Source organism: Streptomyces sp. JH34 (assembly GCF_029428875.1).
Lineage (GTDB): Bacteria > Actinomycetota > Actinomycetes > Streptomycetales > Streptomycetaceae > Streptomyces.
Genome location: NZ_JAJSOO010000001.1, coordinates 4,272,563 through 4,329,417, shown reverse-complemented (window position 1 = coordinate 4,329,417; position 56,855 = coordinate 4,272,563). Strand labels below are relative to the sequence as shown.

Sequence of the window (56,855 nt, the reverse complement as noted above, 5' to 3'; positions counted from 1 at the left end):
GTGCGCGCACCCTGGGCCCTGCTCAAGCACCGCAGGCGCCGGCGTCTGCCGGCTCACACGGAGCCGGTGCCGCACGAGGACACGGACGCGGAAGGCGGGAAGGACGCGGGCGGCGGGCCGGCATCCTGGCTCGGGCCGGGGGCGGCCTGGCGGTGGGTGGATCGCGGACACCTCCATCGAGGGAACAACACGGGCGACTGAGCGGTTGCTTAGAAAAGAGGTCCGCATCACATCGTCTGTTTGGTGACCTCAGCCATACGTCCGGGTAACTTCCAAGGCAGCCCAGCCTTCCTGCCTTCCAGCCCTCATGGAGCCGCGTGATGCCCGAAGCTGTGATCGTCTCTGCTGCCCGTTCGCCCATCGGCCGGGCCTTCAAGGGGTCCCTCAAGGATGTGCGTGCGGACGACCTGACCGCGACCATCATCCAGACCGCACTGGCCAAGGTCCCCGAGCTGGACCCGAGGGACATCGACGATCTGATGCTCGGCTGCGGCCTTCCCGGCGGCGAGCAGGGCAACAACCTGGGCCGCGTCATCGCCGTGCAGATGGGGATGGACCACCTCCCCGGCTGCACGGTCACCCGCTACTGTTCGTCCTCGCTCCAGACCAGCCGCATGGCGCTGCACGCCATCAAGGCCGGCGAGGGCGACGTCTTCATCTCCGCCGGCGTCGAGATGGTGTCCCGCTTCGCGAAGGGGAACTCCGACAGCCTGCCGGACACGCACAACCCGCTCTTCGCCGAGGCCGAGGCCCGCACCGCGGCCCGCGCCGAGCAGGAGGGCACGAGCTGGACCGACCCGCGCGAGGAGGGTCTCGTCCCGGACGCCTACATCGCCATGGGGCAGACCGCCGAGAACCTGGCCCGGATCAAGGGCGTCACCCGCCAGGACATGGACGAGTTCGGCGTGCGGTCGCAGAACCTCGCCGAGGAAGCCATCAAGAACGGTTTCTGGGAGCGCGAGATCACCGCGGTCACCACGCCGGACGGCACGGTCGTCTCGAAGGACGACGGCCCCCGCGCGGGCGTCACCCTGGAGGGCGTGCAGGGCCTGAAGCCGGTGTTCCGCCCCGACGGCCTCGTCACCGCGGCCAACTGCTGCCCGCTCAACGACGGTGCCGCCGCGCTCGTCATCATGTCGGACACCAAGGCGCGCGAGCTGGGCCTGACCCCGCTGGCCCGCATCGTCTCGACCGGCGTCTCCGGCCTCTCGCCCGAGATCATGGGCTACGGACCGGTCGAGGCCAGCAAGCAGGCACTCAAGCGCGCGGGGCTCACCGTCGACGACATCGACCTGGCCGAGATCAACGAGGCGTTCGCCGCCCAGGTCATCCCGTCCTACCGTGACCTGGGCCTGCCGCTGGACAAGGTCAACGTCAACGGTGGCGCGATCGCCGTCGGCCACCCCTTCGGCATGACCGGTGCCCGCATCACCGGCACGCTGATCAACAGCCTGCAGTTCCACGACAAGCAGTTCGGCCTGGAGACGATGTGCGTGGGCGGCGGCCAGGGCATGGCCATGGTCATCGAGCGGCTGAGCTGAGCCGTAGCGGAGGGTCGGGGTCGCCCGAGGAACGAGGGCGGCACCTGCCCGCAGCGGAGGCGAAGCTCAGCGCGACCACGGACACGGAGCGGCTGAGCTGAGCCGTAGCGGAGGGTCGGGGTCGCCCGAGGAACGAGGGCGGCACCTGCCCGCAGCGGAGGCGAAGCTCAGCGCGACCACCGACACGGAGCGGCTGAGCTGAAGTGAGACGGTCCGGCGGGCCCTCGCGTCCCGCGCGGGGGCCCTCTTGAATCCTCCGAGCTCCGATCGTGACCGAATCTCCCCCAGGATGTGATCTGCGTCCCGGGGGAGAGTCGTTTCTGCAGGTCACACCAGCCACAGCACTAAACACCGGGCCCAAAGTCCTGTCCAATTCGTGACGTAATGCACTGACAGCAGGTGCCGGTACAAGACAAGCTGATGTAGGAAGTCGGGGGTGTCGATTGAAACCGGGAGTATGTCAGTGAGCGCCATGCCGTTTGCCCTGATGCTGACCACCGCCGCTGCCACGGCTGTCGGCGCCGCTGCTCTGCACGCTGCTCACGGGCTGCGCAAGCAGGTCACGGCCCTGCGCACGGAGCTGGCGGAAGGCCGGAGCCTTCACGCGTCGGTCCCCGAGCAGCAGAACCGGAGCACCGCCACATCCGCCGAGGAGATACGCGCGGCGGTCGCCGAAGCACTCGCCGAGGAGCGGGAGCGGGAGCTGGCCGAAGCCCGCGCCTTCTGGGCGGCCCAGGAGGCGCGTGATGCCGCCGACGCACCGTCCCTGCTGGGCGGCCTCGGCGACGACGTCCCGTTCTTCATGCCCCGGCAGACCGACTTCACGGGCCTGGAGGCGATGGGCCTCGACGCCGATGAGGCCCTGGACGAGCTGACGGAGCTGGCGGAGCTCACCGACCTGCCCGAGATCGCGGAGTACGCGGAGTTCGCCGAGGACTCACCCGAGCTGGCCGCGGCCCGCCGCCGCCACCCCTCGCACCCGGACTTCGTCCCCGTGCAGACACCGGTCGTGACCGACCACGAGCGCACCGTGAACCGCCTCGAGCAGCTCGCCGACACCGGTACGGAGCTGACCGACGTGCGTCCCGGCCCCCTGGGAACGCTCGATGTGTACGTCTTCGCCGACGGCACCACGCTCTGCATGACGCCGGGCCACCGGGAGACCGCCGAGCGGCTCGCCGACTCGCTGCGCTCCGGTGAACAGCCGGTGCTGCTGGGCGGTTCCGGGGTCTCCGGCGCCTACGCGCTGACGTTCTCCTGCGGCAAGGAGAACGTCTACATCCTCGCCGACCGCGTGATCGCCTCCTTCTAGCGCGCCCCGGGTGCGAACGCCCGCGCAGCCGCCTCCTCGACACACCGCACGGCCTCGTCCAGCTCCTGGGACGAGGCCGTTTCCAGTGCCACGGCCAGATCCCTGCCGGCGACCGCGAGCTGATCACCGACCGCGAATATCCCGGCGTCCGGCATGATCCTCGGCTCGCGGTCCGGCGCTTCGGCACGCTGGGCGCGGGCGGACAGCTCCCTGGCCGTCACCAGCCCTTCGGCGGCCACACCCTGTTGCAGCCGGCTCTGCGGAGCACTCCGCAGGCGGTCGGCGAATCGGTCCACGGCGTTGATCAGTGGGGTCGTATCGAGCACGCCGCGACCCTACGCGCCCCCACCGGATGGTTGCCAACGCGCCGACGCTCGGGCACGGTGTCGGGAAGGTTCAGCAACGCGTACTGCGTCGGAGGCGCCGATGTCTCAAGTCTTCTCCGAAGAAACCCATCGCAACCTGCTCTCCCGGATCCCCCGTTGCACCGGCCGCGACATCGCGGACTGGCTCCGCACCGTCGACGAGGGGCCCTCCCTCTTCCGGTTCGAGGAGAAGGTCAGCTGGCTGCGGAGCGAGCACGACCTCACCTACGGCCACGCCAAAGCGATCATCCACGAGTACGACCTGAGAAGGGCCGCACGAAAGCTCCTCTGAGGCACCCGCACCTCCCCGCGAAAGACGGAACGGCCCGCAGGCGGTGCCTGCGGGCCGTTCCGTCGTCGTCGCGCCTACGGGGTCAGTCGTCCCCGTTGAGGATGGAGAGCAGACGCAGCATCTCCAGGTAGATCCACACCAGGGTCATGGTGAGGCCGAAGGCCGCCAGCCAGGACTCCTCGCGCGGTGCGCCGAAGTTGACGCCGTCCTCGACCTGCTTGAAGTCCAGCGCCAGGAAGCACGCACCGAGGATGATGCCGATGACTCCGAAGAGGATGCCGAGGCCGCCGCTGCGGAAGCCCAGGCCGTCACCGCCGCCGAACACGGAGAACAGCAGGTTGACCATCATCAGGAGCACGAAGCCCATGGCAGCGGCCATCACGAAGCCGTAGAAACGGCGCGTGACGCGGATCCAGCGCATCTTGTACGCGATGAGGACGCCGGCGAAGACACACATGGTGCCCATCACCGCCTGCATCACCGTGCCGGGGCCGATGTAGGTGCTGACCGCGCTGGAGATCACTCCGAGGAAGACACCCTCGAAGGCCGCGTACGCGAGGATGATCGCCGGCGACGCCTTGCGCTTGAACGACTGGATCATCGCGAAGACGAAGGCCACCAGGGCCGCGCCGATGGCGATGCCGTAGGACTTGCCGAGGTTGGCCTCGTCGACCGGCAGCAGGGCCCAGGAGAGCGCGGCGGTGAGCACCACGGTGCCCAGCGTCATGGCCGTACGCGTGACGACGTCGTCGATCGTCATCGCGCCGGAGCGCGCGGGCGCCTGCGGGGCGCCGTACTGGGTGTCCTGCTGGGCGTAGGGGTTCGTGGCGTACGGGTTGGCGGTGCCCTGCGCGTACGGGTTGGCACCCGCTGCGGCGGCCCCGGCCTGCGGCGCCGCGTTGAAGCCCGCGTAGCCGTTGTCGCGGCTGAACCCCCGTCGCGAGAAGACCGGGTTGCTGCTCCTCATCTCACTCCTCCATGGCCACCGTGCGTGGCCTTCCCACAAGAGTAATGGGTAGGCAAAACAATGGCGCTAGTGCCAGAGGAGGATCTTTGAGAGAAGATCCATCCCCTGCGGGCCCGGATTTCCCCCGGATCCAGGCATGACCCGCCCGGATCCGGGAAGCGCGGTCAGACCGCGCGGACCAGCCGCCTTGTACGCACAGTGACAGCGCGACCGCGCGGCCGCTCCGCCGCAGGGGGCGGTCGCAGGCAGGTGACGCTCGCATCGGGACCGCGGAGCATTCGAGGTGACGGGAGGCCGGGCCGGCTCAGCCGACGGCGCGGGTGGTGCCCGGAGCCGGACTCGAACCGGCACGCCCCCGAGGAGGCAGCGAGGTTTAAGCTCGCCGTGTCTGCGTTCCACCACCCGGGCATGGGCGCGCGACTCCGCGTTTGGCACATGACCCTATCCGGGGGCATCCCTCGAACAGCGGAACACCCACTCGATGTTGTCTTATTTTATTGATCGTGTGAGGGTCCGTCAGATGCCGCCCACCCCGTCAGCACACGCCCCGCCCGGTGGAGCGGGACGAACCCCGGCAAACGGGAATGACGGAAACTCGCCGCACTCCTGCGGCTCATCCGCCACGGGGCGCGCCACCGTCCGCCGGAGGCCCGCCGCCTCACCCGTCGACGAGGTCGTTGACGCACCGGAGGACGGGCCGGGATCCCGGTGCTTCCGGGTCCTTCAGCACCGCCCCCGTCACGTGGAAGACGGCGCTCTCACCGGGCAGCAGGGTGACCAGCATGTCGTCCACCTCGGCCCCCCGGATCCAGCCGGTCGGGGAAGAGTGCGAGGTCGCGCAGCAGTGTCAGCGCCGTCACCGTGGCCCGGTACCCGACACCTTTTTCGTCACCCTGTGTGAGGGTGACGTCGTGCCGTGCCGGTGGCACTCCCGCGTCGTACGGTCCCCCGCTGACCGCGCTGAGCAGGGACATCCCCGCCTACGGCACCCATGCGGCCCGCACTCTGCTGACGACGGTCGCCGACGGCTCGGCCCCGGGCTTCGAGGACGCGGCGGCCCGCCTGGTCCCCCGCTGATCAACCGCCCCTCCCCGCTGGGGCCCGGGCGGACTCGGGGTCGGCCTCCTACCTCAGGACTACGCGACCGGTCGGCGGGTGCGACTCAAGAGGGCCCCGGGAACGGGCACGAGGACTGACGACCCGGCACGGCGCGGCGGCGAGGATGGAGGGGTCCCCGCGAACCTCTCGTCCGAACCTGGAGTACCCCTGTGACCACCACCACCGTTCACCGCACCACCGCGGTCGCCGCCCGCGCCACGGAGCTGTCGAAGGTCTACGGCCAGGGTGAGACCCAGGTCGTCGCCCTCGACCGGGTGACCGTGGACTTCCCGCAGGGCGAATTCACCGCGATCATGGGCCCGTCGGGCTCCGGCAAGTCCACGCTGATGCACTGCGTGGCCGGTCTCGACAGCTTCAGCAGCGGCTCCGTGCGCATCGGCGAGACCGAGCTGGGGACACTGAAGGACAAGCAGCTCACCCAGCTGCGCCGGGACAAGATCGGCTTCATCTTCCAGGCCTTCAACCTGCTCCCCACGCTGACCGCGCTGGAGAACATCACCCTGCCGATGGACATCGCGGGCCGTAAGCCGGACGCCGCCTGGCTGCAGAAGGTCATCGACATGGTGGGCCTCTCGGAGCGGCTGAAGCACCGTCCCACGGAGCTCTCCGGCGGCCAGCAGCAGCGCGTGGCGGTGGCACGCGCCCTGGCCTCGCAGCCGGAGATCATCTTCGGTGACGAGCCGACCGGCAACCTCGACTCCCGCTCCGGCGCCGAGGTCCTCGGTTTCCTGCGCAACTCGGTGCGCGAGCTCGGCCAGACCGTGGTGATGGTGACCCACGACCCGGTGGCCGCCTCCTACGCGGACCGCGTGGTCTTCCTCGCGGACGGCGCGGTCGTCGACCAGATGATGAACCCCACCGCCGACGGGGTCCTCGACCGGATGAAGGCGTTCGACGCGAAGGGCCGCACCAGCTGACGCGGCCCGCCGCCGCTCCCCTCCCCCCTTCCGGAACCCATCCCAGGACACACAGACATGTTCCGTACCGCCCTGCGCAATGTGCTCGCGCACAAGGCCAGGCTGCTGATGACCGTGCTCGCCGTCATGCTCGGCGTAGCGTTCGTCTCCGGCACCCTCGTCTTCACCGACACCCTCGGCAACGCCTTCCGCAACCAGTCCGCCAAGAGCTACGACGACGTCGCCGTCGCCGTCAAGACCTGGGCCCAGCGCGGCGACGACCAGGCCGACGGCATCGACGAGGCCACCCTCGAGAAGATCAAGGGCCTCGACGGGGTGGCCGGGGCCACCGGACGCGTCAACGGGTTCGCCGGCGTAGCCGACACCGGCGGCAAGCTCATCGGCGACGGCTGGTCCAACACCGGATCCAACTTCTCCCCCGGGGCCGGCGGCAAGGACCCCCAGTACGCGTTCACCGACGGCACGGGACCGGTGAAGGCCGGCCAGGTCGCCCTCGACAAGGAGACCGCCGCCAAGGGCGAGTACCGCGTGGGCGAGCCGGTGCGGGTCGCGACGAACGGACCGGTGAAGGAGTACTCCCTCTCCGGGATCTTCACCACCGAGGACGGCGCGGTCAACGCGGGCGGCAGCCTGGTCCTCTTCGACACCGAGGTCGCCCAGCGGCTGTACCTGCGGCCCGGCGAGTTCAGCGACGTCACCGTGTCGGCCGCGGCGGGTACGTCCGACCAGAAGCTCCTCGACGCCGTGAAGCCCCTCATCCCCAAGACCGCCGAGGCCAAGACGGGCGCGGACCTCGCGGACGAGGAGGCGAAGATGACCGAGTCCGGTCTCAAGAGCCTCAACGCGATGCTGCTCGCCTTCGCGGCCATCGCGCTCTTCGTCGGCGTGTTCCTGATCGCCAACACCTTCACCATGCTGATCGCCCAGCGCACCAAGGAACTCGCCCTGATGCGCGCCGTCGGCGCCTCCCGCAGGCAGGTCAAGCGGGCCATCCTGCTCGAAGCCGGTGTGGTCGGCCTGGTCGCCTCGGTGATCGGCTTCGTCCTCGGCGTGGGCCTCGCGGTGGGACTGCGCTCCGCGATGGGCATGTTCGGCGGGAAGATCCCGGCCGGCCCGCTGGTCGTGTCCCCCACCGCGGTCCTCTCCGCGTTCGCCGTCGGCGTGCTGATCACCGTGTTCGCCGCCTGGCTGCCCGCCCGCAGGGCCGCCAAGATCCCGCCGGTGGCGGCGATGAGCAGCGTGCACGCGGTGGCCACCACCAAGTCGCTGGTCGTACGCAACTCCTTCGGCGCCGTGCTCACCCTCCTCGGTTCCGCCCTGATCGTGGCCGGTGCCGCCCAGGGCGACGAGAACGGCCGGTGGCTCCTCGGCGGCGGCGCCTTCCTCACCCTCATCGGTGTCATCGTCCTCATCCCGCTGCTCTCCCGTCCGGTGATCGCCCTGGCGCGTCCGCTGCTGCGGAAGCTCTTCGGGGTATCCGGCAAGCTGGCGGCGCAGAACGCGGTCCGCAATCCGCGGCGTACCGGAGCCACCGCCTCCGCCCTGGCGATCGGGCTCACCCTGGTCACCGGTATCTCCGTGCTCGGTGTCACGCTCGGCCAGGCCATCGACAAGATGACCACGGACAACATCCGGGCCGACTACATGGTCTCGATGGCCAGCGGGGACTCGCTCGACGAGACGGCTCTCACCGCCCTGCGCAAGGCCGACGGCGTCGCGGCGGCCTCTCCCCAGCGGTCCGTCTGGCTCACCGTCGGCGGTAAGGGCGAGGAGGGCGTCTCGGCCTCCGGCGTCACCCCGGGCGACGTCGAGAAGGTCTTCGACCTGAAGACGGTCTCCGGGTCGCTGTCCTCGCTGAAGGACGGCGAGATCGCCGTCGACCGCAAGACCGCGAAGTCCCACGGCTGGAAGACCGGCGACAGCGTCCCCGTGACGTTCCAGGACGAGAAGAAGGAGACCCTGAAGGTCGGGGCGCTCTACGAGGGCAACGAGTTCCTCTCCCCGGTCCTGATCTCCGAGACCGTCGCCACCCCGCACGAGAGCGCCGCCGACATCCGCGAGGTGTGGCTGACCATGGAGGGCGGCCAGAGCGACGCCAACGAGGCAGCCGTGGTCAAGGCGCTCGGCGACAACCCCGCGATGAGCGTCATGGACCGCCAGGGCATCCGGGACATGTTCGGCGGGTTCATCAACACCGCGCTGAACATCATGTACGGCCTGCTGGCGATGGCCCTGGTGATCGCCGTCCTCGGTGTGGTCAACACGCTGGCCATGTCGGTCTTCGAACGCCAGCAGGAGATCGGCATGCTGCGGGCGATCGGCCTGGACCGGCGCAGGGTCAAGCGCATGATCCGCCTGGAGGCCGTCGTCATCTCGCTCTTCGGAGCGGTGGTCGGAGTCGCCCTCGGTACGTTCATCGGCTGGGCGATCGGCAAGAGCCTGTCCGCCTCCATCCCCGGCTACGCCCTGGTCATCCCCTGGGACCGGCTCGCGCTCTTCCTGGTGCTGGCAGGACTCGTGGGTGTGCTGGCCTCGCTGTGGCCGGCCCGTTCCGGCGCGAAGCTGAACATGCTGACCGCGATCAAGACGGAGTAGTCGCACAGGGGGCAGGGCCGGTACCCGCACCGCGGGTACCGGCCCTTCCGCTTTCCCTGATCAGCCGTTCGCCGACGCCGTCCAGTCACGGGCCCGCAGCGGCACACCGGCCGCTCCGCCCTCCCGCGGACGCACCGCGAGGATCTGGTTGACGCCGATCTTGTTGTGCTCGAAGGAGAGCGCGGAGGCGGCCATGTAGAGCCGCCACACCCTGGCCCGGCCGGGCGAGGTGGCCCGTACGGCTTCCTTCCAGTGCTTCTCCAGATTGGCCACCCACTGACGCAGGGTCAGTGCGTAGTGCTCGCGGATCGCCTCGACGTCCCGGGCCTCGAAACCGGCCTCCTCCAGGGTGGCGACGGTGCGGCCCACCGGGGCCAGTTCACCGTCGGGGAAGACGTAGGCGTCGATGAAGTCGTCGACGCGGTAGGCCGTCTCGTCCTTCTCCGGGCGGCGGGCGATCTGGTGGTTGAGCAGTCGGCCCCCCGGTCTGAGGAGTGCGTAGAGGTCGTCGGCGTACTCGCGGAAGCGGACCGACCCCACGTGCTCGGCCATGCCGATCGAGGAGATGGCGTCGTACGGGCCGTCCCTGACGTCCCGGTAGTCCTGGACGCGGATCTCGATGCGGTCGGTGAGGCCCTCCTCGGCGATGCGCTTGCGGGCGAAGGCGGCCTGTTCGGTGGAGAGGGTCACCCCGGTGACCCGGGCCCCGTACTCACGGGCGGCGTGGATCGCCATGGAGCCCCAGCCGCAGCCGACGTCGAGGAGGCGGTCGCCCTCCTTGAGGGCGAGCTTGCGGCAGACGAGGTCGAGCTTGTCGCGCTGGGCTTCCTCGAGCGTCGCGCCGTCCCGCCAGTAGGCGCAGGAGTAGACCATGGACGGGCCGAGGACCATGGCGTAGAAGTCGTTGCCCACGTCGTAGTGGTGGCTGATGGCTTCCTTGTCGCGGCGCCGGGTGTGCAGAGGGCCGGTCCGGCGGCGGACCTCCTCGGCGGGCGGGGGCGGCGGCGGCCAGGGTCCGGCCAGTTCGACGAGGCCGCGGCCGAACGCCCGCACCTTCGGATCGCGGACGGGGTGGACGCTGTCCTTGGCGTCGGCACCGCGTTCCCAGAGCAGGGACGCCATGGCGTCCAGGACCGCGTACAGGTCACCGTCGACGTCGATCTCGCCGGCCACCCAGGCGCGGGCCAGGCCCAGTTCGCCCGGCTTCCACAGCAGTCGGCGCAGGGCACGGCGGTGGCGCAGGACGAGGACGGGGGCACCCGGCGGACCGGATTCGCTGCCGTCCCAGGCCCGGATCCGGACCGGCAGGGGTTCTCCCAGCAACTCTTCGGCAAGAGCGGTCAGCCGCGACGCGGCGTCGGCCATGGCGCACACCTCCGTGGTGGTGTTTCCGAATGTGCCCAAATTCGCATATACGCACCCGAACCCGGCCGCGACACCTCGGGGCCGGGGCGAGGTACACCTCCAACAACACCGTCCGGCACCCGCGCCATCCCGCTCCAGGGCAACGGAACGGCAAAATGCCTGCACTGGCCATCTAGTTGGCGGCGTTCCCGGGCTCCCAGGAGCGCCCGGGAACGCCGAAGGGGCCGGGAACGCCGAAGGGGCCGTCCGCACCACGGATGGCGGACGACCCCTTCGGTGACGTACGGGCGCTAGGAGGCCTTGGCCTTCTCGCCGGACTTGCTCTTGTCGCCGTCGGCCTTGGCCGCGACGGGCGCGGGGCTCGGCTTGGCGGCCTCGTAGAACTCCTCGCGCGGAGTCTCCATGGCGCCGAGCGAGACGACCTCGCGCTTCAGGAACATCGCCAGCGTCCAGTCCGCGAAGATCCGGATCTTGCGGTTCCAGGTCGGCATGGCCATGCCGTGGTAGCCACGGTGCATGTACCAGGCGAGACGGCCCTTGACCTTGATCTTCACCTTGCCCATGACGATCATCGCGACGCCCTTGTGCAGGCCGAGACCGGCGACCGCACCCTTGTTGGCGTGGCTGTACTCCTTCTGCGGGAAGCCCCGCATACCGGAGATGACGTTGTCACCGAGGACCTTGGCCTGACGCAGCGCGTGCTGGGCGTTCGGCGGGCACCAGGCGTTCGGGTTGCCGGCGCGGCGGCCGACCATGTCGGGCACCTGGGCGTTGTCGCCCGCGGCCCAGATGTAGTCGGTGCCCTGGACCTGGAGCTTCTCGGAGGTGTCCACGTGACCACGCGGACCGAGCGGCAGCCCGAAGCGCGCCAGCGCCGGGTTCGGCTTCACGCCGGCCGTCCACACGATCGTGCTGGAGTCGACCTCGAGGCCGTTCTTCAGGACGACGTGACCGTCGACGCAGGAGTCCATGGAGGTCGAGAGGTAGACCTCGACACCACGGCTCTCCAGGTGCTCCTTGCCGTACGCGCCCAGCTTCGGGCCGACCTCGGGAAGGATCTTGTCGGCGGCGTCGACCAGGATGAAGCGCATGTCCTCGCGCTTCACGCTCGTGTAGTACTTCGCCGCGTCGCGCGCCATGTCCTCGACCTCGCCGATGGTCTCCGCGCCGGCGAAGCCGCCGCCCACGAAGACGAACGTCAGCGCCTTGCGGCGGACGTCCTCGTCGGTCGTCGAGTCGGCCTTGTCCAGCTGCTCGAGGACGTGGTTGCGCAGACCGATGGACTCCTCGATGCCCTTCATGCCGATGCCCTGCTCGGCGAGGCCGGGGATCGGGAAGGTACGGGAGACCGCGCCCATCGCGATGACCAGGTAGTCGAAGGGCAGCTCGTAGGCCTCGCCGACGAGCGGCGCGACCGTGGCGACCTTGCGGTCCTGATCGATGGTCGTGACTCGGCCGGTGAGGACCTCGGCCTTGGGCAGCACGCGTCGCAGCGGGACGACGACATGCCGAGGCGAGATGCTGCCGGCAGCAGCTTCGGGGAGGAAGGGCTGGTACGTCATGTACGAGCGCGGGTCGACGACCGTGACGGTCGCCTCTCCATACCGCATCTTCTTCAGAATGCGACGAGCTGCGTACAGGCCTACGTACCCACCGCCTACAACGAGGATCCTGGGACGCTCCGTGGTGCTCATGCCATCGAGTATCCACCCCACTCGGGGGGCATGCTCGTGAGCCCCTTCACAAGGTATGCGCCACCCTCTGCTACACTGCCCCGCCCACGTGACCCAGGTCATGATGCGGGTAGGGAACCACGAGGTTCCGGCGAACGTTGTTAACCACTTGTGAGCTGGCACTGGAGCCGCTGACGGGCATGAACCACCTGCCCGGGACGCCCGCGTGCCACACCCCCGAAACATCCCCGCACCACCCCCGCGCGGAACCGAGGACCGCCCGGACGGGCCCCCGGAGAAAGAACTTCGCCCAGTGGGGCCGAATTCCTTGTGAAGAAGTTCACGAACTTCGTCGCGGCACCTTGCGGGAGGCCTTCCCGGACGGGTCCGGGGAGGCCTCCCGCAAGCTCAGAAGTGCAGGCTGGAATGCGTTTGAGCATCAGCTCACCGCCCCCGCGGCGCTCCGGCGACCAGGCGGCCCGACCAGGCGGTCCCGTCGAGGATCGTGCGCGAACGCGACTCCCGACAGGCCCCACGTGTACACGTACACGCGTACACTGGCCGCATGACTGAGAACTCCGTGACCGTACGGGAAGCCCGCGCACACCTCGCCGACCACATCAACCGGGCCGAGGAGGGCGTCCCGACCGTCATCACACGCAATGGCGCCCCGGTGGCGGCCGTAGTGCCGATCTCGGACTTCGAAGCGTTGGAGGAAGCGGCCGATGTGATGCTGGCGCGCGAGGCCGAAGCGGTGCTGGCCGAGGGAGGCAGCACCGTGACCATGGCGGAACTGCTGGCGGACCTGTTCACCGAGCAGGACGGCGAGGCGGCGTGAAGTACGCCTTCCGCTTCACCACGGCGGCGCAGCGGCAACTGCGGGCCATCAGCCGCCCCGACGCCATGCGCATCCTGACCGCGCTGACCTCACTCGGTGACGACCCGTACCGCCAGGACGCCGACGTCAAGAGGTTCACCGGCCCGTCGGGCCTCTACCGGCTCCGGGTCGGAAGCTACCGAATCGCCTACCAGATCGACGATGGTGAACTCGTCATCCTCGTCGTCAAGGTGGGCGACCGGCGGGACGTCGACCGCAACCTGTGACGCCCCACCCGGCACCGGCACCGCCTCAGCGCGCCTCGGCTGCGCAGCTGTGAGCTATGCCGTCGAGGATGTCGTGTTCACTGACGACGACCTCGTGGGCCCCGGCCCGCTCCATCACGGCGAGCAGGACGACGGCCCCCGCGGCGATCACATCGACCCTCCCCGGGTGCATCGCGGGGATCGCGGCGCGTTCCTCGTGCGTCGAGGCGAGCAGCCGCTCCGTGATCTCCCGGACGCGCTCGACGGAGACCCGGGAGTGGTGGATCGCCTCGGAGTCGTACTCCTCCAGCCCGAGCGCCATCGCGGCCACGGTGGTGACCGTCCCCGCCAGGCCGACGAGCGTCGCCGCCGAGGAGATCGGCACGGTCTGCTCGGCGAGGTCCAGGGCGGCCCCGACGTCCGCGCGGATCGCGGCGATCCGGTCGGGCGTCGGCGGGTCCACCACGGCCCCGTCCACGACGAGATGACGCTCGGTCATCCGCACGCAGCCGATGTCGACGGACCGGGCGGCGCGGACACGGTCGTCGCCCACCACGAACTCCGTGGAACCGCCGCCGATGTCCACGACGAGGTACGGCTTCTCCAGGTGGTCGGCGCCCACCAGTTCCTTCGTGGCGCCGTCGAAGGAGAGCTGTGCCTCCCTGTCGCCCGTGACGACCTCGGGCTCGACGCCCAGGATCTCCAGGACACCGCGGACGAACGTGTCGCTGTTCTCCGCGTCCCGGGAGGCGGACGTGGCGACGAACCGGATCCGCTCGGCACCGAGCTCCTTGATCGCGGCCGCGTAGTCACGGCACGCGTCGAAGGTGCGCTCCAGCGCCTCGGGGGCCAGCCGGCCGGTGCGGTCGACACCCTGGCCGAGCCGGACGATCCGCATCCGGCGGTCGAGCTCGGTGAAGTCCCCGGTGGCGGGGTCCACGTCCGCCACGAGCAGGCGGATGGAGTTGGTACCGCAGTCGATGGCGGCAACGCGGGTCATGGGGCTCCTGTGGTCGTACGGGCGGTGCGGGAGGTCAGGACGCGTCGGGTCCGGCGTCGGAGCCGCACGGCGTGACGCACGGGCCCTTCGCCCACCACTCCGGCAGCATCGCGATGGCCTCGTCGCCCAGCGGGTTGACCCCGGGGCCCGCCACCAGCGAGTGGCCGACCAGGACGTGCAGGCACTTCACACGGTCCGGCATCCCGCCCGCGCTGGGGAAGCCCTCCAGCACCTCGATGGCGTCCCGGCGCGCGAGGTAGTCCTCGTGCGCGGCGCGGTAGGCGGCCGCCAGCTCTGGGTCCGTCGCCAGGCGCTCGGTCATCTCCTTCATGACCCCGTTGGCCTCCAGCGTGCCGATCGCCGACGCGGCACGCGGACAGGTCAGGTAGTACGTCGTCGGGAACGGCGTGCCGTCCTCCAGACGGGGCTGCGTCTCGACCACGTCCGGGTTGCCGCACGGGCAGCGGTGCGCGATGGCGCGCAGCCCACGCGGCGGCCGGCCGAGCTGGAGCTCGAACGCGGCGATGTCCGCAGCGGTGGGTGCGGTGGATTCGGTCTGCGGAGGGGGCGTGTCCATGCCTGCCTTGAATGTCATCGGTCGGACTGTATGAATCGGTGCGGGGACGGGGCACGGCCCGTGCCCCGGGTCCCGCACCGGTGCGGGGTCATTCCCGGTCGGCGCTGTCGACGCCGTCCCAGAGGTTCGAGTGCCAGGGCCGCCCCGTCGCCCCCGGCTCGCCGCGACGCACGTCGGCCGCGTCCGGGTCGACCACCGTATAGCCGGTCTCCCCGGGCAGCACGTAGTGCAGGTGCTGGCGCGCGAGACGGCGGACGTACGCGTCGTCCTTGAGCCGCGCCTTCTCGTCGCGCAGCTCCTCGGTCCGCCGGTGGGCCTCCTGCGAGAGCCTCTCCTGTTCCGCGATCTGGTCGCGCTGGGAGATGTACTGCCTCATGGGGTACGCCAGGGCGACCACGAGCGAGCAGACGATCAGCGCGAGGAACGCGGCCCGGCCGGTGAGCCGGGAGCGCCGTGCCTGGCGGCGGCTCTGGGACCGGTAGACGCGGGCCGCCGTCTGCTCCCCGAGCAGCCGCAGCCTGGTCGCGGTGGAGAACCGGTCGCGGTCCTTCCCGGCCATGTCTCACGCCTCCCCGTTACGCACGTCCGTCCCCGCACACGGTACGGGACCGGATGCGGGGACGGACGGAGGCTGGTGCTCCGGACTCGGGCTGTCAGCCCTCGAAGCGGAACCGCGGGAACGCCGAACGACCGGCGTACACCGCGGCGTCGTCGAGGATCTCCTCGATGCGCAGCAGCTGGTTGTACTTGGCGACGCGGTCCGAGCGGGCCGGGGCACCGGTCTTGATCTGGCCACAGTTCACGGCGACGGCGAGGTCGGCGATGGTGACGTCCTCGGTCTCACCGGAGCGGTGGGACATCATGCACTTGAAGCCGTTGCGCTGGGCCAGCTCGACGGCGTCGAGGGTCTCGGTCAGCGAGCCGATCTGGTTGACCTTGACCAGCAGGGCGTTGGCCGAGCCCTCCTCGATACCGCGGGCGAGACGCTCGGGGTTGGTGACGAACAGGTCGTCACCGACGATCTGCACCTTGGAGCCGAGCTTGTCGGTGATGACCTTCCAGCCCGCCCAGTCGTCCTCGTACAGCGGGTCCTCGATGGAGACCAGCGGGTACGCGGAGACGAGCTCCTCGTAGTACTCGGTCATCTCGGCGGCCGAGCGGGACTTGCCCTCGAACTCGTAGACGCCGTCCTTGTAGAACTCGGACGCGGCGACGTCGAGCGCGAGCGCGATGTCGCGGCCCGGGACGTAACCGGCCTCCTTGACGGCCTCGAGGATGAGGTCGAGGGCGGCGCGGTTGGACTCGAGGTTGGGGGCGAAGCCGCCCTCGTCACCGAGACCGGTGGACAGGCCCTTGGTCTTCAGGACCTTCTTCAGCGTGTGGTAGATCTCCGCGCCCCAGCGAAGGGCCTCGGAGAACGACTCGGCGCCGATCGGCGCGATCATGAACTCCTGGATGTCCACGTTGGAGTCGGCGTGCGAGCCGCCGTTCAGGATGTTCATCATCGGAACGGGCAGCAGGTGCGCGTTCGGGCCGCCGAGGTAGCGGAACAGCGGGAGGTCGGAGGCCTCGGACGCGGCGTGCGCCACGGCCAGCGAGACACCGAGGATGGCGTTGGCGCCGAGGGAGCCCTTGTTCTCGGTGGCGTCCAGGTCGAACATCGCCTGGTCGATGAGGCGCTGCTCGGTGGCGTCGTAGCCGACGAGCTCCGGGCCGATCTGCTCGATCACGGCGAGGACGGCCTTCTCGACGCCCTTGCCCTGGTAGCGGTTGGGGTCACCGTCGCGAAGCTCGATGGCCTCGAACGCGCCGGTGGAGGCTCCGGACGGGACAGCAGCACGTCCCGTGCTGCCGTCGTCGAGGCCAACCTCGACCTCGACCGTGGGGTTGCCCCGGGAGTCGAGGATTTCCCTGGCTACGACGACGTCGATGGACGGCACGAGGCATCTCCTTCTGGGATCTGACACTGGTTGTGCAGGGTCACTGTGGCCTTGCGCCACGAGCCTAACCGGCTCGGCCCGCTGCGTCGGCCGTCCGCCCGTCCCCTGGGACGAAAAAGGACCCAAGGGCCTGCATTACGGGCAAAGCTCCAGAATTCTACTGGCGAGTAACCACAAGAACTGAACGCGCGCCCTCGGGGCGGCCCTGCGGGCGCACCGGGATCACGCCCGCCGTGGAGCCCCTGACACGGCCGCGGCCCGGCGCGCGGGGGGTATGCGCGCCGGGCCGGGCCGGGCCGCCGGGGCAGGAGGGGGGACCCCGGACCGGTTGCGACTACTTCAGGTGGAGCTGCTGCCCCGGGAAGATCAGGTCCGCGTCGTCGACGATGTCGTCGTTCAGCTTGAAGAGCTTCTCCCAGCCGCCCTTGACCTTCTTGGCGTCGGCGATCTTGCCGAGGGTGTCGCCGGCCTTCACCTTGTACTCGCCGTCGCCCTTCTCGACCTTCTGGCCGGTCGGGGTGGTGACGGTCTTCTCGGGAGCCGTGCGCTTCTCGCTGCGCGTGGTGGGCTGCTCGGCCTTGCGCTCCGGCGCGGCCTGCGGGTCCGTGTCGCCGTTCTTGCCGGAGCCGGTGTCGACGCCCGGGTCCACACCGTCGTTCGTCAGGCCGCCGGCACCGGCGCAGGCCCAGGCTCCCGGGCCCTGCAGTTCGAGGAGCTTCTCGGCGGTGGCTATCTGCTGGCCCTTGGTGGCCAGGTCGGCGCGGGCGGCGTACTGCGTACCGCCGGCGGCGGCCCAGCTGGACGCCGAGAACTGCAGACCGCCGTAGTAGCCGTTGCCGGTGTTGATGGACCAGTTGCCACCGGACTCGCACTGGGCGACGGCGTCCCAGGTGTCGACGGAGGCGGCGGAGGCACCGGTCGCGCCCATCAGCGGGACGGCGACGGCGGCACCGGTGACACCGGCCAGGGTCGCGATGCGGACGGCCTTGGACGGGCGACGGTGCTTGCCCTTGCTGGAAAGCAGCATGGTTCTCCTCACCGACGCCTACGAGGTGAGCTGTCGGGTTCGGGCCTGTGAGTTGCCCGGCCACCCGCACTCGCGGACGGCTTCACCCCCAGCCGGTCCTCCAGCCGTCTTCCGACGGCCGGGTACCGGCACTTACCTGGGTCCCCCGCTCCTGCCTACGGCGCTTTACGCGTCGGTCCCCTTCGGCCGACGGCAGGATTCGGCGTGACGGTCGAAGGTGCCCGCGGTGCGAGCGGCTCCGACCGTAGACACACGCAACCCCCACATTCAAAGATGGACATAACGGCTAATCAGCACTTAACGGCTCCGCCCTGCGGTTTGTTTTCGCAGGTCATGGCCAAAATGGACGGACCGGACGGACCGAGCGCACCAGTTGACGCAAAGAGACCCATGTCTCACTTACGCATAAGTGGACATAGGTCTCTTAACTGCCCCCGCTTTCGGGGTGTTTTCCCGCTTTTGATCAGTTGGCCGCAGCGGTCTCCGGAGCCACCGGCTCCTGCGTGTCCGCCCCGAGTCCGAGTTCCAGGCTCTGGCCGGGCAGGATCAGGTCCGGGTCGGAACCCAGCTCGTCCTTGTTGGCCTCGTAGAGAGCGGTCCAGCCGCCGGCGAGCTCCTGCGTGTCGGCGATCGCCCAGAGGTTGTCGCCCTCGCGGACGGTGTACGTCCCCTCGGCGCCCTCACGGGCCCCGGAGTCACCGCGTGAGGCGTGCCGGCCGGACTCGCGCCCCTCGTCCAGCTCCGACCCGGCGCTGCCCTCGGCGCTGCCCTCGGGAGCCGGCGTGCCGCGGTGCTTCCCGCCCTTCGCCGCGTCACCCTTCGCCGCGTCGCCCTTCGCCGTGTCGTCCTTCGCCGCGCCGGAAGCCTCGGGGGACGGAGTGGCGGACTGCGACGCGCCGGTCCTGTCCGCTTCGTCGCTCTCGGCCGCCGTACCGCCGGAGGTGTTCCCCTTCGCCTCGCCCTTCGAGCCGGCGTCGTCCTGCCGGTCCGCGTCGTCCGCCGTGGACGACGGATCCGTCGCCTCGGCGGAGGGCGTCCCGGTGGCGGTGCCGGAGGCCTCGGCCGAAGGATCGCCGCCCGGGTCGATGCCCGGCAGGGTCCCGTCCAGGGCCAGCCCGGAGATCACGGCGCAGCTGGGCCACGCCTGCGGCCCCTTGTCGTCCAGCACCTTCTCGGCGACGGCTATCTGCTGCGAGCGGCTCGCGAGGTCGGCGCGAGAAGCGAAGTCCGTACCTCCGTAGGCCTTCCAGGTGTCCTGCGAGAACTGCAGGCCTCCGTAGTAGCCGTTGCCCAGGTCGGCACTCCACATGCCGCCGCTCTCGCATTCGGCGACCCGGTCCCAGGTCGACGCGTCGGCGGCTTGTGCGCCGCCCGCGCCGAGCAGCGGGATGGCGATGGCCGATCCGGTCACGCCTGCGGCGACGACGATGGCGGGTGCCTGGCGAGGGCGGCGGTGTCTGCCGGTCGCGGAGCCCATGGGATTGCCTTCCGTGTGACTGACATGTGACGGGTGAGTCGAACGGTGAACCTAGCCCTACTCGAACGTGTGTCACAAGTCGATGCAGCGGAGATCACGTGAAAGTCACAGAGTTGACAGCGTGTCACCTTCCCCCGCCGGCCGTACGGGACCGAACTCCACGGGAAGGGTGCGTAGTCCACGCATGATGAGCCCGCCGCGCCAGCGCAAATCGGCAGGTTCCGCAGCGAGCCGCAGGTCGGGGAGGCGTCGCAGCAGTGTCGCCAGAGCCACCTGCCCCTCCAGGCGGGCCAGCGGAGCTCCCAGGCAGTAGTGGATTCCGTGCCCGTAGCCCAGGTGCTGGTTGTCACTCCGAGCGAGATCCAGGGTGTCCGCATTCTGGAATCTGTCCGGATCCCGATCCGCGGCGGCCAGAACCACGAGTACGGGGTCCCCGGCCGCGATGTCCTGTCCTCCCAGGGTCACGGGCTCGGTGGCGTAGCGCCATGTCGCGAGCTCCACCGGCCCGTCGTAGCGCAGCAGCTCCTCGATGCCCGTGGCGAGCAGTTCCGTCTCCCCCGCCGCCAGGGAGCGTTGCAGCCGCTCGCGCTGGGACGGATCGCGCAGCAGTGCGTAGGTGCCGTTGCCGATGAGGTTCACCGTCGTCTCGAAACCGGCGAACAACAAAATGAACGCCATGGCGGCTGCCTCGTTCTCGCTGAGGTGCTCGCCGTGGTCGCTCGCCCGGATCAGCCCCGAGATCAGGTCGTCACCCGGGCTCTCCCGCTTGCGGTGGATGAGCTCGGCGAGATAGCCGCGCATCTTCTTGACCGATCTGGCGACCCCGCCGCGCGGCCCCCCGCCGTGCCGGATCATCATGCCCGCCCAGTCACGGAAGTCGTCCTGGTCCTCGCGCGGCACGCCCAGCAGGTCGCAGATCGCGTAGATGGGCAGGGGGAACGCGAAGTCGTGGATGAGGTCCGCCTCCCCCTTCTCGGCGAAGCCGTCGATGAGGCGGTCCGTCAGCTCCTGCACGCGCGGCGCGAACTCCGCGACCCGGCGCGGGGTGAACGCCTTGGACACGAGCCGGCGCAGCCGGGTGTGGTCCGGCGGGTCGATGTTCAGCAGGTGCGTCGTCAGCTCCGCCTTGCGCTCCCCGGGGATGCCCGTCTTGCCCTTGGCGTTCGCGGACCCCGCGTGGTGGGCCGGGTTCTTGGAGAGCCGGGTGTCGGCGAGTGCCTGCCGGGCGTCGGCGTACCGGGTCACCAGCCAGGCCTCGACCCCGCTGGGCAGCGTCGTGCGGTGCACGGGGCTGTGTTCGCGGAGCCAGGCGTAGGCGGGGTACGGGTCGGTGGCGAACTCCCAGGTGAAGAGTTCGGGAGCTGCGTCCGGCGCGGAGGGCGTATCGGCCGCCGCGTCCGGCGCGGAGGGCGTATCGGGGCTGTCGTTCACCCCTCGACGCTATCCGGGCCGGCCCCGAGTCCCTCCGCCGCCCGGATCGCGTCCCGGTAGGCGCGGGCTGCGGCCCGCAGGGCGGCCTCCGGGTCCGTGCCGTCCTGCTCCGCCCGTACCGCTAGAGCCAGCAGGCGGTAGCCGACCCCCTCGCCCTCGGGGAGCGCGGTGCCGAGGCCCGCGGCGCGGGCCCTGCTGCCGAGCTTGGCCGCCAGCGCCAGGCCCGGCTGACCGAGCGGCACCCCGTCGGTGACCGACGCGCGCTGCTTCTCGATCGCCTTCGTGCGGAGCCAGTGGGCGTGGACGTCCTCCGGCGTCTCGGCGGTCTCGTCGCCGAACACATGGGGATGACGGTGGATCAGCTTCTCGACGATCGTGGCCGCGACGTCGTCGATGCCGAACGGCTCCTCCTCGTCCTCCTGCGCGATGCGCGCGTGGAAGACGACCTGCAGCAGGACGTCGCCGAGTTCCTCGCGCAGTTCCTCGCGGTCACCGTCCTCGATGGCCTCGACCAGTTCGTACGCCTCCTCGATGGCGTACTTCGCGAGGCCCTTGTGCGTCTTCTGCGAGGTCCACGGGCATTCGAGCCGGATCCGGTCCATCACCTGGACCAGATCCAGGAGCCGGGCGCCGGGCAGGTCGTACGAACCGGGCAGCAGCTCCAGGTCCGGCATCTGCACCCGGCCCGAACCGCCGAGACGGGCCAGTCCGTCGGTGAGCGGCTGGTTCCCCTCGCCGCCCACCAGCACCACCACGGTCCGGCCGCCCGCGCAGTCGTCCACCAGTTCCTCGGCCGTGGGCGCGACGTGCTCGACGGCGACCCCCGCCTCCTCCAGATACGGCAGCTGCGGATGGTCCCGCTCGGCGCACAGCACCCGGTCGGCGGCCCGCAGCGTCTGCCAGGCGGGCCAGGACAGCAGACCGGGGGCGACCCGGTGGCTGGCGGTGAGCAGGACGATGCGGCCGGGGTCTTCAGCGTTCACACCCCGAACCTACCCGTGGCCGGGCCGGGTCAGGCGCCTGCCTCCGGGTCCTGGCCCTGCACGGGCGTGACCTGGGTGATCCACGGCGCCTTGTACGTGCTGAGCTGGACCTTCTGGTTGTCCCAGCTGCCGTAGCGCGGGTTGACGTCGATGCGGAGCGCCTTCGACGCCTCGGTGAGCGCCTGTCCGACGGCCTGCACGCCGGCGGGGCTCTGCAGGTCGGCGCCGAGCGACCGGGCCAGCTTCTGGAGCTGGACCTCCTGGCGCAGGCTCGCCTCGATCTGGCCGGGCGCGACCCAGCGCTGCTCCAGCATCAGGGTCCGCACGCCCTCCTCGCCGCCGGACTGCTCGGCGGCGACGCCTCGGATCTGCTGGATCTCCTTGCGGCTGACGCTCACCCCGGCGTCCTTCGCGGCCCGGTCCAGGACCCGTCCGAAGATCAGCCCGGACAGCTTGACCCGGGTCAGCTGGCCCGACTTCGCGACCAGTTCCTCGGACTGCTCCGACTTCTGCTGCGCGGTCCGCACGTCGGCCGCCTGCGCCTGGACGGTGGCCACGTCGATCCGGTCGCCTCCGACCACGGCCGCGGCACCGGGGTGGGCCTCGCCGCCGCAGGCGGTCAGGAGGGGTGCCGCGAGGAGCGTTGCGGCGGAAAGGGCGAGCGCGGTGCGACGACGGCGGTGCAAAGGAGCCTCCCGGGGAGAGTTTGTGCATCAGTGCACAAAGCCTTGCGGTGATCGATGTTAGGCAGTGGACGTGATTCGGGCCACTGCTTCGACCAACGATTTCCTGACCGGTCAGTGTGGGGTCGGGGACGAAATCCCCTTCCGTCCCGCCGTTCCCGGCCGTCCTGGAGCTCACCTCGAGCCGCGCACCTCCTGGTGGTGGGTCAGTTGGCGGCGGAGCTCCGTGGGGAGCGGGTGGTGAGGGCCGTAGGCGCGTTCGGTGTCGTACAGGAGGGCCTGCAACTGCCCGCGGCCCGCCGTGTGGTCGCCCACCCCCAGCAGGAGATGGGCGATCCGCCTGCGGATGTCGAAGGCCCGGCCGGGACCGCTGGAGGTCGCGTAGCCGTTCTCGTAACAGGGGAGGACCGCGCGGTACTCGGCGAGCGCGGCGGCCGCCTCACCCAGCTGCTCCAGGCACAGCGCCGCGTCGTAACGGAACTGCAGGGTCTGGGGGTCGGCGGGCCCCGCCTCCGCCGTGCGGTCGTCGGCGAGGCGGCGGAGCTCCGGGAGGGCGCGGCGGTACTGGCCGTCGTCCATCAGCGTGGCCGCGTACTGCTTGCGCAGGATCCGTACGACCGGTGAGTGTTCGCCGTGCTCCTCGGCCGCGGCGGGCAGGATTCCCCCGAGGATGTCGACGGCCTGGGTGATGCGGCCCTCGCCGAGCAGTCGATTCACGTCGTCGACGGCCTGCGCCACGTCCGGCCGGGCGGGCGGCTCGTGAGGTGGGGCGGGGGCCTGCTGGACGGGGGCCGGCGCCGATGCCGGCACGGCCGCCCGGTCGGGCCAGGGGGCGTGCGGGCGGAGGAACGGGCGGGTCGGGTCGAGCGGGCCCGAGGGCGAGCCGGCGCCGGGCAGCAGGGGCCGCAGGGACTCGTAGACCTCCTGGGCGGAGGCGGGCCGGTGCTGCGGGTCCTTGGAGAGCAGCCGCAGGACGAGTGCTTCGAGCGCCTCGGGGACCTCGGGCCTGAGATGGCGGACCGGGAGCGGCGGCTCGTAGAGATGGCGGTGCAGGACACCCAGGGCGGTCGATCCGGCGAACGGAACGTCACCGCTGAGGAGCTCGTGGAGGAGCACACCGAGCGCGTACAGGTCGGTGTAGGGGCCGACCGCGCCGCCCATCGCCTGTTCCGGGGCCATGTAGGCCGGGGAACCGACCGGGGAGCCCGTGTGGGTCAGGCGGGTCGTGTCGGTGTCCATGACGGAGGCGATGCCGAGGTCGAGCACCGTGAGGGTGCCGTCGGGCTTCACCATCGCGTTTCGGGGCTTGAGGTCGCGGTGGACGATCGGCACCGCGTGCACCGCGGAGAGCACCGCGCACAGCTGGGCGGCGACCGCCACGGCCCAGGGCCACGGGTAGGGGTCGTGCTCGGCCAGGTGGTCGGCGAGGTCCGCTCCCTCGACGTACTGCATGACGAGGTAGAGGTCCTCGCCGTCGCTCCCCGCGTCATGGACGGTGACGAGACCGGGGTGGTCGACCTGCGCGGTGACCCGGCACTCGCGGACGAAGCGGCGGCGCAGATCGTCGGCGGCCTCACGGCCGGAGGGGCCCGCCACCCGGTCGGGACGCAGGAGCTTCACCGCGACCCTGCGGTCGAGCCGCTGGTCGTACGCCGTCCAGACCTGACCCATGCCGCCCTGGCCGAGAATCGTCGCCAGCGCGTAACGCCCGGCGATGACACGCCCGTTCACCGGCCGTCACCCTCCTTGCGGAGGTAGTGGCTCAGCTCGTCGAGCTCGGCCCGCACCTGGTCCAGGCGCTGGGGCGGACCGGCCGGCCTCGGCGGAACGGCCGGAGACGCGGGCGGGGGCACCGGGGCCTGCGGGGCCGGGGCGGGCGGGTAGCCGTAACCCGCCGGCGGCGGACCGGCGGCGGTCGGGTGCGGTACGTATGCGCCGTATCCCGGTGGGACGTGGGGCGAGGGAAGGTGGCCGGGGCGGGGACCGCCGTAGCGCCCGTACGGCTCCTCCGTGCCGAAGTGCCTCAGGTCCGTGTACAGGTAGTACGCGATCACACCGGCCACGACGCCGATCAGCCAGCCCATGCCTATCAGCGCCTGGGTGTCCGTCATCTTCTCCGGATCGTCGGGCGTGGCCAGGATGAAGACGAACAGCCCGACGTTGAGCACGAACACCACGGCCAGCAGGACCCAGTCCCGGCGCCTGCGGGTGACGATCGCGAGACGCAGCATCGCCCCCCAGGCGAGGAACCCGCAGCTCACCACGGTCAGCGTCACGAAGACCACGCGCAGCAGATTCAACGTCGCCGGGGACGGACGACGCTGCGGCGGCCACTCCGGCGGATAGCCGTAGCCATGCATGAGCTGCTCCTGGAAAGCACGTGGACGAAGTGTGCTGAGAGCGTATACACCCAGGCAGACAGTCGGTCCCCGTTGTGCACAACGTCTGTGGTCCGCACGGTCGTCAGTGTGGGGGCGCCGGGTCGACCGTGCCGTCCGTCAGGCCGTCGTACATCCCTTGGAGCAGCTGTCCGCCGAGCCGGCCCGCTGTGCGCAGGGCGTCCTCGAACGCGGCGAGGGTGCGGAACTGCCGTCCGTACCGCTGCTGTTCGGAAAGGGGAACCCGAGGCAGCTGGAGACGGCGCGCGTCGAGCCGGGCCGCCGTCGAGGCGTAGCTGCTGGCCTGGCGGTTGTTGGCGGTACCGCGCAGGAACCCGGCGAGGAACCAGGGGTCCAGTGCGGCCGGATCAGGGCGCAGCACCTGCAGGTTGCGGCCGAGCACCGCGCCGGCGGTGGCGTCGTCCACGACCCGGGAGAGCGTCCCACCGCCGAGCACGGGCAGCACGACGTCGCCGGGCTCCAGCAGGAGCGGTTCGTCCTCCGGGGCGGTCGTGCCGGTCGGGGTGCCGCTGGGGGCCGCCCCGGCGAGGACGTCCTGCTCGGTGAGGACGGGGGCGGCACCGCCGCCCGTGCCGGAGCCGGTGCGCAGTTGCAGGACCCCGGAGCGGACGAGTTCGCCGACCGTGGTCAGGGTGCGCCGGGACGGTTCGCGGGGTGAGGCGGGCGGCGGGGTGAGGCGGGCGGTGAGCTTCAGGGTCTCGTCAAGCCGTTCCCTCACCCGGTCGAGTTCGGCGGCACCACCCGCCGCGGGGGGCGGCAGATGGCGGGCGGGGGCGAGGTCGACGTCGTCGTCGAGCAGTTCGATGACGGGAACCACGCGGCTGACGCCGGGCCGGTCCACGGTGGCGTCCCCGCTGTCGGGGGCTCCCGGGCGGTCGAAGGCGCTCCAGGCGTCGAGTGCGGTGTTCCGTACGGCCGCCCAGTCCATCCGGTCACGGCCGACGGCCCCCGGGGCGGTCTCGGGGGACTCGGCGGTGTCCACGACGAGGAGTTCGGGCGTGGGCCTCCGGTCCGCCCCGGGCTTGCGCAGCACCCAGAGGTGGAGCGGGATGCCGTAGGGCGGCGCGGCACCCGCGGGGAGCGCGATGACGGCGCGCAGGGCGCCCCGGCGCAGCAGATCGGCCCGGATACGACGGCCGGACCGTCGGGACGCGGCGGCCGGCGGCATCAGCAGCACGGCGGTGCCGTCCTCGCGGAGATGGGCCAGCGCGTGCTGGACCCAGGCGAGTTCGGACTCCGTGCGGGCGGGGAGGCCGTATTCCCAGCGTGGGTCGTAGGCCAGCTCCTCGTGCCCCCAGTTGCGCTCGTTGAACGGCGGGTGGCAGAGGACGGCGTCCACGGCGAGGCCCGGGAAGGCGTCCGTGCGCAGGGTGTCCCCGGCCCGTACGGCGATCGCGCCCCGGGCCGCGTCAGGTTCCGTGGGTGCCCCGGCCTTCCCTGCGGCCTCTTCCGAGTGCAGGGCGAGGCGGAGCGCGGTGAGCGCGGCGAGATCGGCGTCGGCCTCCTGGGCGTACAGGGTCACCGGGCCGCCGACCGCGCGCAGCAGGGCGCCGGTCCCGGCCGCGGGGTCGAGGACGGTGCGGTCTGCCGTCCGCCCCCCGGCCGGTCCGCCGCCCGCCCCGCGCGTGACCTGCTCGGCCAGGTCCGCCATCAGGGCGGCGAGCCCCGGCGGGGTGAGTGTGTACTGGCGGGGATTGGCATCGAGCTGGCGGACGAACAGGAACTCGAAGGCGCGGCGTGCCCCCGTCCCGGCCGCGAGTTCGGCGGTGGCGCGCAGCAGGGGGACGGACGCCAGCAGCTCGGGTCCGGTCGGAGTGTGAACCGCGCGCTCGGGGCCCAGACGGGCCGTGAGCACCTCGTCCAGGGCGACCGGCAGGACCTCGGCCATCCGGGCGTCGGACACCGCGGTGATCTCCAGCCACGCCGTCGGCCTGTCCCTGACGAGCAGCAGGGCGCAGCCCGCGTGGACCAGCGCGGTGACGGCCCCGGCCGGATGCCCGGTCAGCTGCTGCCAGACCCGCTCGCGCAGAGGCACCTCGGCCAGTTTTCCCTGGTCGCGGAGCCACTGCTCGACCTCGGGCAGGGAGAAGGACGGGCTGGTGTCGGTGCCGCCGACCGGCCGGGGGAAGTCGGCGTGACGCCGGCGCCAGTTACTGACGGCCGCGCGCCCCACACCCGCGAGCCGGGCGATCCCGGCGGCGGTCACCTCTGTCGAGTTCTCGGGCACTGACTGTCTCCCCAGTAGATCCGTCGTGCCGGTGAGCATACCGACGACCGGCACGAAACCAATTCACAACGTACGACGCACGCTCGGGCATGTGCGGTGTTGACTCGGTTCACAGCGTCTGCTGTGATTGACCCACCGGAACAGCGAGCGGTGCACATCGCCGCTCACACACTCATGCTCCTCGGAGGGCACACCCATGTCCCAGTACTCGCAGCCGCCGCAGCCCCAGCCCCAGCAGCCCTACGCTCCCGTCCACGCTCCCGGGACACGTCCCGCCCGTAACGGACTCGGTATCGCGGCACTCGTCCTGGGCATCATCGGTTCCGTCTCCGGACTGATCCCGCTGCTCTTCTGGCTGGCCGGCATCCTCGGCCTCATCGCGCTGATCCTCGGCCTGTCGGGACGGGGCCGCGTCAAGCGCGGTGAGGCGACGAACAAGGGAGTGACCACCTTCGGCGCCGCACTCGGCCTTCTCGCGCTGATCCTGTCGGTGGTCGGCGCCGTCATCACGTTCAAGGCCGTGGACGACGCGGTGGACAGCATCGACAAGGAGCTCTCGGGGAGTTCGGCCTCCGCCAGACCGGGCGGAGCCGACAGGAGCACGAAGGGCGAGGCCGCGACGGACGTGGACGCCCCCGAGAAGGACCAGGCCCTGGCGGAAGGGGACGCGGCCGTGTACGACGACGGTCTCGAAGTGACGGTCAACGCCCCGGCCGCCTACACCGCGGGCGAATACGCGATCGGCCACACCAAGGGCAACAAGGCGTACACCGTCACGGTCGTCATCGAGAACAAGGGCAAGGAGAAGTTCGACGCGTCCCTCGTCAGCCTGGAGGCCCGCGCCGGCGAGGACGGGGTGGACGCGGAGCAGATCTTCGACGAGAAGATCGGGGAAGGCTTCGCCGGCACGGTCCTGCCGGGCAAGAAGATCACGGCCGAGTACGCCTTCGACGCCCCGGCGGACGCCGGCACCCTGAGCGTCGAGGTCAGTCCGGACTTCGACCTGGACGCGAGCCAGTGGGAGCTGAAGCTCTGACGTCCCTCTCGCACCGCGGACGCGCGAACCGGACCGCGCCCGCGGTGCCGGCGTCCCGCCGGGTTCCGGCCCGGGCGGGAGGGAGCAGACGCAGCGGCGGTCGACCGGGGGGCCTTGCTGCGTCTCTTCGCTCGGGGCAGGCACAACCGGAGCACGGGCCGTCGGAAATCCCGACGGCCCGTGCTCATGTCAAAACTCTCCGGAGAAGAACGCGTCGCGGTCAGAAGAAGGTCTTGTCCCACGTACCGGAGACAAAAGCCTTGACCGCCCGCTCGAAGCCGTTTCCGACACGCTGCATGCCGGCGTCGCCCGCGAACACGATGTCACCGTTCTCCACGAGCAGCACGTTCTCCTCGGTCTCCATGGCCACCCCGAAAGGCACTCCCGTGGGGTCAGGCCCGGCGCTGGACCCCGGCGAGCTGCTCCGCGCGGCTCCGCCGGGACGAGGACCGGACGTCCACCGCGGTACCGGCCCCCAGTCCGGGCGTTGTGTCCCAGTCGCGGAACCGCTCGCCGAGCGCCGCCACCCGCTCGTCGTCGGGACCGGCGTCGATGTAGAAGAGCGACTCGTCCACCTCGCTGTCGTCCCCGCCCCACCGCACCACGCCCTCGCAGTCGGCGAGGATGTCCCGGAGCACGATCTCCTGCTGCGGGAACAGCCCGCCCTTCGCGGCGGCGCCGGGCCGGATCCGCACCGCGGTACCGGACGCCAGATTCGATTCCGGCAGGCCCTTGCGGAGCGTGCCGGCCTGCCGCCAGCCGGCCAGGTCGACCGTGTGCAGCTGCTCGACCTCGTAGTGGAAGCGCCGGATCACATGGATGAGGACGGCCTCCACGTCGCCGATACGGAGGTCGACCTCCAGTCCCGTTCCGGCCACACGACGCGTCCACACCGTGGAGACGTGGTTCGCCTCCTTCTCGATCGGCCACCCGTTCGGTGAGACCGGGGCCTTCTTCGTCCGGACTCCCGTCGCCGCCGCAGCGGTACCCGGCACGAAGGAACCCACGGCGGCCGCGGCACCGATCACGGCCGCGCTCGTCACGACGGCCCGCCTCGATATGTCGTTTCGCACGCCTTCACTCCCTCTCAGAGAACCAACATGAGGATGAACGTCGGCACCAGCGCGATCAGGGCACCGGCCGGCCAGTACACCAGGGGGTCCAGCGCCATCCTGCGCCGGACGGGACGGTTCGCGAACCACCAGACGAGCAGGAACACGGCGTTCACCACCACTGCCGCCACCAGCCAGAAGAACAACCCGTCGTTCTCCGTCGGCTCACGCGAGGTCCAGCCCATGGAGGCGAGCGGCCCGTTCGACGCGTAGTACCAGAGCAGCCACACCGGGACGACACCGGGAACACCGAGCAGCACGTTCACACCCACGGCCACCGGCAGCCATTTCCACATGCGCCCAGTATTCACGCTCACGACCGCGCTCATGTGGTCCGCGAGAGCTGGTTGTAGTTCTCCAGCACGTTGTACAGCCCTATGAGCTCACGGCCGTACTTCGCGGCGTCGTCACCCGTCCCGTTGTACCGGGCGAGCAGCGCCTGGGTGTCGGCGGCGCTCGTGCTCAGCCCCGGTCTGGCGATCCCCAGCTGGTGCGCGTTGTAGACCGTCAGGTAGGAGACCGACCGGATGTTGTAGAGCGGGTCCTGGAGGTTGTCCCACACCCCCCGGGTGTCGGAGTCGGTCAGCGGCGTCCCGTTGATGATCCCCTGCTGCATGCAGTAGTTACGGGCGTCGATGGTGACCCAGGCGAAGATCTGGCCCCAGCCGGTGCTGGAGTCGTCCTTCAGCCCGTTCTTCACGGCCTCGTCCGCGACGAAGTCCAGGGGGTTCAGCTTGCGGAGCTCCCACAGCACCGGAGCCTGGATCAGCGCCTTGCGCAGTTTGAGCTGGCGCGCCAGCGACGTGAACAGCCAGTCCGCGCTCATCACGAGCTCGAACGCCTTGGTGGTGGAGATACCGCCCAGGGTGGCCCAGTCGCTGTCCGTCCAGCCGTCCCCGCCGGTCTCCGGGACACCGATCGACGTCAGGTAGTTCTTGACGTCCGTCAGCATCGGCGCCTCGTAGGCGGCCTTGTCCAGGTCGACGTCCAGGCCCTCGGTGTAGGCGCCGGGATCGAAGTCGCCCTGGCCGGTGTCACGGCCCGAGGCGATGTTCTTGTCGATCTCGATCGCGCCGGCCCCCGAGCCGACGGTGATGGTCACGATCTGGTCGAAGGCCCAGTTCGTCGGCATGGGGTAGCCGAGGTTCCCCGAGAACCCGCTCGACATGTCGGACACGAAGCTGGTCGCCGCGTATCCGGCGTCGGCCACCCGCTGGCACACGTTGCGCGGCCCGTAGACGCCCACGCCGTAGCTGGAGTTCTCCCCGATCGTGCGCATCACTCCGCGGAAGTGCGGGATGACGTACTGGCTGACCTCGGCGTCCATCGCGTCGTAGTCGACCGCGAAGTAGATGATGGTGCCCGGCTTGAACCCGTGGCGCTGCGCCCACTCGATCGCCATGAAGGCGTCGTTCGTGCCCTGGTTGTAGGTGAAGTAGTCCGCCGAGCGGCTCCACGTCTGGTAGATCGGGAAGCAGCGGAGCCCGTACTCCTTGATCGTGGCGAGCTCGCCCGGCTGGATCTGCTTCTCGGGCAGGCTCGTCGTGGACGCGCTGTAGAGGTAGCGGCCGATGTACCGGTAGCCGGCGTCCTTGAGGGTCTGGGCGCGCGCCGGCGTGATCTTCGTGACGCCGTCGCACGCCGTGCCCGGGCGGGACTGATCGCCGTAGGAGACGAGCAGCGAGGCCCACGTCTGGAAGTCGCCGTTCCCGGTGACCGGGAGCTTGATGAACGACTGGAAGCTCTCCACGCCGCTCTGGACGGTGGAGGTGAAGTTCCCGAAGGGGACGTCGCGCTTGTTGAGGATCATGGCGGCGGTGAACAGCTGCGCCCACGTGCCGGTGGTGCCGGTGGACACCGTGTGCGACCGGAGGCCGGACTGGGTGCCGGGGCCGAAGACGCCGTTGGCGGTCCCGTCGGCCATGCCCAGTTCGTACTGGATCGCGTACAGCATCGACTTGGCGACGTCGCGGGAGTGGTGGCCGTCGCAGGGGATGATGTAGAAGTCCTTGCGCAGGACGTACCGCCCGTTGAGCCACTGCTGGATGGAGCGGATCTGCTCCGAGCCGTCGCTGACGGTGACGTAGGCGTCCATGTTGAACAGACCCTTGACGACCTTCGGCCACAGCGAGCTGCCCGGATACGTGGAGCTCACGCCCATGTTCTGGTTCAGCTTCAGGACGGCGTCCTGGACGCGGGAGTTGTAGATGCCGTCGATCTCACCGCCGTCGTATCCCTTGCAGTACAGCGCGGACTGGATGACGCGACAGAAGTTCGCGGACGGGATGGTCGTGGCGTCGAGCTTCCCGTATTTCGAGGCGATGGTCGACAGGGTGGTCGGACCGAACGAGTCGGACAGAGCCGTGATACCCATCTCGTACTGGAGCGCCCGGGTGAGGGCGTACATCGTGGTCCAGCCGGTCTGACCGTTCTCGTCGAGCTTGGATATGCCGAGCGTCGCACCGTTGTTGTAGGTCGTGTTCACGAATCTCTGGGCGCGGCGCACCAACTCGTCAGCCATGAGCGGTCTCCTGACAACTGGATAGGGACGGGTCCGGGTGTGCGAGGGAGGAGCGGGCAGGGCCCGGGGGCGGTGTCGGGCGGGCGGCGGTGGTACCGGCGTGACGCGGCACCGCCCGGCCTACTCGTCCCGTTCCTCGTACGGGCCGCCGCCGGGCTTGTGCCGGACAGGCACGTCCCAGCCGTCGCAGAGTGATGTCAGAGCCCCCTCCGTAACACCCATGGCGTCATCATGACGGGGCCTCACCGAATCGACAGCCGATTTCCCGGCACATTTCAAGCCGTCGTCCGGAAAGCGACGAGGTAATCCCCCTGCCTCTGCCGCACCCTCGCCCCTTACGCTGATGCGTTGTGACTCCCTCCCCCGCCCCGCCCCGTGCCCGCCGTCTCCTTCCGCCCGCCGCCCTGACGTCGACGGGCGCGCTCGCCCTTCGCAGGAGGAGGGCCGTGGTCTCGGTCGCCGTGGCCGCCGTGCTCGTCGGGGGCTGTGACGGCCTGGAGCAGGGCGGAAGCTCCGCAGGCTCCGCACCGGACGCGGCGGCCGGCCGGGTGGTGAGCCCGCTGACGAATCCCGACGGGACGAAGCCGGGGCTCGCCGCGCTCACGTCGGAAGCGGACAAGGCCGACGCGCGCAAGCTCATCCAGGGACTCACCACGAAGGGGCGCGGGCCGAAGACGGGTTACGAGCGCGATGAGTTCGGCTACGCGTGGATGGACACGGCGGACGGGGTGCCGCTGGCGAGGAACGGTTGTGACACGCGGAACGACCTGTTGAAACTCCATGGGCGGCACGTGCGGTTCCGTTCGGGTTCCGACTGCGTGGTCGTTTCGATGGACCTGTACGACCCGTACACCGGCAAGGACATCGCCTGGAAGAAGGCCAAGGCCGCCGAGGTGCAGATAGACCACGTGGTCCCGCTGTCCTACAGCTGGCAGATGGGCGCCGCCCGATGGCCGGCCGACAAGCGCAGGCAGCTGGCGAACGACGTGCTCAATCTGCTTCCTGTCGAGGGGCGCGCCAACTCGGCGAAGCGGGACTCGGGGCCCGCGTCCTGGTTGCCGCCGGACAAGGAGATCCGGTGCTCGTACGCGGTGCGGTTCGCGCAGGTCGCCGAAAAGTACGAGCTCCCGGTGACGACGGCGGACAAGGCCACGATGCTGCGGCAGTGTCAGGACTGACAGCATCCCGCTGACGGGTCCCGCCCACGGAGTGCGGGGCCCATGTGGGACGCGGTGGCCAAGGTACGCAGCCATGGACGCCGCCGAGCTCGCCCGCCGGGCCCGGTCCTGGCCGGTCGCACCTGTCCGGGCCGGCTCGCTCTTCGGCGAGCCCCCGTTCTGACCGCGCCCCTCACGGCACCCGCGAGCGCGGCCTCCGGCCGGCGCGCCCGAGGACTGCCCCGTCTCACACCTTCCCGATGCCCAGCGTGTTCTCGGACGGCAGCAGGCCCGAGCTGATCACGTCCACCCACAGGGGACCGAGCAGCTCCACCAGTCGCTCCCGCTCCACCGTGTCCAGCGTGGTCCACGGGGCGGCGGCCAGTTCGTCCGTACGCCGTTCCACCTCGGCACGCAGCATGTGTCCTGCGTCCGTGGCCGTCCCGTCCTCCTCCTGCAGCCCGCGCTCCAGGAGACGGCCACCTCCCGCCGACCACTCCGCCCCGCTCCATCCCCGGCTCGCGAAGACCTCCGGGCGGGCGGCACCGACGGCCGCGAAGGAGACCAGCGACTCCACCGGGTCGAGGCCCGCCTCGACGAGCGCCGCAACATGGCCGTCCCCCCGGTGCTCCCGCAGGATCGTCGCCGCGTGCCAGAGCGCCAGGTGGGGTTCGTCCGGCCAGGACAGCGCGGCGGCGGCCCCGGCGAGGGGCCGCCCGGTCACGTCCGCCGCCGACACCACCCGCCGGGCGAGCGCGGCGGCTTCGGCGAGCTCCGGCCCGTCCACCCGGTCCCCGAACAGCGTCCGGTACGCCCGGTCCACCGCTCTCGCCCTGGCCGCGAGCACCGCGTCCGGGGAGGCGACGGACCAGACGGCCGGCACGTACGCCCGGATCATCCGGGGGCTGAAGCTGTGGAACGTCCCGGTCACCCGGTCCGCGCCCACCGCCCCGAGCGGCGCGGCACGCCAGGCGAAGTAGCCCGGCCATCGCTCCTCCGTGGTGTATCCCAGCGCGGCGGCCTCCTCCAGAGCCTCCGGCGCGTAGTAGACGACGGCGTGCAGGGGCTCCAGCAGATGCCACATCTGCCGCACGTGACCCCATTCGTCGGACATCTCCCGACCTCCGCTCTCCGGCCAATCTTGTCGGTGACTAGATACCCAGAGTGCGCGGCCCCCTCGAACTTGTCAATGACTAGATTGCGCGTACCGTACGTCCCATGACCAGCGAACGCGCCTACCACCACGGCGACCTGCGGCGGGCCCTGCTCACCGCCGCCCTCGACGTCATCGCCCAGGAAGGCCCCGACGCCCTGTCCCTGCGCGACCTGGCACGCCGCGCGGGCGTCTCGCACGCCGCACCGGCCCACCACTTCAAGGACCGCACCGGCCTGCTCACCGCCGTCGCGGCCGAGGGCTACGCACTCTTCGCGGACGCCCTCGCCGACGCCCCCGGCCTCCAGGAACGGGGCGTGGCCTACGTACGGTTCGCCGCCCAACACCCGGCGCACTTCCAGGTGATGTTCCGCCCCGAGCTGTACCGGCCCGACGACCCGGCGCTGCTCGCCGCGAAGGCCCGCGCGACGGAGGAACTACGCGCGGCCGTCGGCGAACTCCCCCGCACCGGCGACGACGCGAGAGCGGCCGGCATCGCGGCCTGGTCCCTCGCCCACGGCTTCGCCACCCTGCTGCTCAGCGGCAATCTGGACGGCCCGGTCGACGGCCGGGACCCCGCGGAACTGTTCCGGTCCGTCGCCGGATTCCTCTTCCGCTCCCCTACGACCCCAGAATCGTCGTGAGGAACTCCCCGGTCCACGAAAGGAGTTCGCGGCCCACGACCGGCTTCCCGCCGATCCGGCCCGCTGTCGGGCGCGGCACCAGGATCTGGCGCGTGGCCGGCTTGAAGATCGTCTTGGGGTGCAGCCGCTTCAGCCGCAGCTCCTGCGACTCGCGTAGCTCCACCGGCGCGAAGCGGATGTTCGGCCCCTGCAACACGATCTCGCCCACCCCGCAGGCCCGGGCCAGCATCCGCAGGCCCGCCACCAGCAGGAGGTTCTCCACCGGCTCCGGCAGCTTGCCGTAGCGGTCGGTGAGCTCCTCACGCACCGCCCGGATGTCGTCCTCCGAGTTCGCGGAGGCGATGGCGCGGTACGCCTGGAGACGCAGCCGCTCCCCCGGGGCGTAGTCGTGCGGGACGTGCGCGTCGACCGGCAGCTCGATCTTGACCTCCAGCGGCGGCTCCTCCTCGACGCCGCCGTCCACCGCCGCCCGGTAGTCCGCCACCGCCTCGCCGACCATCCGGATGTACAGGTCGAAGCCGACCCCCGCGATGTGGCCGGACTGCTCACCACCGAGCAGGTTCCCCGCGCCGCGGATCTCCAGGTCCTTCATCGCGACGTACATGCCCGCACCCATCTCGGTGTGCTGGGCGATGGTCGCCAGACGCTCGTGCGCGGTCTCCGTCAGCGGCTTCTCCGGCGGGTACAGGAAGTAGGAGTAGCCCCGGTCCCGGCCGCGGCCGACACGGCCACGCAGCTGGTGCAGCTGCGAGAGCCCGAAGTTGTCGCCGCGCTCCACGATCAGCGTGTTGGCGTTGGAGATGTCGATGCCGGACTCGACGATCGTCGTGGAGACCAGCACGTCGAACCTCTTCTCCCAGAAGTCGACGACGACCTGCTCCAGCTGACTCTCGCCCATCTGCCCGTGCGCCGTCGCGATCCGCGCCTCGGGCACGATCTCGCGCAGCCGCGCCGCGGCCCGGTCGATGGACTCGACCCGGTTGTGGATGTAGAAGACCTGGCCCTCACGCAGGAGTTCACGCCGCACCGCCGCGCCGATCTGCTTCTCCTCGTACGGCCCGACGAACGTGAGGACGGGGTGCCGCTCCTCGGGGGGCGTCGTGATCGTCGACATCTCGCGGATGCCCGTGACGGCCATCTCGAGCGTACGGGGGATGGGCGTCGCCGACATCGTCAGCACGTCCACGTTGGCCCGGAGCTTCTTCAGCTGCTCCTTGTGCTCGACACCGAAGCGCTGCTCCTCGTCGACGATGACCAGGCCCAGGTCCTTGAACTTCGTCTCCGACGAGAACAGCCGGTGCGTGCCGATGACCAGGTCCACGGACCCGTCCTTCAGCCCCTCCAGCGTCGCCTTCGACTCGGTGTCCGACTGGAAGCGGCTCAGCGCCCGGACGTTGACGGGGAACTGCGCGTACCGCTCGGTGAACGTCCCGAAGTGCTGCTGGACCAGCAGCGTCGTCGGCACGAGCACCGCGACCTGCTTGCCGTCCTGGACCGCCTTGAAGGCCGCGCGCACCGCGATCTCCGTCTTGCCGTACCCGACGTCACCGCAGATCAGCCGGTCCATCGGGACGGACTTCTCCATGTCCTCCTTGACCTCGGCGATCGTCGACAGCTGGTCGGGCGTCTCCGCGTACGGGAAGGCGTCCTCCAGCTCGCGCTGCCACGGGGTGTCCGGCCCGAAGGCGTGGCCGGGGGCCGCCATCCGCGCCGAGTACAGCTTGATCAGGTCGGCGGCGATCTCCTTGACCGCCTTCTTGGCGCGCTGCTTGGTCTTCGTCCAGTCGGCGCCCCCGAGCCGGTGCAGGGTCGGGGCCTCGCCGCCGACGTACTTGGTGACCTGCTCCAGCTGGTCGGTCGGGATGTACAGCCGGTCGCCGGGCTGGCCTCGCTTGGCGGGGGCGTACTCGACCAGGAGGTACTCACGGGTCGCGCCCTGCACCGTGCGCTGGACCATCTCGATGTAGCGGCCCACCCCGTGCTGTTCGTGGACGATGTAGTCGCCCGCCTGAAGGGTGAGCGGATCGACGGACTTGCGGCGGCGGGCGGGCATCCGCCCCAGGTCCTTGCTCGCGGTGCGCTGCCCGGTCAGGTCCGTCTCGGTGAGCACGGCCAGCTTCAGCGCCGGGTCGACGAAGCCGTGGTCGATGGCTCCGCACGAGACGTGGACGAGCGACGGCGTGATCTCGGTCAGGTGCTGGTCGAGGCGGGCCGGGATGCCCTCGCCGCCGAGCACCTCGACCGTCCGGGAGGCCGGGCCCTGCCCCTCGGTGACGTACACCGTGCGCCAGCCCTCGGCCAGCCACCCCTTGGTGTCGGCGAGCGCCCGGGCGGTGTCGCCCCGGTAGGCCTCCGGGGCGTGCATCCCGAGCTTGAGGGTGTCCCCGTCCAGTTCCTCGTCGGCGGCGAACGGGGAGGTGGACCACCACATCATGCCCAGCTCACGGGCCCGGTCCCGGACATCGGCGATGCCCCACAGGGAGGCCGCGCCGACGTCGATCGGGGCCTCGCCGCCTCCCGCCGTGGCCGCCCAGGACGCCTGGAGGAACTCCTGGCTGGTCGCGACCAGGTCCGCCGCCCGGGTACGCACCCGCTCCGGGTCGCAGACCAGCGCCATCGAACCCTTCGGCAGGACGTCGAGCAGCAGCTCCATCTCGTCCACGAGCACCGGGGCCAGCGACTCCATGCCCTCGACGGCGATCCCCTCGGCGATCTTCCCCAGCAGCTCACCCAGCTCCGGGTGGGCCTCGGCGAGGGCCGCCGCCCGGGTGCGTACGTCCTCGGTGAGCAGCAGCTCACGGCAGGGCGGGGCCCACAGCCCGTGCTCGGCGACCTCCAGGGACCGCTGGTCGGCGATCTTGAAGTAGCGGATCTCCTCGACGTCGTCGCCCCAGAACTCCACCCGCAGGGGGTGCTCCTCGGTCGGCGGGAAGACGTCCAGGATCCCGCCGCGCACGGCGAACTCCCCGCGCTTCTCGACCAGCTCGACGCGGGCGTACGCCGCTGCCGCGAGCGCGTCCACGACCTCGCCCAGATCCGCGGTCTGCCCACTGCTCAGCGCGACGGGTTCCAGGTCGCCGAGGCCCTTGACCTGCGGCTGGAGCACGGAACGCACCGGTGCGACGACCACGCTGACCGGCCCGGTCTCCGGGTCGTCCTGTCGGGGGTGAGCCAGTCGGCGCAGCACGGCGAGGCGACGGCCCACGGTGTCGGAGCGGGGGGAGAGCCGCTCGTGGGGCAGGGTCTCCCAGGAGGGGAACTCCGCCACGGTGTCGGGCGGCAGCAGGGTCCGCAGCGCCGCGGCCAGCTCCTCGGCCTCGCGGCCGGTCGCGGTGACGGCCAGCACGGTGCGCCCGGCCTCGCGGGCCAGCGCGGCCACCGCGAAGGGGCGTGCGGCGGGCGGGCCGACCAGGTCGACGTGGGCCCGGTGGCCGTCGGATGCGGCCTTCACCGCTTCGGAGAGCGCCGGGTCGGTGACGACGACGTCCAGCAGACCGTGCAGGCTCATGAAGGGTTCCGTCCGGTGTGGCGAGTGGGCAACGCGAAGGACCCGACACGTGGGACGGGCCGGGGTCTCCAGCGTACGACGCCGGTGTGTCACTCGCGCGAGGGAACGCCGTTGTCCGTACGGCGGCAGCGGGGCTAGCCTTAGTCCACCAGCTAGTCCACTTCTGGTCCGAGCGAGGCGTCATGGAAGCAGCCCGGCAGTACAACGTGCACAAGGCCAAGACACACTTCTCGCGCATTCTGCAACAGGTCGAGACCGGCGAGGAGGTCGTGATCAGCCGGGCCGGGGAGCCCATCGCGAAGGTCGTGCCCCTTCATCCGAAGGTACGGCGGACCGGTCGCGGATCCCTCCGGGGACAGATCCACATCCCCGACGACTTCGACGAGTTTCCGGACGACATCGCCGACGCCTTCGGGATGCGCTGATGCGCCTCCTGCTCGACACCCACGTCGCCCTGTGGTGGCTCGACGACTCCCCTGAGCTCTCCGACGAGCTGAAGGACCTCATCGACACGGAGCCCGCCGTCTACCTCAGTGCCGCGACTCCGTGGGAGATCGCCATCAAACAGTCGGCCGGAAAGTTGGCTGGTCCCGATGACCTGGCCGAGCGGGTCCGCGACTGCCAGCTGACCAGTCTCGCGATCACCGCTGGGCACGGCGTCAAGGCGGGCCGCCTCCCCCCGCTCCACCATGATCCCTTCGACCGCATCCTCGTCGCCCAGGCCCAGACCGAAGGCCTGACGGTCGTCACCCGCGACAAGTGGATCCCCCAGTACGACGTACCGGTCATGCACGCCTGACGTCGGCGGCCCGGGACGCGAACCGGCCCCGGGCGCTCGGAGGAGCGCCCGGGGCCGGACCGGTCAACCTACGTCCGGCACCGTCACCCGTCCGTGGCGATCGCGTTCAGGACGTTCATCCGGCCGGCCCGGAAGGCCGGGACCAGCGCGGCGAACAGTCCGACGAAGGCCGAGGCGACGAACACGGTGATGATCGTCGGCCACGGGATCTCCAGGACACCGAGCCCTTCCAGGGCCAGCAGCTTCTGGGCCGAGGTGCCCCAGCCCATGCCCAGGCCGAGTCCGAGCAGCGCGCCGAACAGGGCGATCACCACCGACTCCAGCCTGATCATCCGGCGCAGCTGGCGGCGGGAGAGACCGATCGCCCGCATCAGGCCGATCTCGCGGGTCCGCTCGACGACCGACAGGGCCAGGGTGTTCACCACACCGAGCACCGCCACGACGATCGCCAGGGCGAGCAGGCCGTACACGATGTTCAGCAGCTGGCCGACCTGGTCCTTCAGGTCCTCCTTGAAGTCGGCCTGGTTCTGCACCTTGTACTGCGGGTAGGCGGCGAGCTCGCTCTTGAGGGCGGCGTACGCCTCCTTCTCCTTGCCGTCCTGCGCCGAGGCGAACATGATCATGTTCGTGGGCATCCTGTCGGCGGGGACGTAGCGCTCGGCGGTCGTGGTGTTGATGTACATCGCGCCCTGGTCGACGGTCGTGTCGTCCGAGGTGATCGCGGCGACCTTCAGCTTCGCGGTCCCGCCGGCCTTGAACGCGACGGTGATCTCGTCCCCCGCCTCGATCCCGTGCAGCGTGGCGTAGTCCGAGCCGACCGACATGGCGTTCTCGCCGTAGGCCTTCGCCAGGTCACCGGCCACGGTCGTGCGCCGCAGGTCCTGCGGGTAGGTCGGGTCGGCGGCGGTGACGTGCTCGTCGACGGTCGAGCCGTCGGGGTTGGTGAGCTTCGCGGCGAGGACCTTGTAGTCGGTGACGTGCTCGATGCCCGGCACCTTCCTGACGGCCTCGGCGGCCTGCGGCACGATCAGCTGGCCGGTGTTCGACTGGACGATGAAGTCCGTGCCGACCGACTTGTCGAGCTCGTCAGTGGCCGAGGCGACCATGGAGGAGCCGACGACCGAGAGGCACGCCACCAGGGCGAGGCCGATCATCAGGGCGGCACCGGTCGCCCCCGTCCGCCGCGGGTTGCGCAGCGCGTTGCGCTCCGCCAGGCGTCCGACGGGGCCGAACAGCCGCAGGACGACGAGGCCGAGGCCCCGCACGACCGCGCCGGCGAGCAGCGGGCCGATCACGATGAAGCCGATCAGGGTGAGGACCACGCCGAGGGCCAGGTAGAGCGAGCCCTCGCTCGCGTCGTCGACCCGGGTCGTCGCCCACAGGCCGGCGGCACCGGCCCCGGTGAGGACCAGGCCGAGCACCGCCCGGACCCAGCCGGACCTGGCGTCCGCCGGGGTGCCGGCGTCACGCAGGGCGGCCATCGGGGAGACCTTGCCGGCCCGGCGGGCCGGGACGTACGCGGCGAGGACGGTGACGACGATGCCGAGCGCCAGCCCGATCGCCGGGGTCGTCCAGGCGATGGTGAGGTCCCGGGTGGACAGTTCCATGCCGACGGCGCCCATGAGCTTCATCAGCCCCACGGCGAGACCGATGCCGGCGGTGACGCCCAGGACCGATCCGACGATGCCCAGCAGGACCGCCTCGACGAGCACGGACCGGTTGACCTGCTTGCGGCTGGAGCCGATGGCCCGCATCAGGCCGATCTCACGGGTGCGCTGGGCGACCAGCATCGAGAAGGTGTTGACGATCAGGAAGATGCCGACGAGGAACGCGATCCCGGCGAAGCCGAGCATCGCGTACTTCATGACGTCCAGGAAGGACCCCATGGAGTCCTTGTTGGCGGCGGCGGCCTCCTTCTGGGTCTGCAGCTTGTACGCCGCCGGGTCGCCCAGGGCCGCGGCGACGCTCTTCTTCAACTCGGTGTCGCTGACGCCGGGTCCGGCGGTGACCGAGATGTGCGAGAAGACCCCGGATGCGCCCAGCAGCTTCCGCTGCGCGGTGGCGGTGTCGAGGTAGACGACGGCCGCGCCGGGGTTGGTGACGGTGAACGCGGCGATCCCGGAGATCTTCGCCGTGATGTCACCGGTGACGGAGATGGTGCGCACCTCGTCGCCGAGCTCCAGGTGGTGCCTCTCGGCGGTGTCGGCGTCGATCATCGCCTCGGTCGGGCCGCGCGGGGCGTGCCCGGAGGTGATCTCCATGGACCGCAGGTCGTTGTCGGTCCAGTTGCCCGCGATCGTCGGCGCCCCGGTGTCGGACCCGAGGTTCTTGTCGTGGCTGTCGACGAGCGTGACGGCCATGCTGACGACCGCGCCCTCGGCCTTCTCCACCCCGTCCACACCGGCGACCCGGGCCACGACGGACGCGGGGAGCGCCTCGGGCTTGCCGCCCCCCGGCAGGTCGTCGGCGTCGGCCGCCGCCTTCGGACTGACCGTCACATCGGCGGACGTCGCCGCGAAGAGCTTGTCGAAGGTGGTGTTCATCGTGTCGGTGAAGACGAGCGTGCCGCACACGAACGCCACCGACAGCAGGACGGCGACGGCCGAGAGCGCCATCCGTCCCTTGTGCGCGAGGAAGTTGCGCATCGAGGTCTTCCACACGGTCATGACGTCCGCCCGCGCGCGTCGAAGTCCTTCATGCGGTCGAGGACCTGCTCGGCCGTCGGGTTCTTCATCTCGTCGACGAGGGAGCCGTCCGCGAGGTAGAGGACCCGGTCCGCGTAGGAGGCGGCCACCGGGTCGTGGGTGACCATGACGATGGTCTGACCCAGCTCGTCCACCGACGTGCGGAGGAAGGACAGCACCTCGGCGCCGGCCCGTGAGTCCAGGTTCCCGGTGGGCTCGTCACCGAAGATGATCTCGGGGCGGGCGGCGAGCGCCCTGGCCACCGCCACGCGCTGCTGCTGCCCGCCGGAGAGCTGCGTGGGCCGGTGCCCGAGCCGGTCGGCGAGACCGACGGTCTCCACGACCTGCTGGAGCCAGCCGGCGTCGGGCCTACGGCCCGCGATGTCCATCGGCAGCGTGATGTTCTCGAGGGCGTTGAGCGTCGGGAGGAGGTTGAACGCCTGGAAGATGAAACCGATCCGGTCCCGTCTCAGCTGCGTCAGCTTCTTGTCCTTGAGGCCCGTGATCTCGGTGTCGGCGAGGTGGATCCGCCCCGACGTCACCGTGTCCAGCCCGGCCAGGCAGTGCATCAGGGTCGACTTGCCGGATCCCGACGGCCCCATGATCGCCGTGAACTGCCCGCGGGCGATGTCGACGTCGACGTGGTCGAGCGCCACGACCCGGGTCTCCCCCGCGCCGTACGCCTTGACGACCTGCCGCGCCCGCGCGGCGACGGCCGTACGCCCTCCAGTGTCCCCGTGCCTGGGAATGGTCACAGCCGTTGTCACGGTTTTTCTCCTATGTCGGTCGATGCGGGGACGTCTCTGAGTACGTTCCGAGTCTCGGGTGGGAAGGGGTTCCGGCGCGCTGGGGCCGGGGCCCGTATTCGAGGGGGGCTACCCCCACCCCGTCCCCTGTGGCCGGCCACATCCGCGATGTAGGAACACGCTAAGGAACGGGGCCCCCGTCTCTCGTCCTCCGGCGGGAGGAACGGTCCCTGGGCCCTGGTCCGTAGCTCCCCCTAGGGGTCCGAGCCCCTGGAGCGAGGCCCGTGTAGGGGTCTCACGCTTCGGCACGCGACTCCCGCGAGGCCACGGGCGGTGAGACAGTGACCCCCAGGAAATAGATGCATAGGGAAGGAACCCCTGTGGGCGGCACGGACGGCATCGGCGACACGGACAGCCCGGGAGCGGTGCACGGCGCGGCCGCCCCGGACGGGACACCGGACACGGCCCGCAGCCGCCGCCCGGTCGCCGCGGCACTCATGCTCGGCATGGGCCTCGCCGCCATCGACGGCACCATCGTCGCGACCGCCGTCCCGCAGATCGTCGGCGACCTCGGCGGATTCTCCGTCTTCTCCTGGCTGTTCTCCGGCTACCTGCTCGCCGTGACCGTCACCCTGCCGGTGTACGGGAAGCTCTCCGACACCTTCGGCCGCAAACCCGTCCTGATCGCCGGGATCATCCTCTTCCTGGCCGGCTCCCTGCTCTGCGCGGCCGCGTGGAACATGGCGGCGCTCATCGCCTTCCGCGTCGTACAGGGCCTCGGCGGCGGCGCCCTCCAGGGCACGGTCCAGACCATCGCCGCCGATCTGTACCCGCTCAAGGAGCGGCCGAAGATCCAGGCGAAGCTGTCCACCGTGTGGGCGACCTCGGCCGTGGCCGGACCCGCGGTGGGCGGGCTCCTCGCCGCGTACGCCGACTGGCGCTGGATCTTCCTGATCAACCTGCCGGTCGGCGCCGTGGCCCTCTGGCTGGTGGTCCGTCACCTCCACGAACCCGCACGGTCACGCCCCGCCACCCGTCCCCGGGTCGACTGGGCGGGCGCCCTCGCCGTCTTCGCGACCGGCGCGCTCCTGCTGACCGCCCTCGTCCAGGGCGGTGTCGCCTGGCCCTGGCTCTCCGCCCCCTCGCTCGGACTGCTGGGGGCCGCTGCCGCGACGGCCGCCCTGACCGTCGCCATCGAGCGCCGAGCCGCCGAACCCGTGATCCCCGGCTGGGTCTGGCAGCGCCGCACCATCGCCTCGGTCAACCTCGCCCTCGGCGCGATGGGGCTGCTCATGGTCGCGCCGACCGTGTTCCTGCCGACCTACGCCCAGTCCGTCCTCGGACTCGGCCCGATCGCGGCCGGGTTCGTGCTGTCCGTGATGACCCTGAGCTGGCCCGTCTCCGCCGCCCTCTCCGACCGGGTCTACAACCGCATCGGCTTCCGCAGCACCGCCGTCATCGGCATGTCCGGGGCCCTGCTGGTCCTGCTCTGCTTCCCGCTGCTGCCCTACCCCGGCGCCGCCTGGCAGCCCGCCCTGCTCATGCTGCTGCTCGGCGCGACGCTGGGCCTCTTCCAGCTCCCGCTGATCGTCGGCGTCCAGTCGACGGTCGGCTGGACCGAGCGGGGCACGACCACCGCCTCCGTCCTCTTCTGCCGCCAGGTCGGCCAGAGCCTGGGCGCCGCGCTCTTCGGCGCCGTCGCCAACGGGGTACTCGCCTCCCGGCCGGCCGACGCCCCCGTCCCCGGACTCCCCGGCGACCTGGACGCGGTCTCGCACGCCCTCGAGGACCCCTCGGCGCTCTCCGCCGCCGCGACGGACCACCTGCGCAGGGCCGTCGACACGGCCGTCGACCACGTGTTCACCGGCGCCGCGGCCGCCGCCGCCCTCGCCCTGCTGGTGCTCCTCACGCTCGCCCCGCGCCGCTTCCCGGTCCTGAAGGAGCACGAGAGCGCCCCCGTGTCACCCAAGGACTAGGCAGGACGAGTGCACCGCCGGTACCACACCGTCGAACCCCGGATCCTCGCGGTCACTTGCCGCCGGACGCGGCCGCCGACCCGGCGGGAGCCCGCCGGCCGACACGGACACGGAAATCGAGGGACGCCACGAAATGCGAGGATGCCTCCATGGACATAGTCAGCAGGAACAACGTCACGGTGACGGGCCCCCACGGCGCACCGGTCCTCCTCCTGGCGCACGGATTCGGCTGTGACCAGAACATGTGGCGACTGGTGGAACCGGCACTGGCCCGGGATCACCGCGTCGTCCGGTTCGACTACGTGGGATCGGGCAACTCCGACCTCACGGCGTGGAGCGAGACCCGCTACTCCACACTGGACGGCTACGCCCGCGACGTGGTGGAGGTCTGCGAGGCGCTGGACCTGCGCGACGTCCGCTTCGTCGGGCACTCGGTCAGCGCCATGGCCGGCGTCCTGGCGGCAGCGGCGGCACCCGACCGCTTCGACTCGCTGATCATGGTCGGCCCGTCCCCCCGCTACATCGACACCCCGGGCTACCGCGGCGGCTTCAGCGCCGAGGACATCGACGAACTTCTGGCATCCCTCGAGTCCAACTACCTCGGCTGGTCAGCCGCCATGGCGCCCGTCATCATGGGCAACCCGGACCGCCCGGAACTCGGCGAGGAACTGACCAACAGCTTCTGCGCCACCGACCCCGCCATCGCCCGCGTCTTCGCCAGGACCACCTTCCTGTCCGACAGCCGCGACCACCTGAAGACGGTGAGCGTCCCCACGCTGGTCCTGGAATGCTCGCAGGACGTCATCGCCCCCCGGGAAGTGGGCGCGTACGTCCACGCCGCGATCCCGGGCAGCCGGCTCGTCACCCTGGACGCGACCGGCCACTGCCCCCAGCTCAGCGCCCCCGAGGCGACCGTGGCCGCCATCACCGACTTCGTGAGGAACCGGTCGTGACGTGCCGCACCGGGCCGGAGGGCGAGGAGACCACCGCCTTCACCTCCCTGCTGGAGGACAGCGCGGAGGAACTCTACGAGTCCGCCCCCTGCGGCTACCTGTCCACCCTCATGGACGGGACCGTCGCGAAGATCAACACCACGCTGCTCACCTGGCTCGGCCGGTCCCGCGACGAGGTCGTGGGCCGCATGCGCTTCACCGACCTCCTGACCGTCGGCGGCAGGATCTACCACGACACCCACTTCGCACCCCTCCTGCGCATGCAGGGAAGCGTCAACGGCATCGCCCTGGACATCCGGCAGGCCGACGGCGGCCGGCTCCCCGTGCTCATCAGCTCCCTGACGAAGACCGGCCACGACGGCCGCCCCCTCCTGATCCGCACGACGGTGTTCGACGCCGGCGAGCGTCGCGCCTACGAGCAGGAACTGCTCCGCGAACGCCAGGTCGCCGAAGAGGCCCGCCGACGGGCCGAGGAGGACCGCGAACGGCTGCAGGAAGCCCTCGCGGTGCTGCAGAGCAGCCTGCTGCCCGCGCAACTCCCCCACGTACCGGGCATGGAAGCCGCCTCGCACTACCACACCGCCTCACCCGACCGTCTGGGCGGAGACTTCTACGACCTCTTCCCCCTGGACGGCAAACGCTGGGCCTTCTTCCTCGGCGACGTCTGCGGCAAAGGCCCCCAGGCCGCCGCAGTGACCTCGCTGACCCGCTACACCCTGCGGGCCGCGGCCCTCCACGACCCGGACCCCGTGGCAGCGCTCACCACCCTCAACACCGTCCTGCACGAGCGGTACACCACAGGCGACCCCCGCTACTGCACCGCCGTCTTCGGCGTCCTCGAACCCGACGGAGACACCGTCACCGTCGAACTCGCCTCCGGCGGCCACCCCCCGGCACTCGTCCTGCGCCGGGACGGCGACGCGGAGTACCTCCCCACCCCCGGCGGACTCCTCATCGGCATCATGCCGTCAGCCCCCTTCACCTCCGCCAGGACCGTGCTGGAAGCAGGGGACACCCTCCTCCTCTACACGGACGGGCTCACCGAGGCCCGGACCGGCGAGGAGCGCGAACTCTTCGGCGACGACGCCCTGCGTGACTTCGTGGCACACCTCACCGGCACCGGACCCCGCGAGGTCGTCAAGGCGGTGACCGGCCTGCTCAACAGCTTCGGCGACGGACTGGACGACGACACCGCCCTCCTCGCCCTCGGCATACCCGCGACCGATCCCATCCCTGCGAGTGGCACCTCATGAACCCACTGACGACGACCGTCCAGCACACAGAGACCGGACCCCTGCTGCGCATCGCGGGAGAACTCGACTACGGCTCCGCCCCCGAACTCCGCCGCCTCGTGACGAGCCTCGCCCTCGAACCCGGCCAACGACTCGTACTCGACCTCGCACACCTCAGCTTCTGCGACTCCAGCGGCATCACCGCCTTCATCGTCGCCCGCAACCACGCCACCGCGCACCAGGCCGACATCACGCTGCTCGCCGTACCCGGACCCGTCCTGCGCGTACTCCGCGTCACCGGGCTCGACCAGGTGTTCTCCCTCGCACCCGGCCCGGACACCCGGACCGACCGGGCCGCCGACGGCTGACCCGGACGGGGCCCCGGAGCGGACGCGCGGCTGACGGGCTACTCCGCCGGGCCCGTGGTCACCCGTCCCGTCAGCGCCGCCAGCGAACTGCGCACGTGCGCCATGTGCGCCTGCACCTCCTCGCGGCCCTCCTCGTGCTCCCGCAGGACCCGCTCCGTCTCCCGCACCACGCGCTCCTCCGCCGTCCTGGCCCCCGACACCAGCTCCGCCGCACGCGCCTCCGCGTCCTCCTGACCGTGCCGGGCCGCCTCCTCCGCATCGGCGAGCTCGCGCCGCGCCCGCGCGAGCAACGCCTCCCCGCGGTCCGTCAGTTCCCTCTCACGCTCCACCATCGCCGCGTCCGCCGCGGCGATCTCCGCATCAGCCGCCTTGCCACGCTCGGCATGCTCCTGCTCCTGATGCGCCAGCACACTCGCCGTACGGCGACGCGTCTCCGCCATCTCCGCATCCGCGACACCACGCACCTCACCCGCCTCCCGGCGCGCGTCCTCCACCGACGCCGCGGCCGCGTCCCGGGCCGCCGCCAGCGCCTCCTCCGCCCGGACGTCCGCCGCGTCCCGCACGGCCCCCGCCAACTCACGCGCCGCCTCACGGACCTCCCGGCCCGCCACGTCCGCCGCGTCACCCAGCTCCTGCGCGTCCTCCAGCGCCGCACTCCGCGCCGCCTCCGCCTCGGCCTCCGCCAGAGCCAGGATCTGCTGCGCCCGCTCACCCAGCGACTGATACGTCTGCGGCGGCAGCGAAGCCACCACCTCACCCAGCCGCGCCGACTCCGCCGCCAGCTCCTCCGCCAGCCCGGTCAGCCGCGCGATCCGCTCCAGGGCCCCGTCCCGCTCCGCCGACAGCGAGGCCACCACCCGGTCCACCTGCTCAGGGCGGTAACCACGCCCCCGCACACCCACGAACCCGTACGCGGACACCGGTCCACCACTCATCCCTGAAGCCCTCTTTCCCGCTCTCCGACTCCCCGACCATGAAGCAATACGTCAAGGATGCGGTAATTGGCCCGGAAGTCTGAATCGATCAGCCGCATTCAGGACGGAAGCGACCCGCATCACAGGACCGCGCACAAAAGGCGCCCGCCCCCACCAAGGGACGAGCGCCTCTCGCACACCACGGATCAGACGGGACCGGACCGCATCACAGCAGCCCGTCCCACATCTGCTCCAGCAGCACCGACCACCAGCCATCCGGAGACGCCAGCGCCGCCGGATCGATCGCCACCAGCTGCGCCTGGAAATCGACCGTCCAACGGCCCGCCTGCTCCGGATTCAGCCCGAACCGCAGCCGCCACATCCGGCCCAGCAACGCCATCGACCGCACGAACTCCGGCAGCCCCGTGTTCACGAACTGCGGCGGCACCGGCTGACCACCCGGGCCCGCCTCCACCGGAACGGCCACGATGTTCGCCGTCCCGTACTGCACACAGATCGCCCGGCCGAAGTCCGAACCCATCACCAGGTACGAACCCGCGTCCGACGCCGGCTGCACCTGCCGCTGCGCCGCCAGCTCCGCCAGCGTCGGCACCACCGGATGACCCGGCTGCGCCCAGAAGAACGGCCCGAAATCGGCGGGCAGCCCCGCCCACATCAGCGTCCGCGCCACCACCTCCGGCACACCCTGCCGGGACACCGCACGCTGATCGAAACGCAGCACACCCGGACCGAACGCCCCGTGCAGCTCCTCCGCCAGCGCCTCCGGAGGCACCGCACCGGCAGGCGGCATCTGCGGCAACGGAGCCCGCACCGGGGCAGGCCGCGCCGGACCGTCCGCCACCTGGTGCAACTCACCCTGATGCGTCAGCAGATGCTGCATCCCCTGCTGCCGGCTCGCATGATCCGTACCGTACGGCGCCACACTCGTGATCCGGACCTGCGGCCAGGTCTCCCTGATCATCCGCGCACAGTAACCACCGGGCAGCTCACACGACTCCAGTTCCGTGTGCAGCTCGATGACCTGCTGCGGCGGCACACCCATCGCCCGCAGCTCATGCAGCATCTGCCACTCCGGATGCGGAGTACCCGGCGCCGAACGCCGGATCAGCTGCTGCTCACTGCCGTCGGCCGCGCGGAAACGCAGCACGGCCTGATACCCCGGACCGACCGTCGGCTGCCCCGCCGGCCGCTGCGGATAGCCGTACGCGCCCGGAGGCGGCGGAGTGTGCGGACCCTGCCCCCCCGGCGCCCCGGGAGGACCGGGAGGCTGCGGCGCCCCCGGACCGACCTGGCCCGGACCCGCCAGCATCGTCGCGGCATGGTGCACCCCGCCACCCGGAGGCGGCGTCGCACCCGGAGGAGGCCCAGGAGGCCCAGGAGGTCCAGGAGGCCCGGGAGGTCCGGGCGGAGCAGGCGGCCCCGGAGGAGGCGTGGACCCCGGAGGCGGCGGCGCCACACCCGCGGCACCCGGAGCACCGGGAGGCCCGGGAGGAGCAGGCGGACCGGGCGGCCCCGGCGGACGCGGTGCGTTCGGCCCGCCGATACTCGCGTCCGCGAACATCGTCGCGGCATGATGCATCCCGCCCCCCGGAGGCGGCGTCGCACCGGGCGGCCCGGGAGGACCAGGAGGCGCGGGCGGCTGCGGCGCACCCGAGGGCTGCGCGCCCGGAGGACCGAGCTGCGAGACGAGCTGCGTCGGCACGTAACCACCCGCCGGCGCGCCGGGCGCACCCGGCCCCGAAGGCGGCGGAGTCGCCCCGGGACGCACCCCGGGAGTACCAGGCGCACCGGGCGGCGGCGGGGTCGTCGAACCCGTCCCCCGCGCACCACGCGGCTGCACCGTCGCCTTGCTCGTCGCCGCGTCCGCGATGTCCCTCGCACCGGCACCAGGGGCGCCGGGAACCGGGGAACCGGGAGGAGCCGGGACGCCGGGAGGAGCGGGAACCGCGGACCCCGGCGGCGGCGCCTGCGGATCCAGCCCGGGAACGACCGCCGTCGGCGGCAGCTGACTGCCACCCGACATCAGTGCCGTGGGCGCCTCCGCCGGGACCACCGGCGGCGGGGCGCCGTCGTCGTCCGACCCGGACAGCGGCGGCGCGAACACCGTGGCGGGCAGCGGCACCGCACCGTCGTCCGAACCCCCGTTCGTGTCCGTACCCGCCCACGGCGTAGCCCCGGCCGGCACCCCGTCGTTCGCCGTCGGCTCGTGCTCCACCTGCTCACCCGCAGCCGGCCACAGCGCACCCGAACCGTCCCGCGCGGGCGCGGGAACGGACGGAGCGGAAGACGCGGGACCGGAATCAGCGACAGGCCCCGGAGCGGAAGGCCCCTCCGCGTCCGCCCCCGCACGCCGGTCCGGAATGCCCAGCTTGTCCGCCGCCTCCTGCAGCCACTCCGGCGGAGTCAACAGGAACGACGTCTGATTCAGATCGATACGCTGCGGCGCCTCCGGAGCCGGCTGCACATCCCCCGACGCCCCGTAATCCTCCTCGTAACGCCGTATCACCTCACCCACCGGCAGCCCGGGCCACAACGTGGCCTCACCACTGTCCCGGGCGATCACCAGCCGCTGACGGCCCCCGTCCGAAACAGGGCCCTCCGCACGGTCCTCGGCCCACACCACGAAACCCAGCTCGAACTCACGGACCCGGACCTCACGGTGCTGATACGCGGGCACGTCACCGTTGACCCACTCATCCGCCCGCTCCTGCGCCTGCGCGAACGTCACCACCGCGCTCACCCCTCCACCGGGACGGCACGCGCGAAGCCACCGTCCACCATCAGGTTCGCCACCGTCTCCAGCTCCGGCGGATTACCCGCGAGACGCTGGAGGAACGCGTCGAAGTCCTCACCGCACGGCAGCAGCAGCCGGTCCACCCGCTCCTGCACACCCCAGCCGTCCTGGTCCCGCGCGTCGTCGTACGCACAGAACCACACCGACCCCAGACCCTCGCCGCGCACCTTCACCGCGACGATGCCGCCCTGGACGAAACCCACGCCCAGGAAGTCCTTCGTGAAATGGTCCCGCAGACACTTGTTGACGTACACCAGGTCATTCATCGCCGCTTCCTCACGCACCGTGAAGAACGGCTGGTCCACCAGCAGACCCAGCTCCGCGTCCAGCGCAGCACCCACCGGAGCCGAACCACCGGCAGCCTTCAGGAACGACCGGTACGCACCCGGAAGCCGATACCCCAGATCCTCCTCGACCCCCAGGATCTGCTGCTCACCCACCGCCACCGCAGCCTTCGGCAACCGGAAATGAGCCGGCCGGGTCTCCTGCAGCGGCCGCGTGCCCCGGCGGTCCTGATCCACCGCGGTCGTCGCCAGCCCACCGTGATGACGCAGCAGCGCCTTCACCTCGACGGGCACCAGCTCCATCCGCCGGCCACCCGCCACGTGATGCCACGTCCAGCCGTGCGGGGTCGCCACCGCGGGGATCGTGTCCCACAGCTCATGACCACTCGCCGCCAGCGCCGCGTTCGCCGACACGTAGTCCGTCAGCCGCAACTCGTCGATACCGAAACCCGGAGGAGGATCCGCGATCTCCGCGGCCGCGCGCGCGTACGGCGAAAGCACCGGATGGCCGTTCCCGTCCACGCGCACACCTCTCGGGTGGCGGGACGCCCGGACAGGATCCGGGAAATGCACGACCTGCCCGGCATAGGCCGCATTCGGTGGCGCGGATTGCTGCCCGAGCCGACCTGTCGTCATGGCGGTTGCCCCCTGCTGCGTCTGGTGTTCCGCACAGCCTATGCGGTGGCGCAACAAGGCCCCCCGCCCCCGCACCCCCACTCACCGAACGTCACCACCGCGTGACGGACACGCCACAACCGGACCCCCGCCCCGCGACACGCAGACACGTTTCACCCACCCAGCTTCCCCACCACCCTGCATATTTGGCAGGCTGTCCCCCGCAACTCGGGGGATTGCAGGGAGGGACGACAGCACCATGCACTCAGCACAAACAGTCACATCCGGAGACCCGCGTCTCAGTTGGAGCACCACCGAGCCCAACCGCGCACCCCACCTCCAGCACCGCCGCGACGGCATCCTGCCCGCGGTGGCCGCAGCCCTGTCCGTACGCGGGGAGACACTCACCTGCACCGCGGGCAAGGGCGACCAGCCACCCGTCCTCCACCCACTCGTACAGGACTTCCTCGACACCCTCACCAGCAACCAGCGCGAACGCTTCACCGGACGCTGCCCCGAAGCCATACTCCTGTCACGCCAGCTCACCGCCGCCGACGACAGCCGATCCAAACGGGCCCAGCGCAAACCCCTCACCAACGGAGAAGCCCGCCGCGCACTCAAACACGCGCGCCTCACCGCCCGCCGCATCCGCGAGGACGGCGACCCCCTCCACGGCAGCTACGCACCCCCCTGCCGCTCCTGCACGGTGATGCTCGCCCACTTCGGCGTACGCCCCGTCGACCTCACCACGAGTGCGGCGACCACCGCCGAGAAGGGCTGAACCCACCGCCATGCACGACCGGACCGACGTACCCGGCCAGCAGAGCCGCACCTCCACCACCCGATTCCCCGCCGCCGTCGAAGCCGCACTCCGCGACGCCGGATGGCAACCCGGCCGCTGGGACATCCGCCAGGCCGAGGAATGGGCGGACGCCCTGCGCTCCCACGCCTCCCCCGCCGGACACCAGCACGCCGTCTTCCCCGCGGCCGTCGAAGCCTGGGCCGAATTCGGCGGCCTCCGCATCACCTCCACCGCGCCCGGCCGGCAGATCGCCACCGCCACCCTGCGCGTCGACCCGCTCAGCGGACTCCACCTGGCACGCACCCTCGGCGACCTCGGACGCGCACTCGAGACCGAGGTCGCACCCCTCGGCGAAGAGGGCGACGGACAGGCGGTCCTCGCCATCGACAGCGAAGGCCGCGTCTACTCCATCGACCACACCGGCGACTGGTACCTCGGCTCCGACATCGACCGCGCCCTGGAAACCCTCATGACCGGCGTCCAGCCCGCACGCCTCACCTCCGGCTGAGGCTCCGGCACGCCACCCCGGCGCCCGGCCGGCCGAGCACCCTCACGCCTCCCCGGCGTCCGGCAGCACCGCCGACACCCGGAAACCCCCCGCGTCCGTCGGCCCCGACACGAACACACCCCCGAGCCCCAGCACCCGCTCCCGCATCCCCACCAGACCGTTGCCCCCGCTCGGCAGCCCCGCATCCGCCGTCACACCGTCCGTAGGACCGTTCTCCACCTGCATCGCCACCTCGGCACCCCGATGCGCGAGCCGCACCCACGTCTTCGCACCCGCCGCATGCTTGTGCACGTTCGTCAACGCCTCCTGCACCACCCGGTACGCCGTCTGCTCCACCTCCGGCGCATACGGACGCAGCTCCCCCTCCACCGACAGCTCCACCGTCATCCCCGCCTCACGCGACTGCGCCACCAGCGCATCCACCTCGCACAGCCGCGGACCGTCCTCCACCACCACGGCGGCCACAGCGGCCACCCGCCCCACCGAAGCCAACGGCACCCGCCCCGCCTGCGGAACCACCGACGCGTCCCCGCTCCGCAACACCCCGAGCATCTCCCGCAACTCCGTCAACGCCTGCCGCCCCATGTCCCCGACCAACGCCGCGTTACGCACCGCCTTCACCGGATCCTTCGGAGCCACCGCCTGCAACGCCGCCGCGTGCACCACCATCAGACTCACCCGGTGCGCCACCACGTCATGCATCTCCCGGGCGATCCGCGTCCGCTCCTCCGTACGCGCCCACTCCGCCCGCTCCTCCGCCCGGTCCGCCAGCAGCGACAGCTCCCGCTCCAGCGAGTCCGCACGCTCCCTCAGGCTCTCCATCAGCCTGCGCCGCGCCCCGATGTACAGACCGAACAGCACCGAGGGCGCCGTCAGCCCCAGCGACATGAACAGCGACACCACCGGGACATACCAGACACCCGGCCCGAAATCCACATCGGCGTCCACGCTCTGCCGCAGCCGCACGTACGACACGATGAACGTGCCGACGAGCGTCATCCCCGTCAGGACCACCGTGATCCTGCGCGGCACCTCCGAGGCCGCCAGGGTGTACAGCCCTACGATCCCCATCAGGAAGCCCATCTCGGCCGGCGTCGTCGCTATCGACACCAGCACCACCGCGATCGGCCAGCGCCTGCGCAGCACCAGCACGGACCCCGCGAACAGCCCGAAGAGAACCGCCAGCGGCACCGGCAGCCCGGTGTCCCCGGCGAACTCCACCCCCTCCAGCGCACACTCCAGCGCCGAAACCAGCGCCAGCCCCACGTCCAGGGCGACACTGCGCCGCCGCTCCCACCACCAGTGGCCGCGGGTGGTCGGACCCGCCGCTTCCCGGTCTGCCCCCGTTGCGGTCATGGCATCCAGCCTACGGGCGGCCGCATCTCTTTTTCCGGAGACTCCGTCAGCACGGAAAGTGACCGGTCGCGCCACAGAACGAGGCAGATCGCACGATCCGTCGAACCGAGCGCCCTTTCGACCCGGACGTCCGCATTCCGGACGACGCCGTCCGCGTCCGGTCATCTACGTGCCCAAGAGTGCAGAGCTCTACCGTCGCATGGAAGGCGCTTGGTACGGCATAGTGTTGGGTGTCAATCGAGCAGACTGAAAAATGTCCGCTTTGGTCCCCCATGGTGTAATTGGCAGCACAGTAGCTTTTGGTGCTATTTGTCCGGGTTCAAGTCCTGGTGGGGGAGCTTCATGTGCGGGCCCCGACCTCACCGGTCGGGGCCCGCGCTCGTTTCGGGCATATACGCCCCCGGTATCCTGCGGGTGTCCACCACCCGAAGCCGAAGGGCACATCCGTGAGCGCCACAAGCCCGGCAGCCGTCGTCGTCCTCGCAGCGGGTGAGGGCACCCGCATGAAGTCGAAGACACCCAAGGTCCTGCACGAGATCTCCGGGCGTTCGCTCGTCGGACATGTCGTCGCCGCCTCCCGCGAGCTCGACCCCCAGCACCTCGTCGTGGTCGTCGGCCACGCCGGCGAGCAGGTCACCGCGCACCTGGCCGCCGGGGAGACCTCGGTGCGCACCGCCTTCCAGGCCGAGCAGAACGGCACCGGCCACGCGGTCCGGATGGGCCTGGAGGAGCTCGGCGGCACCGTCGAGGGCACCGTCGTCGTCGTGTGCGGCGACACCCCGCTGCTCTCCGGCGAGACCCTCTCCGCGCTCGCCGCGACCCACGCCGCCGACGCGAACGCCGTCACCGTGCTGACCGCCGAGGTGCCGGACTCGACCGGCTACGGCCGGATCGTCCGCGACGCGGCCACCGGGGCGGTCACCGGGATCGTCGAGCACAAGGACGCCACCGACGCGCAGCGCGCGATCCGGGAGATCAACTCCGGTGTCTTCGCCTTCGACGGCCGCCTGCTGAGCGACGCGCTCGGCAAGGTGCGCACGGACAACAGCCAGGGCGAGGAGTACCTCACGGACGTGCTGTCGATCCTGCGTGAGGCCGGGCACCGCGTGGGGGCGTCGGTGGCCGGCGACCACCGCGAGATCCTCGGCATCAACAACCGGCTCCAGCTGGCCGAGGCCAGGCGGCTGCTCAACGAGCGCCTCCTGGAGCGCGCGATGCTGGCGGGCGTGACCGTCGTGGACCCGGCGTCCACGCTGATCGACGTGACGGTGACGTACGAACGCGACGCGATCGTGCACCCGGGTACGCAGCTGCTGGGGTCGACGCACCTCGCGGAGGACGCCGAGGTGGGCCCGAACTCGCGGCTGAAGGACACCGTCGTCCACGCGGGCGCGCGGGTGGACAACACGGTCTCGGACGGCGCCGAGGTGGGCCCGGGGGCGACGGTCGGCCCGTTCGCCTATCTGCGGCCCGGTACGCGCATGGGCGCGAAGTCCAAGGCGGGTACGTACGTCGAGATGAAGAACGCGACGATCGGCGAGGGCACGAAGGTGCCGCACCTGAGTTATGTCGGGGACGCGACCATCGGCGACCACACCAACATCGGTGCCGCGAGCGTGTTCGTGAACTACGACGGGGTGGCCAAGCACCACACGACGATCGGGTCCCACTGCCGGACCGGGTCGGACAATATGTTTGTGGCGCCTGTCACGGTCGGGGACGGCGTCTACACCGCCGCGGGTTCGGTCATCACCAAGGACGTGCCGTCCGGTTCACTGGCCGTGGCCCGGGGCCAGCAGCGGAATATCGAGGGCTGGGTCGCACGGAAGCGCCCCGGGAGCGCGGCGGCTCAGGCAGCTCAGGCGGCCACGTCGGGGTCCGACGGCGAAAGCTGACCGGAAACGAGTGCGCCAAAGGCGGCGTACCGTGATAGATGCTCACCCATTTCGGCTGGCTCGTCGCACTTCGGGACCCATGCGCGCGGTGCCAGATACACGTCTGAGGAGACTGTGCTGTGACCGGGATCAAGACGACCGGCGAGAAGAAACTGATGCTCTTCTCCGGCCGCGCCCACCCCGAGCTGGCCGAGGAGGTCGCACACCAGTTGGGTGTCGGTCTCGTGCCGACGAAGGCCTTCGATTTCGCCAACGGTGAGATCTACGTCCGCTTCCAGGAGTCCGCCCGTGGCGCCGACTGCTTCCTGATCCAGAGCCACACGGCTCCGATCAACAAGTGGATCATGGAGCAGCTGATCATGCTGGACGCGCTGAAGCGTGCGTCGGCGCGGTCGGTGACGGTGATCGTCCCGTTCTACGGCTATGCCCGTCAGGACAAGAAGCACCGTGGTCGTGAGCCGATCTCGGCCCGTCTGGTGGCGGACCTGATGAAGACGGCGGGTGCGGACCGTGTCCTCACCGTCGATCTGCACACGGACCAGATCCAGGGCTTCTTCGACGGCCCGGTGGACCACCTGTTCGCGCTGCCGATCCTGGCGGACTACGTGGGTGCGAAGGTGGACCGGTCGAAGCTGACGATCGTGTCTCCGGACGCCGGCCGTGTGCGGGTCGCGGACCGCTGGTGCGACCGTCTGGACGCGCCGCTGGCGATCGTCCACAAGCGGCGTGACAAGGACGTGCCGAACCAGGTGAGCGTCCACGAGGTCGTCGGTAACGTCGAGGGCCGGGTGTGTGTGCTGGTCG

General features: G+C 70.8%; 51 protein-coding genes, 2 tRNA genes and 1 riboswitch (2 of these 54 running past the window's edge). Of the genes, 23 read left to right on the top strand and 30 right to left on the bottom strand.

The window, feature by feature from the left end; translation table 11 throughout:
- The 3 genes from LWJ43_RS19390 to LWJ43_RS19380 form a co-directional block, all read left to right on the top strand.
- On the top strand, positions 1-201 hold the final stretch of the coding sequence (locus tag LWJ43_RS19390) for an SGNH/GDSL hydrolase family protein (protein WP_277335938.1). 894 nt of this gene lie to the left of the window's left edge; the window shows 201 of its 1,095 coding nt (coding positions 895-1,095); its start codon lies beyond the left edge, outside the window; it ends in the stop codon at positions 199-201.
- Positions 202-320: 119 nt separating this feature from the next.
- Positions 321-1,541 (top strand): acetyl-CoA C-acetyltransferase, encoded by a 1,221-nt coding sequence (locus LWJ43_RS19385; RefSeq protein WP_277333494.1) that lies wholly within the window; start codon positions 321-323, stop codon positions 1,539-1,541.
- Positions 1,542-2,028: 487 nt separating this feature from the next.
- Positions 2,029-2,853, top strand: coding sequence for a hypothetical protein (locus tag LWJ43_RS19380; protein ID WP_277335937.1), 825 nt, complete (start codon positions 2,029-2,031; stop codon positions 2,851-2,853).
- On the opposite strand, the gene LWJ43_RS19375 is transcribed toward LWJ43_RS19380, so the two are convergent.
- Positions 2,850-3,179 (bottom strand): hypothetical protein, encoded by a 330-nt coding sequence (locus LWJ43_RS19375; protein ID WP_277333493.1) that lies wholly within the window; start codon positions 3,177-3,179, stop codon positions 2,850-2,852. The genes LWJ43_RS19380 and LWJ43_RS19375 overlap by 4 nt on opposite strands.
- A gap of 100 nt (positions 3,180-3,279) precedes the next feature.
- Between LWJ43_RS19375 and LWJ43_RS19370 the strand changes: the two genes are divergently transcribed.
- Positions 3,280-3,510: a DUF4287 domain-containing protein gene (locus LWJ43_RS19370; RefSeq protein ID WP_277333492.1), complete on the top strand. Its 231-nt coding sequence runs from the start codon at positions 3,280-3,282 to the stop codon at positions 3,508-3,510.
- A gap of 82 nt (positions 3,511-3,592) precedes the next feature.
- On the opposite strand, the gene LWJ43_RS19365 is transcribed toward LWJ43_RS19370, so the two are convergent.
- The 3 genes from LWJ43_RS19365 to LWJ43_RS19355 form a co-directional block, all read right to left on the bottom strand.
- On the bottom strand, positions 3,593-4,477 hold the full coding sequence (locus LWJ43_RS19365; RefSeq protein ID WP_277333491.1) for a Bax inhibitor-1/YccA family protein: 885 nt from the start codon (positions 4,475-4,477) through the stop codon (positions 3,593-3,595).
- 321 nt (positions 4,478-4,798) lie between these two features.
- Positions 4,799-4,885 (bottom strand) — tRNA-Leu (locus LWJ43_RS19360).
- 250 nt (positions 4,886-5,135) lie between these two features.
- Complete coding sequence (locus LWJ43_RS19355) at positions 5,136-5,261, bottom strand: hypothetical protein (protein WP_277333490.1); 126 nt, start codon at positions 5,259-5,261, stop codon at positions 5,136-5,138.
- A gap of 119 nt (positions 5,262-5,380) precedes the next feature.
- On the opposite strand from LWJ43_RS19355, the gene LWJ43_RS19350 reads away from it, so the two are divergent.
- The 3 genes from LWJ43_RS19350 to LWJ43_RS19340 all read left to right on the top strand — a co-directional run bounded on the left by LWJ43_RS19350 (position 5,381) and on the right by LWJ43_RS19340 (position 9,108).
- On the top strand, positions 5,381-5,554 hold the full coding sequence (locus LWJ43_RS19350; protein WP_277333489.1) for a hypothetical protein: 174 nt from the start codon (positions 5,381-5,383) through the stop codon (positions 5,552-5,554).
- Positions 5,555-5,745: 191 nt separating this feature from the next.
- A complete protein-coding gene (locus tag LWJ43_RS19345) occupies positions 5,746-6,513 on the top strand; it encodes an ABC transporter ATP-binding protein (RefSeq protein ID WP_277333488.1) in 768 nt (255 codons plus the stop codon).
- Positions 6,514-6,570: 57 nt separating this feature from the next.
- Positions 6,571-9,108 (top strand): ABC transporter permease, encoded by a 2,538-nt coding sequence (locus LWJ43_RS19340; RefSeq protein WP_277333487.1) that lies wholly within the window; start codon positions 6,571-6,573, stop codon positions 9,106-9,108.
- A gap of 60 nt (positions 9,109-9,168) precedes the next feature.
- On the opposite strand, the gene LWJ43_RS19335 is transcribed toward LWJ43_RS19340, so the two are convergent.
- Together LWJ43_RS19335 and LWJ43_RS19330 are read right to left on the bottom strand one after the other, a co-directional pair.
- Positions 9,169-10,473: an SAM-dependent methyltransferase gene (locus LWJ43_RS19335; protein ID WP_277333486.1), complete on the bottom strand. Its 1,305-nt coding sequence runs from the start codon at positions 10,471-10,473 to the stop codon at positions 9,169-9,171.
- A 290-nt stretch (positions 10,474-10,763) separates the two neighbouring features.
- On the bottom strand, positions 10,764-12,167 hold the full coding sequence (locus LWJ43_RS19330; RefSeq protein ID WP_277333485.1) for an NAD(P)/FAD-dependent oxidoreductase: 1,404 nt from the start codon (positions 12,165-12,167) through the stop codon (positions 10,764-10,766).
- Between the two features lie 544 nt (positions 12,168-12,711).
- On the opposite strand from LWJ43_RS19330, the gene LWJ43_RS19325 reads away from it, so the two are divergent.
- On the top strand, positions 12,712-12,984 hold the full coding sequence (locus tag LWJ43_RS19325) for a type II toxin-antitoxin system Phd/YefM family antitoxin (RefSeq protein WP_277333484.1): 273 nt from the start codon (positions 12,712-12,714) through the stop codon (positions 12,982-12,984).
- Entirely contained in the window at positions 12,981-13,250 is a 270-nt protein-coding gene (locus tag LWJ43_RS19320) for a type II toxin-antitoxin system RelE family toxin (RefSeq protein ID WP_277333483.1), read from the top strand. The genes LWJ43_RS19325 and LWJ43_RS19320 overlap by 4 nt, the downstream gene beginning before the upstream one ends.
- 25 nt (positions 13,251-13,275) lie before the next feature.
- Here LWJ43_RS19320 and LWJ43_RS19315 read toward each other — a convergent pair whose 3' ends face one another.
- The 12 genes from LWJ43_RS19315 to LWJ43_RS19260 form a co-directional block, all read right to left on the bottom strand.
- Positions 13,276-14,229 carry a Ppx/GppA phosphatase family protein gene (locus LWJ43_RS19315; protein WP_277333482.1) on the bottom strand — a complete coding sequence of 318 codons (954 nt, stop codon included), beginning with the start codon at positions 14,227-14,229 and terminating at the stop codon, positions 13,276-13,278.
- A gap of 34 nt (positions 14,230-14,263) precedes the next feature.
- Positions 14,264-14,806, bottom strand: coding sequence for a DUF501 domain-containing protein (locus LWJ43_RS19310; protein WP_277335936.1), 543 nt, complete (start codon positions 14,804-14,806; stop codon positions 14,264-14,266).
- An 88-nt stretch (positions 14,807-14,894) separates the two neighbouring features.
- Positions 14,895-15,365 (bottom strand): FtsB family cell division protein, encoded by a 471-nt coding sequence (locus LWJ43_RS19305; protein ID WP_277333481.1) that lies wholly within the window; start codon positions 15,363-15,365, stop codon positions 14,895-14,897.
- 94 nt (positions 15,366-15,459) lie between these two features.
- Positions 15,460-16,746, bottom strand: a complete 1,287-nt coding sequence (gene eno, locus LWJ43_RS19300) for a phosphopyruvate hydratase (RefSeq protein WP_014155837.1) — start codon at positions 16,744-16,746, stop codon at positions 15,460-15,462.
- A gap of 334 nt (positions 16,747-17,080) precedes the next feature.
- Positions 17,081-17,773, bottom strand: coding sequence for a LysM peptidoglycan-binding domain-containing protein (locus LWJ43_RS19295; protein WP_277333480.1), 693 nt, complete (start codon positions 17,771-17,773; stop codon positions 17,081-17,083).
- A riboswitch (cyclic di-AMP (ydaO/yuaA leader) is annotated at positions 17,774-17,946 on the bottom strand.
- Between the two features lie 290 nt (positions 17,947-18,236).
- Positions 18,237-19,250 carry a transglycosylase family protein gene (locus LWJ43_RS19290; RefSeq protein ID WP_277333479.1) on the bottom strand — a complete coding sequence of 338 codons (1,014 nt, stop codon included), beginning with the start codon at positions 19,248-19,250 and terminating at the stop codon, positions 18,237-18,239.
- 105 nt (positions 19,251-19,355) lie between these two features.
- Entirely contained in the window at positions 19,356-20,681 is a 1,326-nt protein-coding gene (locus LWJ43_RS19285) for a cytochrome P450 family protein (RefSeq protein WP_277333478.1), read from the bottom strand.
- On the bottom strand, positions 20,678-21,664 hold the full coding sequence (locus LWJ43_RS19280; RefSeq protein ID WP_277333477.1) for a nucleoside triphosphate pyrophosphohydrolase: 987 nt from the start codon (positions 21,662-21,664) through the stop codon (positions 20,678-20,680). Before LWJ43_RS19280 ends, LWJ43_RS19285 begins: the two co-directional genes overlap by 4 nt.
- A gap of 29 nt (positions 21,665-21,693) precedes the next feature.
- On the bottom strand, positions 21,694-22,350 hold the full coding sequence (locus LWJ43_RS19275) for a SurA N-terminal domain-containing protein (RefSeq protein ID WP_277333476.1): 657 nt from the start codon (positions 22,348-22,350) through the stop codon (positions 21,694-21,696).
- Positions 22,351-22,521: 171 nt separating this feature from the next.
- Complete coding sequence (locus LWJ43_RS19270; RefSeq protein WP_277333475.1) at positions 22,522-24,078, bottom strand: serine/threonine-protein kinase; 1,557 nt, start codon at positions 24,076-24,078, stop codon at positions 22,522-22,524.
- Complete coding sequence (locus LWJ43_RS19265; protein WP_277333474.1) at positions 24,075-24,707, bottom strand: hypothetical protein; 633 nt, start codon at positions 24,705-24,707, stop codon at positions 24,075-24,077. The genes LWJ43_RS19270 and LWJ43_RS19265 overlap by 4 nt, the downstream gene beginning before the upstream one ends.
- Before the next feature lie 103 nt (positions 24,708-24,810).
- Positions 24,811-26,973: an N-6 DNA methylase gene (locus LWJ43_RS19260; protein WP_277333473.1), complete on the bottom strand. Its 2,163-nt coding sequence runs from the start codon at positions 26,971-26,973 to the stop codon at positions 24,811-24,813.
- A 196-nt stretch (positions 26,974-27,169) separates the two neighbouring features.
- On the opposite strand from LWJ43_RS19260, the gene LWJ43_RS19255 reads away from it, so the two are divergent.
- Positions 27,170-28,009 carry a DUF4352 domain-containing protein gene (locus tag LWJ43_RS19255; RefSeq protein WP_277333472.1) on the top strand — a complete coding sequence of 280 codons (840 nt, stop codon included), beginning with the start codon at positions 27,170-27,172 and terminating at the stop codon, positions 28,007-28,009.
- A 220-nt stretch (positions 28,010-28,229) separates the two neighbouring features.
- On the opposite strand, the gene LWJ43_RS19250 is transcribed toward LWJ43_RS19255, so the two are convergent.
- From LWJ43_RS19250 to LWJ43_RS19235, 4 genes are read right to left on the bottom strand one after another with little or no spacing between them, the layout of a single operon-like run.
- On the bottom strand, positions 28,230-28,379 hold the full coding sequence (locus LWJ43_RS19250; protein ID WP_277333471.1) for a hypothetical protein: 150 nt from the start codon (positions 28,377-28,379) through the stop codon (positions 28,230-28,232).
- 22 nt (positions 28,380-28,401) lie between these two features.
- Complete coding sequence (locus tag LWJ43_RS19245; protein WP_277333470.1) at positions 28,402-29,082, bottom strand: hypothetical protein; 681 nt, start codon at positions 29,080-29,082, stop codon at positions 28,402-28,404.
- 14 nt (positions 29,083-29,096) lie between these two features.
- A complete protein-coding gene (locus LWJ43_RS19240; RefSeq protein WP_346771989.1) occupies positions 29,097-29,438 on the bottom strand; it encodes a hypothetical protein in 342 nt (113 codons plus the stop codon).
- A gap of 8 nt (positions 29,439-29,446) precedes the next feature.
- Entirely contained in the window at positions 29,447-31,642 is a 2,196-nt protein-coding gene (locus tag LWJ43_RS19235) for a glycoside hydrolase domain-containing protein (RefSeq protein WP_277333469.1), read from the bottom strand.
- 446 nt (positions 31,643-32,088) lie between these two features.
- On the opposite strand from LWJ43_RS19235, the gene LWJ43_RS19230 reads away from it, so the two are divergent.
- Positions 32,089-32,820: an HNH endonuclease family protein gene (locus LWJ43_RS19230; RefSeq protein WP_277335934.1), complete on the top strand. Its 732-nt coding sequence runs from the start codon at positions 32,089-32,091 to the stop codon at positions 32,818-32,820.
- Positions 32,821-33,046: 226 nt separating this feature from the next.
- Here LWJ43_RS19230 and LWJ43_RS19225 read toward each other — a convergent pair whose 3' ends face one another.
- Positions 33,047-33,913 (bottom strand): SCO6745 family protein, encoded by an 867-nt coding sequence (locus LWJ43_RS19225; RefSeq protein WP_277333468.1) that lies wholly within the window; start codon positions 33,911-33,913, stop codon positions 33,047-33,049.
- Positions 33,914-34,017: 104 nt separating this feature from the next.
- Here LWJ43_RS19225 and LWJ43_RS19220 point away from each other — a divergent pair, with 104 nt between their 5' ends.
- Positions 34,018-34,596, top strand: a complete 579-nt coding sequence (locus tag LWJ43_RS19220; protein ID WP_277333467.1) for a TetR/AcrR family transcriptional regulator — start codon at positions 34,018-34,020, stop codon at positions 34,594-34,596.
- On the opposite strand, the gene mfd is transcribed toward LWJ43_RS19220, so the two are convergent.
- Positions 34,574-38,104, bottom strand: a complete 3,531-nt coding sequence (gene mfd / locus LWJ43_RS19215) for a transcription-repair coupling factor (protein ID WP_277333466.1) — start codon at positions 38,102-38,104, stop codon at positions 34,574-34,576. The two genes, LWJ43_RS19220 and mfd, sit on opposite strands and share 23 nt — an antisense overlap.
- A gap of 182 nt (positions 38,105-38,286) precedes the next feature.
- On the opposite strand from mfd, the gene LWJ43_RS19210 reads away from it, so the two are divergent.
- Positions 38,287-38,529, top strand: coding sequence for a type II toxin-antitoxin system Phd/YefM family antitoxin (locus LWJ43_RS19210; protein ID WP_277333465.1), 243 nt, complete (start codon positions 38,287-38,289; stop codon positions 38,527-38,529).
- On the top strand, positions 38,529-38,903 hold the full coding sequence (locus tag LWJ43_RS19205) for a type II toxin-antitoxin system VapC family toxin (RefSeq protein WP_277333464.1): 375 nt from the start codon (positions 38,529-38,531) through the stop codon (positions 38,901-38,903). The genes LWJ43_RS19210 and LWJ43_RS19205 overlap by 1 nt, the downstream gene beginning before the upstream one ends.
- Before the next feature lie 83 nt (positions 38,904-38,986).
- On the opposite strand, the gene LWJ43_RS19200 is transcribed toward LWJ43_RS19205, so the two are convergent.
- Positions 38,987-41,569 carry an ABC transporter permease gene (locus LWJ43_RS19200; RefSeq protein ID WP_277333463.1) on the bottom strand — a complete coding sequence of 861 codons (2,583 nt, stop codon included), beginning with the start codon at positions 41,567-41,569 and terminating at the stop codon, positions 38,987-38,989.
- Positions 41,566-42,354 carry an ABC transporter ATP-binding protein gene (locus LWJ43_RS19195; protein ID WP_277333462.1) on the bottom strand — a complete coding sequence of 263 codons (789 nt, stop codon included), beginning with the start codon at positions 42,352-42,354 and terminating at the stop codon, positions 41,566-41,568. The genes LWJ43_RS19200 and LWJ43_RS19195 overlap by 4 nt, the downstream gene beginning before the upstream one ends.
- Positions 42,355-42,713: 359 nt before the next feature.
- Between LWJ43_RS19195 and LWJ43_RS19190 the strand changes: the two genes are divergently transcribed.
- From LWJ43_RS19190 to LWJ43_RS19175, 4 genes are all read left to right on the top strand, one after another.
- Positions 42,714-44,309, top strand: a complete 1,596-nt coding sequence (locus LWJ43_RS19190; protein WP_277333461.1) for an MFS transporter — start codon at positions 42,714-42,716, stop codon at positions 44,307-44,309.
- A 149-nt stretch (positions 44,310-44,458) separates the two neighbouring features.
- Positions 44,459-45,262 carry an alpha/beta fold hydrolase gene (locus LWJ43_RS19185; RefSeq protein WP_277333460.1) on the top strand — a complete coding sequence of 268 codons (804 nt, stop codon included), beginning with the start codon at positions 44,459-44,461 and terminating at the stop codon, positions 45,260-45,262.
- Entirely contained in the window at positions 45,259-46,515 is a 1,257-nt protein-coding gene (locus LWJ43_RS19180; RefSeq protein ID WP_277333459.1) for a PP2C family protein-serine/threonine phosphatase, read from the top strand. Before LWJ43_RS19185 ends, LWJ43_RS19180 begins: the two co-directional genes overlap by 4 nt.
- Positions 46,512-46,862 (top strand): STAS domain-containing protein, encoded by a 351-nt coding sequence (locus LWJ43_RS19175; RefSeq protein ID WP_277333458.1) that lies wholly within the window; start codon positions 46,512-46,514, stop codon positions 46,860-46,862. The genes LWJ43_RS19180 and LWJ43_RS19175 overlap by 4 nt, the downstream gene beginning before the upstream one ends.
- Positions 46,863-46,900: 38 nt before the next feature.
- Here LWJ43_RS19175 and LWJ43_RS19170 read toward each other — a convergent pair whose 3' ends face one another.
- The 3 genes from LWJ43_RS19170 to LWJ43_RS19160 all read right to left on the bottom strand — a co-directional run bounded on the left by LWJ43_RS19170 (position 46,901) and on the right by LWJ43_RS19160 (position 51,511).
- Positions 46,901-47,797, bottom strand: a complete 897-nt coding sequence (locus tag LWJ43_RS19170; protein ID WP_277333457.1) for a cellulose-binding protein — start codon at positions 47,795-47,797, stop codon at positions 46,901-46,903.
- A gap of 205 nt (positions 47,798-48,002) precedes the next feature.
- Complete coding sequence (locus LWJ43_RS19165; RefSeq protein ID WP_277333456.1) at positions 48,003-50,537, bottom strand: SUKH-4 family immunity protein; 2,535 nt, start codon at positions 50,535-50,537, stop codon at positions 48,003-48,005.
- Entirely contained in the window at positions 50,534-51,511 is a 978-nt protein-coding gene (locus tag LWJ43_RS19160; protein WP_277335933.1) for an SMI1/KNR4 family protein, read from the bottom strand. The genes LWJ43_RS19165 and LWJ43_RS19160 overlap by 4 nt, the downstream gene beginning before the upstream one ends.
- A gap of 238 nt (positions 51,512-51,749) precedes the next feature.
- Between LWJ43_RS19160 and LWJ43_RS19155 the strand changes: the two genes are divergently transcribed.
- A complete protein-coding gene (locus tag LWJ43_RS19155) occupies positions 51,750-52,271 on the top strand; it encodes a YwqJ-related putative deaminase (RefSeq protein WP_277333455.1) in 522 nt (173 codons plus the stop codon).
- Positions 52,272-52,281: 10 nt separating this feature from the next.
- A complete protein-coding gene (locus LWJ43_RS19150; RefSeq protein WP_277333454.1) occupies positions 52,282-52,800 on the top strand; it encodes an SUKH-3 domain-containing protein in 519 nt (172 codons plus the stop codon).
- A gap of 42 nt (positions 52,801-52,842) precedes the next feature.
- Here the strand turns inward: LWJ43_RS19150 and LWJ43_RS19145 are convergent, their stop codons facing one another.
- Entirely contained in the window at positions 52,843-54,156 is a 1,314-nt protein-coding gene (locus LWJ43_RS19145) for a sensor histidine kinase (protein WP_277333453.1), read from the bottom strand.
- Between the two features lie 266 nt (positions 54,157-54,422).
- Here LWJ43_RS19145 and LWJ43_RS19140 point away from each other — a divergent pair.
- The 3 genes from LWJ43_RS19140 to LWJ43_RS19130 form a co-directional block, all read left to right on the top strand.
- Positions 54,423-54,494: transfer RNA gene (locus tag LWJ43_RS19140), tRNA-Gln, on the top strand.
- Between the two features lie 108 nt (positions 54,495-54,602).
- Positions 54,603-56,051 carry a bifunctional UDP-N-acetylglucosamine diphosphorylase/glucosamine-1-phosphate N-acetyltransferase GlmU gene (gene glmU, locus LWJ43_RS19135; protein ID WP_277333452.1) on the top strand — a complete coding sequence of 483 codons (1,449 nt, stop codon included), beginning with the start codon at positions 54,603-54,605 and terminating at the stop codon, positions 56,049-56,051.
- A gap of 119 nt (positions 56,052-56,170) precedes the next feature.
- Positions 56,171-56,855, top strand: partial view of a ribose-phosphate diphosphokinase gene (locus tag LWJ43_RS19130; protein ID WP_014155809.1) — the 5' portion only. 293 nt of this gene lie beyond the right edge of the window; only the first 685 of its 978 coding nucleotides appear in the window; its start codon is at positions 56,171-56,173; the stop codon falls past the right edge of the window.

Bases quoted from the DNA above. Each gene is read 5' to 3' on its own strand.
- LWJ43_RS19385 (WP_277333494.1), top strand. From the start codon at position 321: ATGCCCGAAGCTGTGATCGTCTCTGCTGCCCGTTCGCCCATCGGCCGG.
- LWJ43_RS19380 (WP_277335937.1), top strand. From the start codon at position 2,029: ATGCTGACCACCGCCGCTGCCACGGCTGTCGGCGCCGCTGCTCTGCAC.
- LWJ43_RS19370 (WP_277333492.1), top strand. From the start codon at position 3,280: ATGTCTCAAGTCTTCTCCGAAGAAACCCATCGCAACCTGCTCTCCCGG.
- LWJ43_RS19365 (WP_277333491.1), bottom strand. From the start codon at position 4,477: ATGAGGAGCAGCAACCCGGTCTTCTCGCGACGGGGGTTCAGCCGCGAC.
- LWJ43_RS19355 (WP_277333490.1), bottom strand. From the start codon at position 5,261: ATGCTGGTCACCCTGCTGCCCGGTGAGAGCGCCGTCTTCCACGTGACG.
- LWJ43_RS19340 (WP_277333487.1), top strand. From the start codon at position 6,571: ATGTTCCGTACCGCCCTGCGCAATGTGCTCGCGCACAAGGCCAGGCTG.
- LWJ43_RS19335 (WP_277333486.1), bottom strand. From the start codon at position 10,473: ATGGCCGACGCCGCGTCGCGGCTGACCGCTCTTGCCGAAGAGTTGCTG.
- LWJ43_RS19330 (WP_277333485.1), bottom strand. From the start codon at position 12,167: ATGAGCACCACGGAGCGTCCCAGGATCCTCGTTGTAGGCGGTGGGTAC.
- LWJ43_RS19325 (WP_277333484.1), top strand. From the start codon at position 12,712: ATGACTGAGAACTCCGTGACCGTACGGGAAGCCCGCGCACACCTCGCC.
- LWJ43_RS19315 (WP_277333482.1), bottom strand. From the start codon at position 14,229: ATGACCCGCGTTGCCGCCATCGACTGCGGTACCAACTCCATCCGCCTG.
- LWJ43_RS19310 (WP_277335936.1), bottom strand. From the start codon at position 14,806: ATGGACACGCCCCCTCCGCAGACCGAATCCACCGCACCCACCGCTGCG.
- LWJ43_RS19305 (WP_277333481.1), bottom strand. From the start codon at position 15,365: ATGGCCGGGAAGGACCGCGACCGGTTCTCCACCGCGACCAGGCTGCGG.
- LWJ43_RS19295 (WP_277333480.1), bottom strand. From the start codon at position 17,773: ATGCTGCTTTCCAGCAAGGGCAAGCACCGTCGCCCGTCCAAGGCCGTC.
- LWJ43_RS19290 (WP_277333479.1), bottom strand. From the start codon at position 19,250: ATGGGCTCCGCGACCGGCAGACACCGCCGCCCTCGCCAGGCACCCGCC.
- LWJ43_RS19265 (WP_277333474.1), bottom strand. From the start codon at position 24,707: ATGCATGGCTACGGCTATCCGCCGGAGTGGCCGCCGCAGCGTCGTCCG.
- LWJ43_RS19255 (WP_277333472.1), top strand. From the start codon at position 27,170: ATGTCCCAGTACTCGCAGCCGCCGCAGCCCCAGCCCCAGCAGCCCTAC.
- LWJ43_RS19235 (WP_277333469.1), bottom strand. From the start codon at position 31,642: ATGGCTGACGAGTTGGTGCGCCGCGCCCAGAGATTCGTGAACACGACC.
- LWJ43_RS19225 (WP_277333468.1), bottom strand. From the start codon at position 33,913: ATGTCCGACGAATGGGGTCACGTGCGGCAGATGTGGCATCTGCTGGAG.
- LWJ43_RS19220 (WP_277333467.1), top strand. From the start codon at position 34,018: ATGACCAGCGAACGCGCCTACCACCACGGCGACCTGCGGCGGGCCCTG.
- mfd (WP_277333466.1), bottom strand. From the start codon at position 38,104: ATGAGCCTGCACGGTCTGCTGGACGTCGTCGTCACCGACCCGGCGCTC.
- LWJ43_RS19210 (WP_277333465.1), top strand. From the start codon at position 38,287: ATGGAAGCAGCCCGGCAGTACAACGTGCACAAGGCCAAGACACACTTC.
- LWJ43_RS19205 (WP_277333464.1), top strand. From the start codon at position 38,529: ATGCGCCTCCTGCTCGACACCCACGTCGCCCTGTGGTGGCTCGACGAC.
- LWJ43_RS19200 (WP_277333463.1), bottom strand. From the start codon at position 41,569: ATGACCGTGTGGAAGACCTCGATGCGCAACTTCCTCGCGCACAAGGGA.
- LWJ43_RS19185 (WP_277333460.1), top strand. From the start codon at position 44,459: ATGGACATAGTCAGCAGGAACAACGTCACGGTGACGGGCCCCCACGGC.
- LWJ43_RS19175 (WP_277333458.1), top strand. From the start codon at position 46,512: ATGAACCCACTGACGACGACCGTCCAGCACACAGAGACCGGACCCCTG.
- LWJ43_RS19170 (WP_277333457.1), bottom strand. From the start codon at position 47,797: ATGAGTGGTGGACCGGTGTCCGCGTACGGGTTCGTGGGTGTGCGGGGG.
- LWJ43_RS19160 (WP_277335933.1), bottom strand. From the start codon at position 51,511: ATGACGACAGGTCGGCTCGGGCAGCAATCCGCGCCACCGAATGCGGCC.
- LWJ43_RS19155 (WP_277333455.1), top strand. From the start codon at position 51,750: ATGCACTCAGCACAAACAGTCACATCCGGAGACCCGCGTCTCAGTTGG.
- LWJ43_RS19150 (WP_277333454.1), top strand. From the start codon at position 52,282: ATGCACGACCGGACCGACGTACCCGGCCAGCAGAGCCGCACCTCCACC.
- LWJ43_RS19145 (WP_277333453.1), bottom strand. From the start codon at position 54,156: ATGACCGCAACGGGGGCAGACCGGGAAGCGGCGGGTCCGACCACCCGC.